This is a genomic window from Actinomadura sp. NPDC000929 (genome assembly GCF_040492065.1).
GTDB classification, from domain to species: Bacteria; Actinomycetota; Actinomycetes; order Streptosporangiales; family Streptosporangiaceae; genus Spirillospora; species Spirillospora verrucosospora.
Window position 1 is genome coordinate 1 of record NZ_JBEUPA010000037.1, and the last position, 55,427, is coordinate 55,427.

General features: G+C 71.9%; 56 protein-coding genes. 18 read left to right on the forward strand and 38 right to left on the reverse strand.

Going from position 1 to position 55,427, the window contains the following annotated elements:
- The 3 genes from shbA to groES all read right to left on the reverse strand — a co-directional run.
- On the reverse strand, positions 1-657 hold a 657-nt coding region (gene shbA / locus ABWI04_RS16060), incomplete at its 3' end, for an RNA polymerase sigma factor ShbA (protein WP_353832921.1).
- A gap of 286 nt (positions 658-943) precedes the next feature.
- Positions 944-2,572, reverse strand: a complete 1,629-nt coding sequence (gene groL, locus ABWI04_RS16065) for a chaperonin GroEL (RefSeq protein ID WP_345176518.1) — start codon at positions 2,570-2,572, stop codon at positions 944-946.
- 84 nt (positions 2,573-2,656) lie between these two features.
- Positions 2,657-2,965: a co-chaperone GroES gene (groES, locus tag ABWI04_RS16070; RefSeq protein ID WP_089324409.1), complete on the reverse strand. Its 309-nt coding sequence runs from the start codon at positions 2,963-2,965 to the stop codon at positions 2,657-2,659.
- Between the two features lie 280 nt (positions 2,966-3,245).
- Between groES and ABWI04_RS16075 the strand changes: the two genes are divergently transcribed.
- From ABWI04_RS16075 to ABWI04_RS16085, 3 genes are all read left to right on the forward strand, one after another.
- Complete coding sequence (locus ABWI04_RS16075) at positions 3,246-4,481, forward strand: DUF8688 domain-containing protein (RefSeq protein WP_353832906.1); 1,236 nt, start codon at positions 3,246-3,248, stop codon at positions 4,479-4,481.
- A gap of 663 nt (positions 4,482-5,144) precedes the next feature.
- The gene (locus ABWI04_RS16080) at positions 5,145-6,794 is read left to right on the forward strand and encodes a coiled-coil domain-containing protein (protein ID WP_353832907.1); all 1,650 of its coding nucleotides are present in this window, start codon (positions 5,145-5,147) and stop codon (positions 6,792-6,794) included.
- A gap of 186 nt (positions 6,795-6,980) precedes the next feature.
- Positions 6,981-7,919 carry an aminoglycoside phosphotransferase family protein gene (locus tag ABWI04_RS16085; protein WP_449716938.1) on the forward strand — a complete coding sequence of 313 codons (939 nt, stop codon included), beginning with the start codon at positions 6,981-6,983 and terminating at the stop codon, positions 7,917-7,919.
- 59 nt (positions 7,920-7,978) lie between these two features.
- On the opposite strand, the gene tsaD is transcribed toward ABWI04_RS16085, so the two are convergent.
- From tsaD to ABWI04_RS16125, 8 genes are all read right to left on the reverse strand, one after another.
- The gene (gene tsaD, locus ABWI04_RS16090; RefSeq protein WP_345176506.1) at positions 7,979-9,016 is read right to left on the reverse strand and encodes a tRNA (adenosine(37)-N6)-threonylcarbamoyltransferase complex transferase subunit TsaD; all 1,038 of its coding nucleotides are present in this window, start codon (positions 9,014-9,016) and stop codon (positions 7,979-7,981) included.
- A gap of 70 nt (positions 9,017-9,086) precedes the next feature.
- Positions 9,087-9,578, reverse strand: a complete 492-nt coding sequence (rimI, locus tag ABWI04_RS16095) for a ribosomal protein S18-alanine N-acetyltransferase (RefSeq protein ID WP_345176501.1) — start codon at positions 9,576-9,578, stop codon at positions 9,087-9,089.
- Complete coding sequence (gene tsaB / locus ABWI04_RS16100) at positions 9,575-10,255, reverse strand: tRNA (adenosine(37)-N6)-threonylcarbamoyltransferase complex dimerization subunit type 1 TsaB (RefSeq protein WP_345176498.1); 681 nt, start codon at positions 10,253-10,255, stop codon at positions 9,575-9,577. Before tsaB ends, rimI begins: the two co-directional genes overlap by 4 nt.
- A 98-nt stretch (positions 10,256-10,353) precedes the next feature.
- On the reverse strand, positions 10,354-11,376 hold the full coding sequence (locus ABWI04_RS16105) for a hypothetical protein (RefSeq protein ID WP_345176494.1): 1,023 nt from the start codon (positions 11,374-11,376) through the stop codon (positions 10,354-10,356).
- Positions 11,377-11,502: 126 nt separating this feature from the next.
- A complete protein-coding gene (gene tsaE, locus ABWI04_RS16110; protein WP_345176827.1) occupies positions 11,503-11,934 on the reverse strand; it encodes a tRNA (adenosine(37)-N6)-threonylcarbamoyltransferase complex ATPase subunit type 1 TsaE in 432 nt (143 codons plus the stop codon).
- 35 nt (positions 11,935-11,969) lie between these two features.
- Complete coding sequence (locus ABWI04_RS16115) at positions 11,970-13,049, reverse strand: alpha/beta fold hydrolase (protein WP_345176491.1); 1,080 nt, start codon at positions 13,047-13,049, stop codon at positions 11,970-11,972.
- Positions 13,050-13,060: 11 nt separating this feature from the next.
- Entirely contained in the window at positions 13,061-14,185 is a 1,125-nt protein-coding gene (alr, locus tag ABWI04_RS16120; RefSeq protein ID WP_345176487.1) for an alanine racemase, read from the reverse strand.
- Between the two features lie 162 nt (positions 14,186-14,347).
- Positions 14,348-15,829, reverse strand: coding sequence for an NAD(P)H-hydrate dehydratase (locus ABWI04_RS16125; RefSeq protein ID WP_345176484.1), 1,482 nt, complete (start codon positions 15,827-15,829; stop codon positions 14,348-14,350).
- 225 nt (positions 15,830-16,054) lie between these two features.
- On the opposite strand from ABWI04_RS16125, the gene ABWI04_RS16130 reads away from it, so the two are divergent.
- The 3 genes from ABWI04_RS16130 (at position 16,055) to ABWI04_RS16140 (ending at position 17,638) form a co-directional block, all read left to right on the forward strand.
- Positions 16,055-16,915, forward strand: coding sequence for a helix-turn-helix domain-containing protein (locus tag ABWI04_RS16130; protein ID WP_345176482.1), 861 nt, complete (start codon positions 16,055-16,057; stop codon positions 16,913-16,915).
- A gap of 39 nt (positions 16,916-16,954) precedes the next feature.
- Entirely contained in the window at positions 16,955-17,176 is a 222-nt protein-coding gene (locus ABWI04_RS16135) for a DUF397 domain-containing protein (protein WP_345176477.1), read from the forward strand.
- Positions 17,177-17,425: 249 nt separating this feature from the next.
- Complete coding sequence (locus ABWI04_RS16140; protein WP_345176475.1) at positions 17,426-17,638, forward strand: DUF397 domain-containing protein; 213 nt, start codon at positions 17,426-17,428, stop codon at positions 17,636-17,638.
- A 160-nt stretch (positions 17,639-17,798) separates the two neighbouring features.
- Here the strand turns inward: ABWI04_RS16140 and ABWI04_RS16145 are convergent, their stop codons facing one another.
- The 3 genes from ABWI04_RS16145 to glmS form a co-directional block, all read right to left on the reverse strand.
- Positions 17,799-18,770: an ABC transporter permease gene (locus tag ABWI04_RS16145; RefSeq protein ID WP_345176472.1), complete on the reverse strand. Its 972-nt coding sequence runs from the start codon at positions 18,768-18,770 to the stop codon at positions 17,799-17,801.
- Positions 18,771-18,775: 5 nt separating this feature from the next.
- Positions 18,776-19,717: an ABC transporter ATP-binding protein gene (locus ABWI04_RS16150; protein WP_345176469.1), complete on the reverse strand. Its 942-nt coding sequence runs from the start codon at positions 19,715-19,717 to the stop codon at positions 18,776-18,778.
- Between the two features lie 97 nt (positions 19,718-19,814).
- Complete coding sequence (gene glmS / locus ABWI04_RS16155) at positions 19,815-21,659, reverse strand: glutamine--fructose-6-phosphate transaminase (isomerizing) (protein WP_345176466.1); 1,845 nt, start codon at positions 21,657-21,659, stop codon at positions 19,815-19,817.
- A gap of 122 nt (positions 21,660-21,781) precedes the next feature.
- Here glmS and coaA point away from each other — a divergent pair, with 122 nt between their 5' ends.
- On the forward strand, positions 21,782-22,723 hold the full coding sequence (gene coaA, locus ABWI04_RS16160) for a type I pantothenate kinase (RefSeq protein WP_345176465.1): 942 nt from the start codon (positions 21,782-21,784) through the stop codon (positions 22,721-22,723).
- Positions 22,724-22,899: 176 nt separating this feature from the next.
- Here the strand turns inward: coaA and ABWI04_RS16165 are convergent, their stop codons facing one another.
- Entirely contained in the window at positions 22,900-24,270 is a 1,371-nt protein-coding gene (locus tag ABWI04_RS16165; protein WP_353832909.1) for an alkaline phosphatase PhoX, read from the reverse strand.
- A gap of 159 nt (positions 24,271-24,429) precedes the next feature.
- On the opposite strand from ABWI04_RS16165, the gene ABWI04_RS16170 reads away from it, so the two are divergent.
- The 4 genes from ABWI04_RS16170 (at position 24,430) to ABWI04_RS16185 (ending at position 30,715) form a co-directional block, all read left to right on the forward strand.
- Complete coding sequence (locus tag ABWI04_RS16170) at positions 24,430-26,646, forward strand: DUF4132 domain-containing protein (protein ID WP_353832910.1); 2,217 nt, start codon at positions 24,430-24,432, stop codon at positions 26,644-26,646.
- Positions 26,647-26,743: 97 nt separating this feature from the next.
- Complete coding sequence (locus tag ABWI04_RS16175; protein ID WP_353832911.1) at positions 26,744-28,912, forward strand: MMPL family transporter; 2,169 nt, start codon at positions 26,744-26,746, stop codon at positions 28,910-28,912.
- 5 nt (positions 28,913-28,917) lie between these two features.
- Positions 28,918-30,087: a sensor histidine kinase gene (locus tag ABWI04_RS16180; protein WP_353832912.1), complete on the forward strand. Its 1,170-nt coding sequence runs from the start codon at positions 28,918-28,920 to the stop codon at positions 30,085-30,087.
- A gap of 1 nt (position 30,088) precedes the next feature.
- Positions 30,089-30,715: a response regulator gene (locus tag ABWI04_RS16185; RefSeq protein WP_345176454.1), complete on the forward strand. Its 627-nt coding sequence runs from the start codon at positions 30,089-30,091 to the stop codon at positions 30,713-30,715.
- Positions 30,716-30,725: 10 nt separating this feature from the next.
- Here ABWI04_RS16185 and ABWI04_RS16190 read toward each other — a convergent pair whose 3' ends face one another.
- From ABWI04_RS16190 to ABWI04_RS16210, 5 genes are all read right to left on the reverse strand, one after another.
- Complete coding sequence (locus tag ABWI04_RS16190; protein ID WP_353832913.1) at positions 30,726-31,442, reverse strand: ABC transporter permease; 717 nt, start codon at positions 31,440-31,442, stop codon at positions 30,726-30,728.
- Positions 31,439-32,350 carry an ABC transporter ATP-binding protein gene (locus tag ABWI04_RS16195; RefSeq protein WP_353832914.1) on the reverse strand — a complete coding sequence of 304 codons (912 nt, stop codon included), beginning with the start codon at positions 32,348-32,350 and terminating at the stop codon, positions 31,439-31,441. Before ABWI04_RS16195 ends, ABWI04_RS16190 begins: the two co-directional genes overlap by 4 nt.
- A 108-nt stretch (positions 32,351-32,458) precedes the next feature.
- Positions 32,459-33,337, reverse strand: coding sequence for an ABC transporter permease (locus tag ABWI04_RS16200; RefSeq protein ID WP_353832915.1), 879 nt, complete (start codon positions 33,335-33,337; stop codon positions 32,459-32,461).
- Positions 33,334-34,308, reverse strand: a complete 975-nt coding sequence (locus tag ABWI04_RS16205) for an ABC transporter ATP-binding protein (RefSeq protein WP_353832916.1) — start codon at positions 34,306-34,308, stop codon at positions 33,334-33,336. Before ABWI04_RS16205 ends, ABWI04_RS16200 begins: the two co-directional genes overlap by 4 nt.
- A gap of 86 nt (positions 34,309-34,394) precedes the next feature.
- Positions 34,395-35,351, reverse strand: a complete 957-nt coding sequence (locus ABWI04_RS16210; RefSeq protein WP_353832917.1) for a DUF389 domain-containing protein — start codon at positions 35,349-35,351, stop codon at positions 34,395-34,397.
- 136 nt (positions 35,352-35,487) lie between these two features.
- Between ABWI04_RS16210 and ABWI04_RS16215 the strand changes: the two genes are divergently transcribed.
- Both ABWI04_RS16215 and ABWI04_RS16220 read left to right on the forward strand, forming a co-directional pair.
- Positions 35,488-36,180: an HNH endonuclease family protein gene (locus tag ABWI04_RS16215; protein WP_353832918.1), complete on the forward strand. Its 693-nt coding sequence runs from the start codon at positions 35,488-35,490 to the stop codon at positions 36,178-36,180.
- 162 nt (positions 36,181-36,342) lie between these two features.
- Positions 36,343-36,666, forward strand: a complete 324-nt coding sequence (locus ABWI04_RS16220) for a hypothetical protein (protein ID WP_345176437.1) — start codon at positions 36,343-36,345, stop codon at positions 36,664-36,666.
- Between the two features lie 38 nt (positions 36,667-36,704).
- Here the strand turns inward: ABWI04_RS16220 and glmM are convergent, their stop codons facing one another.
- The 3 genes from glmM to rplM form a co-directional block, all read right to left on the reverse strand.
- Positions 36,705-38,048, reverse strand: coding sequence for a phosphoglucosamine mutase (gene glmM, locus ABWI04_RS16225; RefSeq protein WP_345176435.1), 1,344 nt, complete (start codon positions 38,046-38,048; stop codon positions 36,705-36,707).
- 141 nt (positions 38,049-38,189) lie between these two features.
- Positions 38,190-38,699 carry a 30S ribosomal protein S9 gene (rpsI, locus tag ABWI04_RS16230; protein WP_345176434.1) on the reverse strand — a complete coding sequence of 170 codons (510 nt, stop codon included), beginning with the start codon at positions 38,697-38,699 and terminating at the stop codon, positions 38,190-38,192.
- 101 nt (positions 38,700-38,800) lie between these two features.
- Positions 38,801-39,253: a 50S ribosomal protein L13 gene (rplM, locus tag ABWI04_RS16235; RefSeq protein WP_345176432.1), complete on the reverse strand. Its 453-nt coding sequence runs from the start codon at positions 39,251-39,253 to the stop codon at positions 38,801-38,803.
- An 867-nt stretch (positions 39,254-40,120) separates the two neighbouring features.
- On the opposite strand from rplM, the gene ABWI04_RS16240 reads away from it, so the two are divergent.
- The 3 genes from ABWI04_RS16240 to ABWI04_RS16250 all read left to right on the forward strand — a co-directional run bounded on the left by ABWI04_RS16240 (position 40,121) and on the right by ABWI04_RS16250 (position 43,714).
- Positions 40,121-40,906: a CAP domain-containing protein gene (locus ABWI04_RS16240; protein WP_345176430.1), complete on the forward strand. Its 786-nt coding sequence runs from the start codon at positions 40,121-40,123 to the stop codon at positions 40,904-40,906.
- Positions 40,907-41,026: 120 nt separating this feature from the next.
- Positions 41,027-42,193, forward strand: coding sequence for a hypothetical protein (locus ABWI04_RS16245; protein WP_345176427.1), 1,167 nt, complete (start codon positions 41,027-41,029; stop codon positions 42,191-42,193).
- Between the two features lie 24 nt (positions 42,194-42,217).
- The gene (locus tag ABWI04_RS16250) at positions 42,218-43,714 is read left to right on the forward strand and encodes a hypothetical protein (RefSeq protein WP_353832919.1); all 1,497 of its coding nucleotides are present in this window, start codon (positions 42,218-42,220) and stop codon (positions 43,712-43,714) included.
- 30 nt (positions 43,715-43,744) lie between these two features.
- On the opposite strand, the gene truA is transcribed toward ABWI04_RS16250, so the two are convergent.
- From truA to infA, 8 genes are all read right to left on the reverse strand, one after another.
- Entirely contained in the window at positions 43,745-44,641 is an 897-nt protein-coding gene (truA, locus tag ABWI04_RS16255; protein WP_345176423.1) for a tRNA pseudouridine(38-40) synthase TruA, read from the reverse strand.
- 209 nt (positions 44,642-44,850) lie between these two features.
- Entirely contained in the window at positions 44,851-45,363 is a 513-nt protein-coding gene (rplQ, locus tag ABWI04_RS16260; protein WP_345176421.1) for a 50S ribosomal protein L17, read from the reverse strand.
- A gap of 95 nt (positions 45,364-45,458) precedes the next feature.
- Complete coding sequence (locus ABWI04_RS16265; protein ID WP_067454600.1) at positions 45,459-46,472, reverse strand: DNA-directed RNA polymerase subunit alpha; 1,014 nt, start codon at positions 46,470-46,472, stop codon at positions 45,459-45,461.
- A 104-nt stretch (positions 46,473-46,576) separates the two neighbouring features.
- On the reverse strand, positions 46,577-47,203 hold the full coding sequence (rpsD, locus tag ABWI04_RS16270) for a 30S ribosomal protein S4 (RefSeq protein ID WP_345176417.1): 627 nt from the start codon (positions 47,201-47,203) through the stop codon (positions 46,577-46,579).
- Positions 47,204-47,223: 20 nt separating this feature from the next.
- The gene (rpsK, locus tag ABWI04_RS16275; RefSeq protein ID WP_021596710.1) at positions 47,224-47,625 is read right to left on the reverse strand and encodes a 30S ribosomal protein S11; all 402 of its coding nucleotides are present in this window, start codon (positions 47,623-47,625) and stop codon (positions 47,224-47,226) included.
- Between the two features lie 48 nt (positions 47,626-47,673).
- On the reverse strand, positions 47,674-48,054 hold the full coding sequence (rpsM, locus tag ABWI04_RS16280) for a 30S ribosomal protein S13 (RefSeq protein WP_345176414.1): 381 nt from the start codon (positions 48,052-48,054) through the stop codon (positions 47,674-47,676).
- Between the two features lie 197 nt (positions 48,055-48,251).
- On the reverse strand, positions 48,252-48,365 hold the full coding sequence (rpmJ, locus tag ABWI04_RS16285) for a 50S ribosomal protein L36 (protein WP_021596712.1): 114 nt from the start codon (positions 48,363-48,365) through the stop codon (positions 48,252-48,254).
- A gap of 66 nt (positions 48,366-48,431) precedes the next feature.
- Complete coding sequence (infA, locus tag ABWI04_RS16290) at positions 48,432-48,653, reverse strand: translation initiation factor IF-1 (protein ID WP_034519601.1); 222 nt, start codon at positions 48,651-48,653, stop codon at positions 48,432-48,434.
- Positions 48,654-48,913: 260 nt separating this feature from the next.
- Here infA and ABWI04_RS16295 point away from each other — a divergent pair, with 260 nt between their 5' ends.
- Together ABWI04_RS16295 and ABWI04_RS16300 are read left to right on the forward strand one after the other, a co-directional pair.
- Positions 48,914-49,471, forward strand: a complete 558-nt coding sequence (locus ABWI04_RS16295) for a hypothetical protein (RefSeq protein WP_345176407.1) — start codon at positions 48,914-48,916, stop codon at positions 49,469-49,471.
- 171 nt (positions 49,472-49,642) lie between these two features.
- Positions 49,643-50,458, forward strand: a complete 816-nt coding sequence (locus ABWI04_RS16300; protein ID WP_345176404.1) for a phosphodiesterase — start codon at positions 49,643-49,645, stop codon at positions 50,456-50,458.
- 52 nt (positions 50,459-50,510) lie between these two features.
- Here ABWI04_RS16300 and ABWI04_RS16305 read toward each other — a convergent pair whose 3' ends face one another.
- From ABWI04_RS16305 to rpsE, 7 genes are all read right to left on the reverse strand, one after another.
- On the reverse strand, positions 50,511-50,957 hold the full coding sequence (locus ABWI04_RS16305) for a DUF1707 SHOCT-like domain-containing protein (RefSeq protein WP_345176400.1): 447 nt from the start codon (positions 50,955-50,957) through the stop codon (positions 50,511-50,513).
- A 27-nt stretch (positions 50,958-50,984) separates the two neighbouring features.
- Positions 50,985-51,812, reverse strand: a complete 828-nt coding sequence (gene map, locus ABWI04_RS16310; RefSeq protein ID WP_345176397.1) for a type I methionyl aminopeptidase — start codon at positions 51,810-51,812, stop codon at positions 50,985-50,987.
- A 129-nt stretch (positions 51,813-51,941) separates the two neighbouring features.
- Positions 51,942-52,592, reverse strand: coding sequence for an adenylate kinase (locus ABWI04_RS16315; protein WP_149258925.1), 651 nt, complete (start codon positions 52,590-52,592; stop codon positions 51,942-51,944).
- Positions 52,592-53,887: a preprotein translocase subunit SecY gene (gene secY, locus ABWI04_RS16320; RefSeq protein WP_345176825.1), complete on the reverse strand. Its 1,296-nt coding sequence runs from the start codon at positions 53,885-53,887 to the stop codon at positions 52,592-52,594. The genes ABWI04_RS16315 and secY overlap by 1 nt, the downstream gene beginning before the upstream one ends.
- A 227-nt stretch (positions 53,888-54,114) precedes the next feature.
- On the reverse strand, positions 54,115-54,600 hold the full coding sequence (gene rplO / locus ABWI04_RS16325) for a 50S ribosomal protein L15 (RefSeq protein WP_345176393.1): 486 nt from the start codon (positions 54,598-54,600) through the stop codon (positions 54,115-54,117).
- A gap of 1 nt (position 54,601) precedes the next feature.
- Positions 54,602-54,784 carry a 50S ribosomal protein L30 gene (rpmD, locus tag ABWI04_RS16330; protein ID WP_021596720.1) on the reverse strand — a complete coding sequence of 61 codons (183 nt, stop codon included), beginning with the start codon at positions 54,782-54,784 and terminating at the stop codon, positions 54,602-54,604.
- Complete coding sequence (rpsE, locus tag ABWI04_RS16335) at positions 54,781-55,401, reverse strand: 30S ribosomal protein S5 (protein WP_372505490.1); 621 nt, start codon at positions 55,399-55,401, stop codon at positions 54,781-54,783. Before rpsE ends, rpmD begins: the two co-directional genes overlap by 4 nt.
- Positions 55,402-55,427 lie beyond the last annotated feature (26 nt).

Below are 55,427 nucleotides of genomic sequence, written 5' to 3' on the forward strand. Positions count from 1 at the left end.
GGCCGCGCGGGCATGACCTCCCAGGTAATCGATCTTCCGCCGCGGGCCCGGCACCGTAGAGGTCATCGGGGCGACGAACCCGAAGAACCAGATGGTGCCCAGCACATTACCGGTCTCCTCCGCCGACAGGCCCGCGACGACCCGCAGCAGCACGAGCTCGCGCTGGTGCTCGGGCAACCGGGTGAGCAGGTCGCGGGCGCGCTGCGCCTCGATGTAGCGGACCACCGTCTCCTCGGGGCCCGGGCGGTCGTCCGGACCGTCCGGCAGGTCCTCGGTGGGGACGGCGGCGCGGACCGCGCTGCGCAGCGCGTCCGCGATCTTGTGCGCGGCGATGCCGAAGACGAAGGACGCGAACGGCCGGCCCATGTCCCGGTAGCGAGGCAGGGCCGACAGGACGGCGATGCAGACCTCCTGCGCCACGTCGTCGGCGATGTGGTACTGCCCGGAGACCCGGCCGAGCCGGGCCCGGCAGTACCGGACGATCATGGGCCGCACCTCGGCGATGAGGACCTCGATGGCGCCCGGGTCGCCCTGCACGGCGAGATGGGTCAGCTCCCTGAGGTCGCCGTCGCCCGCGTCGGCGGCGCGCAGCGCCCGCGCCGAACGGGGGGCGGGAGGGGCGGGCCCGTTCGAGGGGTCGGCAGCACGCGCGGCCATGGTTCCGGCGAAGCTTCCCTCGGTCACGTCAAGCATGATGCCCAGCACCCCCGGGCGTGTCTCCACTGTCGTCTACAACGGAATGGTCACAGTGCGGGAGCGAACCTGGAGTTATTACGCGTCGTGGTCATCGCGCTGCCGGGCGTGGCGGACTTCTGCGGGCGAAGACGCGCTTTCTCCGGCGGCGGGACGGCCACCCGGCCGGGACGCGGCGAGGCCCCCGCCCGGACGGACGGGGGCCTCGCCTACGCTCCCCGGACGGGACGAGCCCGCCGGTCGGCCGATCTCAGTGGCCGTGACCGTGGCCGTGGCCGTGGCCGCCGCCGGCGGCCTCGTCGGCCTCCTCCGGCTTGTCGACCACGAGCGCCTCGGTGGTGAGGAGCATGCCCGCGATGGAGGCGGCGTTGGTGACCGCCGAGCGGGTGACCTTCACCGGGTCGATGACGCCCTGGGCGATCAGGTCGCCGTACTCGCCGGTGGCGGCGTTGTAGCCGTGCCCGGCCTGCAGCGCCTCCACCTTGGAGACGACGACGTAGCCCTCCTGGCCGGCGTTCTCGGAGATCCAGCGCAGCGGCTCGGGCAGCGCGCGGCGGACCGCCTCGGCGCCGGTCGCCTCGTCGCCGGACAGGCCGAGGGCGCCGAAGCCCTCCTTGGCGACGTGCACCAGGGCGCTGCCGCCGCCGGAGACGATGCCCTCCTCGATCGCCGCGCGGGTCGCCGAGATGGCGTCCTCCAGGCGGTGCTTCTTCTCCTTCAGCTCCACCTCGGTGGCGGCGCCGACGCGCAGCACGCAGACGCCGCCGGCCAGCTTGGCCAGGCGCTCCTGCAGCTTCTCGCGGTCCCAGTCGGAGTCGCTGTTCTCGATCTCCACCTTGATCTGGTTGATCCGGGCGGTGACCTCGTCCGCCGAGCCCTCGCCGTCGACGATGGTGGTGGCGTCCTTGGTGACGGTGATCCGGCGGGCGCGGCCGAGGTCCTCCAGCCCGATCGAGTCGAGCTTGAGGCCGATCGCCTCGCTGACGACCTGGCCGCCGGTCAGGGTGGCCATGTCGCCGAGCATCGCCTTGCGGCGGTCGCCGAAGCCGGGCGCCTTGACCGCGACGGACAGGAAGGTGCCGCGGATCTTGTTGGCGACGAGCAGCGCCAGCGCCTCGCCCTCGACGTCCTCGGCCACCACGAGCAGCGGCTTCTTGGTCTGGGCGACCTTCTCGGCCAGCGGCAGGAACTCCTGCACGTTGGAGATCTTGCCGTCCACGATCAGCACGTAGGCGTCCTCCAGGACGGCCTCCATGCGCTCGTGGTCGGTGACCATGTGCGGCGACAGGTAGCCCTTGTCGAACTGGAGGCCCTCGGTGAACTCCAGTTCGAGGCCCATCGTGTGGGCCTCCTCGACGGTGATGACGCCGTCCTTGCCGACCTTCTCGAACGCCTCGGCGATCAGCTCGCCGATCTGCGGGTCCTGCGCGGAGATGGTCGCGACGTGCGCGATCTCGCCCTTCTCCTCGACCTCGCGGGCCGACTTCAGCAGCTGGTCGGAGACGTACTGGGCGGCCGCGTCGATGCCCCGCTTGAGGGCGAGCGGCGAGGCGCCGGCCGCCACGTTGCGGGTCCCCTCGCGGACCAGCGCCTGCGCGAGGACGGTCGCCGTGGTGGTGCCGTCGCCCGCGATGTCGTTGGTCTTGGTCGCCACTTCCTTGGCGAGCTGGGCCCCGAGGTTCTCGTAGGGGTCCTCCAGCTCCACCTCGCGGGCGATGGTGACGCCGTCGTTGGTGATCGTCGGCGCGCCGAACTTCTTGTCGATGACGACGTTGCGGCCGCGCGGGCCGATCGTCACCTTGACGGCGTCCGCGAGAGCGTTGACGCCGCGCTCAAGAGCCCGGCGAGCGTCCTCCTCGAACTCCAGGATCTTCGCCATGCGGATACTCCTCTTTCACGCGATCCGCCCCGGCGGGCGCCCGAAGGCGGCGCCGACCGGGGCGGGTGCATCACGTCTCGGTGATTACTTCTCGATGACCGCGAGCACGTCGCGGGCCGAGAGGACGAGGTATTCCTCGCCGTTGTACTTGACCTCGGTGCCGCCGTACTTGCTGTAGAGCACGACCTCGCCGACCTTGACGTCGACGGGGACGCGCTCGCCCTTGTCGTCGACGCGACCCGGGCCAACGGCAAGGACGGTGCCCTCCTGGGGCTTCTCCTTGGCGGTGTCCGGAATCACCAGGCCCGACGCGGTGGTGGTCTCGGCCTCAAGCGGCTGGACGACGATGCGGTCCTCAAGCGGCTTGAGAACAACCTTGGTGGCGGTCGTCACGATCTGACCTCCCCTTCGATTGGTCCTCGGCCGGCCACGGATGACCGACCAGCACATGTGACAGAAGAGGCGACCCTGGACCGGCCTGCCGTCGCGGGTGCCAGACCGACCTTCGTCGCTGTATTTGGCACTCTACCCTTGAGAGTGCCAGTCGTGAGACTATTCCGTGCCCGGTACCCCGTCAACACGGACACGGGCCCGCCCGGCGACCGTCTCCAGAGGTTCACCCGCGGCCGCCGTCCGGTCTCCGCCGTCCGGCTCGGCCGCTAACTTCCACCCTATGGACATCGCGTCGTTCCGGGCCCTGAGCACCCCCTCCGGCCAGGCGCTCCTGAGGGAGACGGCCGAGGCGGACGTGAGCGAGGACGGCCTGCTCGCCACGGCGTCCCGCCTGCGGGAGCGGCACGATCCCGCGCTCGTGGCCGCCGCGCTGACGCAGGTCCGGTTGCGCAAAAGGGCACGGGCCAAGTTCGGGGCGGACGCCGACCGCATGTACTTCACGCAGGCGGGGCTTGAGCAGTCGACGCGCGCGAGCGTGGCGGCCTACCGTGCCGGAAGGTTCGCGGACCGGCCGCCCGGCGCGCGCGTGCTGGAGCTCGGATGCGGGATAGGCGCCGACCTCATCGCCCGAGCGCGCGCGGGCCTGGCCGGGGACGGCGTGGAACTGGACCCGCTGACCGCCGAGGTGGCCCGCGCCAACCTGGCCGTCTTCGGGCTGGACGGTCTCGCCTCCGTCCGGGTCGGGGACGCCACCGAGGAGGATCCGTCCGGGTTCGACGCGGTCTTCGCCGATCCTGGGCGGCGCACGGCGCGGGGCCGTGTCTTCGATCCCCGTTCGTATGAGCCGCCGCTCGACGTCGTCCTGGCCATGGCCGGCCAGGTGCCCGCGGCCTGCGTGAAGGTCGCGCCCGGCATCCCGCATGAGGCCGTACCGGACGACGCAGAGGCCGAGTGGATCTCGGTAGGAGGCGAGGTCAAGGAAGCAGCCCTCTGGCTGGGCGGGCTGGCCGGGCCGGTGGGTCGGCGGGCCACTCTCCTCGCGTCCGACACCCATCTCTCGGGAACAGAGCCCCAGGTGTGGACCCTGACTCCCCAAGGTCTGGACGACCCGGACGTACGCGCGTGGGGCCGTTACCTGTACGAGCCTGATGGCGCCGTGATCCGGGCCCACTTGGTCGGCGAAGTCGCGGAACTGGTCGGGGGCGGCTTGGCGGACCCGCACATCGCGTACGTCACCTCCGACGAGCTGCGCCCGACGCCCTTCGCCTCCGCCTACGAGGTGGAGGACGTGATGGCGTTCTCCGTGAAGCGGCTGCGCGCCGAGCTGCGCCGCCGCGAGATCGGCGTGCTGACCGTCAAGAAGCGCGGTTCCGCCGTCGACGTCGACCGGCTCCGCCGCGACCTCGGCTTCGGCGGGCGCCGCGCGGGCCGCGGCGCCAAGGGGCTGACCCTCGTGGTGACGCGCGTGGGGCACGATCCCGTCGCCCTGCTGACGCACCCCGTCGCGGGGGCCTGACCGGCCGGTCGCCGGGGGCTGACCCGCCCGGGGCGGGCTCCGCCCGGCAACCCTGCCCAAAGATCTCCCACTGGGCGGCGCAGCACCAAGGGGGACCAGGCGACGCGCCATGGCGGTGCAAATCATCGATGCTTTCCGGCATTGCGCGCACCAGGGATTGCGGCCACCTGGCAAGGGCACGGCGCGGCGCGGGAATCGGCGCGCCGAGATCAACCGGCGCGAAAAACACCAAGGCAGGTTCACCGGCCGGGACGCCCGTCCCCCTAAAGCCCTCCCGAAAAGGCCCGGAACCCGCCCCTCGGCATCACTCCCGACGCCTGCGCGTCGGGCGGGCGTGGCCGTCCCCGGGGTTCGGGAACTGCCGATGTTGGACGAGATGTACGGACAGAACGGCACCCGGAACGCCGGACCCGTCCCGCGCCGCCCGCCACCGCCCACCCCACCTATCCCCCCAACACGGGCAATATGCCTGAAGCGGGAAAGTAACCATGCATTCGGCTATATCTCGCTATCCCGTCTAGTCGGATAACAGGCGCATTCCGCAGAACTCGCAATCTTCTCTGCTACCCGTTTTGGCCGCGCTCTACACGCACTACAGTGGCCACTCCAGAGATTCATTTGCCGTGCGTCATTTCGTCGCGCCGGCACACGAAGGAGCATCGGGTGGAAACGAATCACAACTTCCTGCAGACGGGGGGTCAACCGGTCTCGGATCGGATGCGGGAGTTGCTCGCCCGTGCGGCGCAGGACCACGTCTACGAACAGCGTTCACAGGGTCAGGTCCTCGACGAGATCCGCCAGCGCCTGGAAGGCATGGAGTGGCTTCTCCGCGAGGTCCGGGAGCGCGAGCTCAGCGGGCTGACCGGACAGATCGAGAGCGTCCGCGGGCAGGTCGACGACCTGTCCGGCAAGCCCCCTGAATGGGCCGAGGGCCTGGCCGAGCACATCGAGGCGTTCGGCGAGCGGGTCAAGCCCGTCGCCGAGCTGCCCGCGCTGTGGGCCGACGTCGGCGTGGTGGCCGAGAACGTCGACGAGGGCCTGACCCGCATCCAGGCCGTCCTCGACTCCGCGCAGCAGATCACCGACGCCACGCAGCAGGCGTCGCAGCGCATGGACGAGATGACCAAGCGGCTGGACAAGCTCCAGGGCAGCATGGAGGCCGCGTCCGTCCGCTTCAACCGGCTCGACAAGTCGCTCGCGGAGCTCGGCCACCGGTCCGAGCGGCTCGAACACTCCGTCAACGGGGTCACCTCACGGGTCGACCAGGCGCTCGGCGAGATGGCCGAGCGCATGGAGCAGGGTCTTGAAGCGGTCAACGGCCGGGTCGAGGGCGTCGGCGGCCGCCTCGACGGGCTCGACGGGCGGCTGGACGGCGTCGACGGGCGCCTCGAAGGGGTCTCGGGCAAGCTGGGCGGGCTGGACGGCCGGTTCGAGAGCGTCGACGGGCGGCTCGACGGGCTCGGCGAGCGGATCAACCGGCTGCCCGCCACGCTGGAGATCGCCGAGGTGCACCGGCTGCTGGCCGAGATCGCGCGGCGCCCGGCGGCCGAGTACGGCGACCGGTTCGACGCGCTGGAGAAGCACCTCGCCGAGGCCGTCGACCCGCTGATCGAGGAGCTGCGCGCCCGGCCCGACCGCGACGAGGTCAAGGCCACCATGTCGCAGATCGCCGAGACCGCCTACAGCGACGTCGCCAAGCGCATGGACGAGTTCTCCCGCAGGTTCGAGGACGTGCACGACGACGTCCGCAAGCGCATCGAGAACATCCACGAGGAGGTCGCCAAGCGGGTCGACAGCGCGCTGGAGGAGTTCACCACCCAGGTCGACATCGTCTCCCGCCGCGTCGAGTCCGTGCACGCCGACGTCGCCAAGCAGGTCGGGACCATGCAGGAGGACGTCGCGCGGCAGGTCAGCGGCGTCCACCACGACTTCGGCAAGCGGATCGGCGACATCCACCAGGACGTCACGCGCCAGGTCGGCAGCATCCACGACGACGTCGCCAAGCAGGTCGGGACCATGCAGGAGGACGTCGCGCGGCAGGTCGGCGGCGTCCAGGCCGAATTCGCGAGGCGGGTGGAGAGCATGCAGGACGAGGCCGCGCGGCGCGCCGACGCGGCGCAGGCGGATTTCGCCAAGCGCTTCTCCCATGTCGAGGACGAGGTCGGCCGGAAGGTGGACGGCGTCCACGACGATGTGTCCAAGCAGGTCAACGCGGTGCACGAGGACGTGCTGAAGCGGCTGTCCACCCTGGAGGAGACCATGCTCGCGCTCGCCGAGGCGCTGCTGCGTCCCCGCCGCGAGACCAAGGACTGACAAGCGTCCGGGTGGGGCCGGCGCGGGCCCCACCCGGCATCCTGATACCTCCCGGTATTCGCGGCATTCGTCCCGCGAACCGCCGGGACGACCGAAGATGCTTCGTTCATGTCACCCCGATGACGTGCGTTTTGTTACTTTCCGTCTTCGCAAAATCACTCCCAATACCCTTCGGAATCCGTTTTCATGGATCAGGTGACCCACCTACCGGCTCCCTGCCTGCCGACCGGCGTCCCGCCCGGGCACACCACCCTGCGATGGGTGGAGGAGTGCCTCGGCAAGGGCGCCGAGGTCCGCATGGTGCGGCCCCTCGCCGGCGGCTCCGCCCACGCCAACCACGCCCTCCTCGTCGAGAGCCGCTCCGGCGAGGCGCACCACCTCGTCCTGCGCCGCTGGACCTCCCGCGAGACGGCTCCCCGCCACTGCTACGGCGACGCCGAGTTCTCCCCCGAGCGCGAGATCGCGGCGCTCGCGCTGCTCGCCAGCGGGAAGATCGCCGCACCGTCCCTCGTGGCCGCCGACCCGTCGGGCGCCTACTGCGACGTCCCGGCCCTGCTCCTCACCCGGCTCCGGGGCCATCCGCCGCGCCCGTCCCACGACGACCTTCCCGAGTACCTGATCCAGCTCGCCGCCGCGCTGCTGTCGGTGCACGAGCTGAACGGCGCGTCCACGATGCCGCCCTACGTCCCGCACAACCGCCTCGACGTGCGGCTCCCGCCCAAGCACGCGCTCCGCCCCGACCTGTGGGAGCGCGCCTTCGAGGTCGCCGCCCGGCCCGCCCCGGAGGCGCCCGACCGGTTCATCCACCGCGACTACCACGCCGACAACACCCTGTGGTCGTACGGCAGGCTCACCGGCATCGTCGACTGGTCGGACGCCTCGTCCGGCCCCGTCTCGGTCGACCTCGCCTGCATGCGCCGCGGCCTGGCCCTGCGTTACGGCGCGTCCGTCGCCGACCGCTTCCTGTGCTCCTTCGACCAGGTCTCCGGCGGCCACGCGCACGACCCCTACTGGGACGTCCGCGGCCTCCTCGACCTGCTCCCCGAGGACGGCGTCCGCATGATCGACGAGCCGCAGGTCCCCCTCTACGAGGACTACCTCGACCGGCTCCTCGCCCAGTGCTGAGAGCTGTGCTGAGAAAGTCGTCCTGAGGCGCCGCCTCGCGGGGGCGGCGCCGCGGGCGTTCAGAGCAGGGTGACGGCCTCGATCGGGAGGCTGGAGTCGGCGGGCAGTTCCAGCTGCGACGGGCCGACGCCGGAGGCGACCAGCTCCGACCCCAGGGCGGCGACCATGGCGCCGTTGTCGGTGCACAGCTTCGGGCGCGGGACCCGCAGGTGCACCCCGGCGGCCGCGCAGCGCTCCGCGGCGAGGGCGCGCAGCCGCGAGTTGGCCGCGACGCCGCCGCCGATCAGCAGGTGGTCGACGCCGTTGTCCTTGCAGACCTTCAGCGCCTTCTGCGTCAGGACGTCGACGACGGCCTCCTGGAAGGACGCCGCGACGTCGGCGACCGGCACGGGCTCGCCCGCCCGCTCCTTCGCCTCGACCCAGCGCGCCACGGCCGTCTTCAGGCCGGAGAACGAGAAGTCGTAGGTGCCGTCGTTGTACTTGCCGCGCGGGAACGCGATCGCGGCCGGGTCGCCCTCGCGGGCCATGCGGTCGATGACGGGCCCGCCGGGGAACCCGAGGTCGAGGACCCGGGCGACCTTGTCGAACGCCTCGCCCGCCGCGTCGTCCACGGTGCTGCCGAGGGGCCGGACGTCGCTCGCCACGTCCGGGACCAGCAGCAGGGAGGAGTGGCCGCCCGAGACCAGCATCGCCACGCACGGCTTCGGCAGCGGGCCGTGTTCGAGCTGGTCGACGCACACGTGCGCGGCCAGGTGGTTGACGCCGTAGAGCGGCTTGCCGAGCGACAGCGCGTACGCCTTGGCGGCGGCGACGCCGACCATCAGCGCGCCCGGCAGCCCCGGGCCCGCGGTGACCGCGAACGCGTCCACGTCGGCGAACGCCACCCCGGCGTCCGCGAGGGCGCGCTCGACGGTCGGCCCCATCGCCTCCAGGTGCGCCCGCGACGCGACCTCCGGCACGACGCCGCCGAACCGGGCGTGCTGGTCCACGCTGGAGGCGATCGCGTCCGCCAGCAGCGTGTGCCCGCGCACGATCCCGACCCCGGTCTCGTCGCAGGAGGTCTCGATGCCGAGCACCAGTGGCTCGTCCCGAATCACGTGAGTCTCCCTGTCTCGCCGTTCGCCCTGTCTTCCCGCCCGCTTCCCGGGCGCCTTCCGCCGCCGCGGTTCATTCGGCCCTGGTGAAGCCCATGGGCGGCCGGTCGCGGAGCTTGCGGCACATGACGATCGCGTCCACGTCCGAGGGCTGGTAGTAGCGCTTGCGGATGCCGACCCGCTCGAAGCCGAACCGCTCGTACAGGCGGTGGGCGGCGTCGTTGTCGGCCCGGACCTCCAGGAACACCGACTCGCTGCCGCGCCGGACGGCCTCCTCCAGCAGGGCGGTGAGCAGCACCGCGCCGATGCCGCCCTTGCGGCGGTCCGCGCGGACCCCGATGGTCTGCACGTCGGCCTGCCCGCCCGCCGCGGCGAGGCCCGCATAGCCGACGATCTCGCCGTCGGGCGTCTCCGCGACGACGTAGTGCCGGGTACGGGGCTGGTCGGCGAGCTCGCCGGCGAGCATCTCCTCGCTCCAGGTGTCCTCCGGGAACAGCACGCGGTCCAGCCGGTGGACGGCCGGAAGGTCCGCCTCGGTCATGGTCCGCAGGACGACGTCGCTCACGCCGGCGTCACCTTCTTGCGGGGGCCCGGCTCCTTCGCGTCCGGCCGGCGCAGGTAGAGGGGCTCCGGCGGCAGCAGCTCGGGGCCCTTCAGGCCCGACAGCCGCGCGACGACGAGCTCGGCGAGGGCGCTCGCGGTGGGCAGCAGCGGCTCGTGCCCGGAGTCGCCGAGGACCTCCGGGTACAGCGCCGCGCCCTCGCCCACGACGGGCAGCCCCTCGGGCGCGCCCTCCAGGACGTCCGCCGCCGGGCCCACGGCGGGCTCGGTGGCACGGAACCGCGCCGACTCGTACCGCGCCCAGTAGACCTCCTTGCGGCGGGCGTCGGTCGCCACGGCGAACGGCCCGTCCCGCTTGGTGGCCCAGGCCATGATGTCGAGCGTGCAGACGCCGTGCACGGGGACGCTGAGCGCCTCGCCCATCGCGCGGGCGGTGACCAGCCCGACCCGCAGGCCCGTGTAGGGCCCCGGCCCGACGCCGACGGCGATCGCGCTGAGGTCGCCCGGCGCCGCGCCCGCCTCCGCCATCACCTCCGCGATGGACGGGGTGAGCAGCTCGGTGTGGCGCCGCCGGTCGACGGCCTCCGCGAGACCGCGCGGCACCGCGCCCTCGCCCGGGGTCCACTCGTACAGCGCCACGGTGATCGCGGCGGTCGCGGTATCGAAAGCCAAGACCAGCACGGGTTGTAAGCCTACCGGCCGCCGGCACGGGGTCGTCCGGCTCTTTCGCAGCCGGGTTCGGACGGATCGGCGCGGGTTCGAGCGGATCGCCCGCCGGCTCAGGCCCGGCTCAGCGCGGTGACGACGGCCTTGGTGACGTCGGTGGCGCCGCCGGTGGCGGCGTCCGACGACAGGGGGTCTCCCTTGTCCGAGCCCGAGTAGTGGACGGTGACCAGGACGTTGGCGACCCGGACGTTGCCGACGGCCTCGCCGGAGCCCTGGTTGTCGTCCACGCTGTAGACGATGTAGCCCTCGTCGCCGACGCCGGTGAGCCGGATCTTGTCGGTGAGCTTCTGCCCGGCCAGCAGCGCCTTGCCGGACTCGTCGGCGGTCCGCTCGGCCGCGAACGTCCTGCGGGCGGACTCCGTGGGCGACGCCGCGCCCCCCGCCGCGATCGCGCGCAGCTCGATGGTGAGCTGCCGCCTCCGCTCGCCCGCGTAGGCGCCCCAGACGCACTGGTTCTGCTGGTCGCCGCCCTGGTAGTTGTCGGCCTCGGTGCGCTCGGACTCGGGCGCCAGCCGCTTGATCAGGTCGTCGCCGACGATCGTGCAGGAGTCGGGGACGGCGGTGCGCTCGCCCTTGGCCGTCGGGGAGTTGTCGGTGGCGCCGCTGCCGACGACCTGGCCGGCGCTCTTGTCGCCGCTCGCGCCGACGCCCGCCAGGACGGCGAACGCCGCGAACCCGCACACGGCGACACCGGCGACGACGCCGCCGAGGACGACGGCCCAGCGCCGCCCGTTCCGGCGCTCGCGCGCCCGGTGGCTGCCGGTGCGGTATCCGCCGCTCCCGCCGCGACGGGTCCCGCCGCCCGCCCGGTATCCGCCGCTTTCGGTGCGGTATCCGCCGCTTTCGTTGCGGTATCCGCCGCCGTCCGTGCGGTAGCCGCCGCTACCCGTCTCGTACGGGCCGGTCTCCCGCTGGTACGGGCCGCTGCCCGGCCGTCCGGAGGAGTACCGCTCGTAGCGGTCGTCGCCCGTGCCGTCTCCACCGCCGTCCGGCCGGTAACCGCCGCCTGATCCCCGGCCACCGCCCGAAGCGCGGTAGCTGTCGCGGTAATTCCCGCTGCGATGGCTACCACTCACCGGCCCCACTCCCGTTCGGAATCGATATGTCGCGAAGGTGAGGTTCGTTCCGGCAAAGAGTACGACATCAAGCCGTAAAATGGACCAACCGGCCAGGCAAAAACCGTAGAAGTTGCCAGATCCAGATCATCCGGGGCCGAGTCGCAGGTCCGACCAGCGATCACCGACCCCGACGATCCTTACCTCGCGCCCCTCGCCGGGGCCTTCTCCGCGAGAAATGATCACTTCCAGCCGGTCGTCGGCGAGGCCCTCGGCGAGCCCTTCTCCCCATTCCACGATCGTCACCGAATCCTCGACCGACGCGTCGAGATCGAGATCGTCCAGTTCCGCGAAACCGCCCAGCCGGTAGGCGTCCACGTGCACCAGCGACGGGCCGCCCGCCAGCGACGGATGCACCCGCGCGATGACGAACGTGGGCGAGGTGATCGGGCCCCGCACCTTCAGCCCCTCGCCGATTCCCTGGGTGAGGGTCGTCTTGCCCGCGCCGAGGTGGCCCGTCATCACGAGCAGGTCGCCCGCCCGCAGCAGCCCGGCCAGGCGCAGCCCGAGCTCGCGCATGTCCTCGGCGGCGGGGACGGTGACGGTCACGGCTTTCACGCGGTGCGCTCCTCTTCCTCGTAGGCGGGACGGACCCGTTCGACCAGCCGGCGCAGCCCACCGGTCACCACGCCGGGGTACTCCAGCGGCAGCACGTGCCCGGCCTCCTCCACCTCTACCAGTTCCGCGTCCGGCAGCGCCTCGGCGATCCGGCGGGCGTGCTCCGCGGGGGTCAGCCGGTCGCGGCCGCCCGCCAGCACCAGTGTGGGCACGCCGCGGAGCACGTCCAGGCACCCGATCTTGTCGTGCGCCATCAGCGCCGGGTAGTACTCCGCGATCACGTCGATCGGCGTCTCCCTGATCATCTGCTCCAGGAAGCCCACCACCGACGGGCTGACGTACTTGTCGGCGAACGCCATCTTCCGCGTGACGACGAACGCCAGGTCGGCGCCGAGCCCGCGGGCCCTGTCGACGAGGTCGGCGCGGCGGCCGAGGCCGCGCAGCGTCCCGGGGGCGAGCGGCCGGACGGCCTTGGCGAGCACCAGCGGCAGGCCCAGCGTCATCTCCCCGAGGTCGCCGCAGGAGGTGTTCACCAGCGCCACGCCCACGACCCGCGACCCGAACAGCTCGGGGTGCCGGTCCGCCAGCGCCATGATCGACATACCGCCCATGGAGTGCCCCACGAGGACGATCGGACCGCCCGGCGGGACGGCCGCGTCCAGCACCGCGCGCAGGTCGTCGCCGGTCTGCTCGATCGTCGCGTCCCCGGGCCTGCCGCGTCCCGAACGGCCGTGGCTGCGCTGGTCCCAGAACACCAGCCGCAGCGAGCCCCGCAGATCGCGGCGCTGGTAGTGCCACGAGTCCTGGTTGAGGGTGTAGCCGTGGCTGAACACGACGGTGAGGTCGGCGTCGTCGGGGCCGTCCACCTCCACGTGCAGCGGGACGCCGTCGTCCGCCCGGACGGTCAGCTCCCGCCCGCGCAGCTCCCCGAAGGGCTCGGCCGCGTCGGGGTCGGGGCGCAGCCGCACCCGGCCGACGGCGAGGTGCCGCAGCCCGACCGCCGCCCCCACCCCCGCGGCGCCCACGCCCGCGACGACACCGGCGAGGCCGATCCTGCGCCTGTTCCTGCTGTCCATGACCGCGCCCCCTACAGCCCCCCACCCGGGTACGCCCTCGGCACCCGGGCTCCGATGCGGGTGACGATCTCATACGAGATCGTCCCCAGCGCCTCCGCCCACTCCTGCGCGGTCGGCTCGCCCCGGTCCCCCGGGCCGAACAGGACGATCTCGTCTCCCGCCGCGAGCGGGTCGTCGCCGAGGTCGACGACGAACTGGTCCATGCAGACCCGCCCGGCGATCGTCCTGCGGCGCCCGCCCGCGAGGACCTGCAGCACGTTGGACCCGTGCCGCGGGATCCCGTCCCCGTACCCCACGGGCACCACGGCCAGCGTGGTCTCCCGCTCGGTGTGGTAGGTGTGACCGTACGACACTCCGCTGCCCGCCGGAACCCGCTTGACCAGCGCCGCGTCCGCCACGAGCGTCATCGCGGGCCGCAGCCCGAACCCGCCGAGCGCCGGCACCGGCGTCAGCCCGTACGTCGCGATGCCGGGCCGGACGAGGTCGAAGCGCGCCTCCGGCAGCGTCAGCGCCGCCGCCGAGTTCGCGATGTGCCGCACCTCGAACCGCGCCCCCGCCTTCTCGGCGTGCGCGACCATCTCGGTGAACGCGCCGACCTGCGCCGCGATCGAGGGATGTCCGGGTTCGTCCGCGCAGGCGAAGTGCGACATGACCCCGGCCACCCGCACGTGCCCGGTGGCCTCGGCCTTGAGCGCCGCGTCGACCAGCGCCTCCCACCCGTCGCCCCGCGCGCCCCCGCGCGACATGCCCGTGTCGGCCTTGAGGTGGATCCGCGCCTCGCGCCCGGACAGCTCCGCCGCCCGGACGACCTCGTCCAGCAGCCAGACCGCCCCCACGGTCAGGTCCACGCCCCGCGCGACGGCCTCCTCGTAGGGCTCGCCGGGAACGCCCAGGCAGACCAGCGTGCGGGCGGTGACCCCCGCGTCCCGCAGGCGCAGCGCCTCCGCCAGCTTCGCGACGCCCAGCCAGGACGCGCCGCCGGCGAGCGCCGCGCGGGCGGCCTCCACCAGCCCGTGCCCGTACGCCTCGGCCTTCACCATGGCCATCACCTCGGCGCCCCCCGCGCGCTCGCGCAGCACCCCGATGTTGTGGCCGATGGCGCCGAGATCGACCCGTGCCTCCGCAGGAACCCTCATGGTCACCCAGTCTGCCGTCCCCACCCCCATGCCCGCGCCTCATCCCCCAGGTCACGGCCGGAACGGCCCCGCACGAGCCCGCCCCCGGCACCCCTTCTGCCCTGTATGACGCGAATGCCCGACTGTGGGTTCGACCCCCGCCCCGCGCGGGGCGGGGGATCGCTACCCCTGGGCGGAGACGACCCTGAAGGCGGCGGGGAGGGCGTCGACCACGTCCTGGGCGCTGATGGGGGCCTCGGCGCCGGGGGTGGGGGACGAGGCCAGGCGGGCGGCGAGGCCGTGGAGGTAGGCGCCGGCGGCGGCCGCGTCGAGGGCGGGCATGCCGCCGGCGAGCAGGGCGCCGATCAGGCCCGACAGGACGTCGCCCGTGCCGGCGGCGGCGAGGCGGGGGGTGCCCGTCGGGTTCACGCGGACGGGGCGGTCCTGCTCGGCGACCAGGGTCGTGGAGCCCTTGAGCAGGACGGTCGCGGAGAGCTCGGCGGCGGCGCGGCGGACGTGGTCGAGCCGGGCGGCCTCGATGTCCTCGCGGGCGGCGGCGATGAGGCGCGACAGCTCGCCCGCGTGCGGGGTGAGGACGGTCGGGGCGGCGCGGCGCAGCAGGTCGCGGCGGCGGGCCAGGACGGTGAGGCCGTCGGCGTCCACCAGCACGGGCAGGTCGGTGGTGAGGACGGCCTCCAGCAGCGACTCGGCGGCGTCGCCGGTGCCGAGGCCGGGGCCGGCGACCCAGGCCTGGACCCGTCCGATGCGCTCAAGGACGCCCGCGTCGTGGCGGCCCGGCTCGATGACCGTGGTGACCGCTTCGGGCCAGCGGCTCCGGACGAGCCCGACCGGGCGCTCCACCGAGGCGAAGCGGACCATTCCGGCGCCGCCGCGGACGGCGCCGCCCGTGCTGAGGACGGCCGCGCCGGTGAACTGGTCGCCGCCGGCGAGGATGCCGACGACGCCGCGGCGGTACTTGTCGGACTCGGGGCGCGGCTCGGGCGGGGCGACGTCGGCGGGGCGGGCCGCGACGACGTCGGGGTCCGGCAGGTCGGGGCCGAGCCCGATGTCGACCAGCTCGACCACGCCGCAGTGGGCCGCGCCCGGGTCGATGAGCAGGCCCGGCTTGTGCGTGCCGAAGGTGACGGTGACGTCGGCGTGGACGGCGGCGCCCTCGACGCGGCCGGTGCTCGCGTCCACGCCGCTCGGGACGTCGCAGGCGACGACGAGCCCGGCGGATTCGGAGGCGAGCGCGGCGTAGCGGGCGTGGGGCTCGCGGAGGCCGCCGGAGCCGCCGATGCCGGTCAGGCCGTCGATGATCAGGTCGGCGCCGGCGATCGCGGCCTCAGCGCCGGAGTCCAGCAGGCGGCCGCCCGCGGCGCGCAGGTCCGCCAGCCCGCCGGGGTGAACGCCGGACCCCGCCTGGACGGCCCAGACGCGGGCGCCGCGCCGGGCGAGGCGGGCCCCGGCGTACAGGGCGTCGCCGCCGTTGTCGCCGCCGCCGACCAGCAGGACGACGCGGGCCCCGTACACGGCGGGCAGGAGGCGCGCGCAGACCGAGGCCAGCCCGGCGGCGGCCCGCTGCATCAGGGCGCCGTCCGGGAGCCGGGCCATGAGGGCCTGCTCGGCCGCCCGGACCTTGCCGACCTCGTGCGCGTACCTCATCCGCGGCTCCCCAAGTCGATCACACACTTAGAGTGCCACGTGGGGACCGTCCGCAACCTCCGGCAAGGGTGATCACAACTTGCACCGCAAGTTTCGGTGTCATGTGCGTAAAAGAATCTTCAGCCGTAGAATCTTGCTCCACCGGTCCGATGTATTCGCGCCGCGACCCCCCGGTGCGGCAGAATGCGCCCAGATCAGTCCGCCGGGACTGGAGAGGCCCGAGCAATGAGCACTTCCCGAGGTCCCTCCGTCCGGCAGCGGCGGCTGGCCGCCGAGCTCCGGAGACTGCGCGAGCGCATGGGTCTGACCGGAGACGAGGTCGCCGAACGGCTCGCCTGGTCCACAGCCAAGGTCAGCCGGATCGAGAACGCGCGGACCGGCGCGAAGATCGGCGATGTGCGGCGGCTGCTCGATCTGTACGAGATCGACGGCCCGCGGCACGACGACCTGATCGCCCTGGCGCACGACGCCGCCCAGCGGGGCTGGTGGGAGGACTACCGCGACCTGCCGAGCCCGCTCGCCGACTTCATCGCGCTGGAGTCCGAGGCCACGGCGGCCAGGGAATGGGGCAGCACGGTCATTCCCGGGCTGCTGCAGTCGGAGAGCTACGCCCGAAATGTGATCGGCGGCTGGAGCGACCTGGCCACCCTGCCCCCGCAGGAACTCGAACGCCGGCTGGAGGTGCGAATGCGGCGGCGCGAACTGCTGGACGCGCCCACTCCGCTGGAACTGTCGGCGATTATCGACGAGGCGGTTCTGCGGCGCCGCATCGGCGATCACAAGGTCATGCGCGAGCAACTCGAACATCTGTACCAGATGACCGAGCGGCCGAACGTCAACGTGCAGATCTTGCCCTTGGACATAGCACACTCGGTGTTGGCTGAATCGTTTATCCTTCTAGAATTCTCTTCGGTGCACGACATCACCTTTCCTGATATCGTGCATACCGAATCACTGACGATCAGCCACTTCGGGGATGAAGCCGTCACCTATATGTACCGGCTCGCCTATTCGAGCCTGTCCCGGCAGGCGCTGGACGCCGCGGAATCGCGGCGGCGCATCGCCGAGGTCAAAGAGGCGTGGTGACGGTCCGCCGAGGGGCTCAATTTTTGTGAAAGGCACCGAGTGTCCCCTTTCGCCACTCCTGTACCACAATGGAGGAAAAGCGCCCACTGCGGGGCGAGCAACACCTGCGTCGAGATCGCCACATTGGCCGATTCTTCCCGTTTTATCGGGGCGCGAGACGCGAAGCACGGCACGCAGAGTCCGGTCCTGTCGTTCTCTCAGGCAGAATGGCGGGAATTTCTCAAACGAGCGAAGAAGGGTGATTTCGACCTGGGCTGCTGACCCGGCGCCGACGCGCCGTCCGGCCCCGTCCGCACAGGGCGGCGCGGGGCCACGACGCAGGGGCCGGGTCCACCGCTGACCCGGCTCGTCGCCCTCCCACCCGCAACTCTGGAACTACCTCGGCACGCCTGTCACACGGGTACCGCGCCACCCGGACGTGATCAGGCGTTTTTTGCGATCTTGTTACCGTGTGCTTGAGCACCGGCAGCGCGGCCGCGGGCAATGCAACTTTCAATGCAGGGAGCCGGAATGAGTTTCCAGGGGACACCGCCCGCCCGATGGAGAAAGAGCGCTCGATGCGGCGCCAGCAACGGCTGCGTCGAGGTCGCACGGCGTGGAGAGGACGCCATATCCGTACGCGACACCGAGGACGCCGCGACGATCCTGTCGTTCCGGCCCGACGAATGGCGCAGGTTCACGGAGGAGGCCAAAGGCGGCCGTTTCGACCACCCGCTGAAATAGTCACTGCAACTTGCATCGCCGGAGAGATTCCCAACCGGCCAGAGAATTGCGTCCAGCGGGAGCGGATACGCGCCGCCGCATGATAAGCCCCATGTTTTTCCGCCGCACCCCCGCTCCCGCTGATCGCATTTCCCGGAAGGTGATCGCATTGGGGTCCCGTTCACGCCACGCGAACGCCTCGGGGAACCCGGTGCAATGGCGTCCGCAGGCGGGAGGCCGTGATCATTACCGCGCCTCCCGCGAGGGCCAGGTCGAAGGCCAGCCCCCACGGCCACACCGCGGCCCCGTCCCGGCGGTGCGGCTCGTAGCCGCGGTCCGCCTCGCGGAGCCCGCGCACGCTGCGGCTGATCTGTCCGAGCGGGTCGGACGACGCCGAACGGGTGATCACCTGGTCGCCGACAATGATCCGGCGCTCGGGCAGGCGCGGCGCCGCGTCCGCGAGCGCGACGACCGGGTTCGGGGCCAGTAGCCACCAGATCCGCTCGGTGTGGTCCCGGTCGTACCCGCCGTAGGCGCCGTCGACGTGCTCGGACGTGAGCGGTACCGCCAGCGTGAACAGCAGCGGCGTCCCGACGAGCAGGCCGAACACCGTCAGGTACGACATCAGGATCGAGGTGACGCTGCGGGCCAGCACCGCCGACCAAGCCTGCGAGACCGCGCACACCACGCCGATCATCAGCGCCGTCACGAACAGGACGACGAGGGCCCGGCCCGCGCCGATGGCGCCCTCGGCGACCGGCAGCAGCAGGCTCGGCAGCGTCAGGAGCAGCGCGACCAGCCCGGTCCCCCAGGCGGCGGCGAGCTTGCCGAGCGCGATCTCGCCCGGCGTGAGCCGGGTGACCTGCAGCGTCGCCAGCGTCCCGCGCTCCCGGTCCCCGTTGACCGACTGCCCGCCGAGCGCCGGGGAGACGAGCAGCGTCAGCACCAGCACCCCGAGCAGGACCCCGCCGAACATGGGGACGCCGGGCTCGCCGTAGGAGGAGGCGTCGCCGTACTCCAGCGCCACCCGGAACAGCAGCCCGAGCCCGTTGACGACCAGGAACCAGACCGCGAGGAGGGTCTTCCAGCGTCCGGTCCGCAGCCGCGTCCTGATCTCCTGCCGCGCCACCAGGCCGACTCCGCGTGCGGTCACGGCGCTCACCTCCGGTCCTCGGTCATCGCGAGATAGGCGGATTCGAGCGCGCTGCCCGCGGGCGCGAGGCCGCTGACGGGCACGCCGGCGGCGACGAGCCTGGCCAGCAGCCCGGCCGCCTCGGCCTCGGTCAGCGGACCGACCTCGGCGCCTCCCGCCGCGTCGGCCGCCCGCGCCCACGGCAGCTCCGGCTCGCCGTCCAGCGCGGCCGCCAGCGGCTCGGGGTCGAGCGAGCGGATCCGCCACCGGACCCGGGCCGACGCGCCGGCGATCTCCGCCATCGCGTGGTCCCCGGCCGTCCGCCCGTGGTCGACCAGGACGACCCTGTCGGCGATCTCCTCCAGCTCGCTGAGGATGTGGCTCGACACGAGCACCGCGGTCCCCTCGGCCGCGAGGGAGCGCAGCAGGTCGCGCAGCTCGATGCGGGACCGCGGGTCGAGGCCGGACGCGGGCTCGTCCAGCAGCAGGACGCGCGGCCGGTGCACGAGGGCCCGCGCCATCCCGAGGCGCTGCTTCTGCCCGCGTGACAGGGCGTGGACGGGCTGTCCGAGACGGTCCTCCAAGTGGACGAGGGTGAGCAGCGCCCTGATCCGGCGCGGGCGCTCCTGCCTGGACAGCCCGTAGGCGTCGGCGAAGAACCCCAGGTACTCGTCCACCGTGAGCTGGTCGTACACGCCGAACGTGTCCGGCATCCAGCCGAGCGCTTCGCGGGCCCGCGCGGGATGGGCGAGCGCGTCGTGGCCCGCGATCCGCACCGTGCCCGCGTCGGGCGCGAGCAGGGTCGCCAGGATGAGCAGCAGCGTCGTCTTGCCCGCCCCGTTGGTCCCGACGAGCGCCGTGACCTGCCCGTACGGGACGGTGAGGTCGAGGCCGCGCAGCGCCTCCACCGCCCCGAAGCGCCGCACCACCCCGCGCGCCTCGATCGCGAGGCCGCCTTCTCCTGCCACCCGTCACCTCCGCCGCCGGGCCGGTCCCGATTCCGATGGGACGCGGCCCGGCGCCGGAGGGTTCAGTCGATTTCGGGTTGTCCGCCCGGACCGGCCGCTATTCGACGGTGACGGACTTGGCGAGGTTGCGGGGCTGGTCGACGTCGTGGCCCTTGGCGGTGGCCAGCTCGCACGCGAAGACCTGCAGCGGGACGGTCGTGACCAGCGGCTGCAGCAGCGTCGGGACGGCCGGGACGCTGATCAGGGTGTCCGCGTACGGCTCGACCGACGCGTCGCCCTCCTCGGCGATCACGATCGTCCGGGCGCCGCGGGCCCGGATCTCCTGGATGTTCGACACGATCTTGTCGTGCAGGACGTCCCGCGCCCGCGGCGGCACGACGACCACGACGGGCAGGTCCTTCTCGATCAGCGCGATCGGGCCGTGCTTCAGCTCCCCGGCGGCGAAGCCCTCGGCGTGCATGTACGCCAGTTCCTTGAGCTTGAGAGCGCCCTCCAGGGCGACCGGGAAGCCGACGTGGCGGCCGAGGAACAGCACGCACCGCTCGCCGGCCAGCGAGCGGGCCAGCTCCCGCACCGGCTCCATGGTCTCCAGGACCTTCTCCACCTTCTCCGGCATCCGTTCGAGGAGCTGGACCATGGCGAAGACCTCGTCGCCCCACTTGGTGCCGCGCACCTGCGCGATGTAGAGGGCGATGAGGTAGACGGCGACGAGCTGGGTGAGGAACGCCTTGGTGGACGCGACCGCGATCTCCGGCCCGGCGTGCGTGTAGAGGACGCCGTCGCACTCGCGGGGCAGCGTGGAGCCGTTGACGTTGCAGATGCCGAGCAGCTTGGCCTTCTGCTCGCGGGCGTGCCGGACGGCCATCAGCGCGTCCATCGTCTCGCCCGACTGGGAGATCGCGATGACCAGCGTCGTCGGGGACAGGATCGGGTCGCGGTAGCGGAACTCGCTGGCCAGCTCGACCTCGCAGGGCAGCCCCGCCCAGTGCTCGATCGCGTACTTGGCGATCAGCCCGGCGTGGTAGGACGTCCCGCACGCCACGATGATGATCTTGTCGACCTCGCGCAGCTCGCGGTCCGGGATGCGCATCTCGTCCAGGTGCAGGCGCCCGTCCGCGCCGATCCGGCCGAGCAGGGTGTCGGCGACGGCGCGCGGCTGCTCGGCGATCTCCTTGAGCATGAAGTAGTCGTAGCCGCCTTTTTCCGCGGCGGACACGTCCCAGTCGACGTGGTACTCCTTCACCTCGGCGGGGCGCCCGTCGAAGTCGGTGACCTTCACGCCCTCGGCGCGCAGCTCGACGATCTGGTCCTGGCCCAGCTCGATCGCGTCCCGGGTGTGCTCGATGAACGCGGCCACGTCGCTGGCGAGGAAGTTCTCCCCGTCCCCGACGCCGACGACGAGCGGGGAGTTGCGGCGCGCCCCGACGACCAGGCCCGGCGAGCCGGTGTGCGTCGCGACCAGCGTGAACGCGCCCTCCAGCCGGCCGCAGACGCGGCGCATGGCGTCGGCGAGGTCGCCGCCGCCCTTCAGCTCGTCCTCCAGCAGGTGGGCGACGGCCTCGGTGTCGGTGTCGGAGCCAAGCCCGTGCCCGGCCTCCTCCAGCTCCGCCCGCAGCTCCGCGAAGTTCTCGATGATGCCGTTGTGGATCACCGCGACGGAGCCGGTGCAGTCGACGTGCGGGTGGGCGTTGCGGTCGTTCGGCGGGCCGTGCGTCGCCCACCGGGTGTGCCCCATGCCGAGCGTCCCGGCGGGCGGGGGCTCCTCCTCCAGGGCGCCGCGCAGGTTCACCAGCTTGCCCGCGCGCTTGGCCGTCGCCAGCTTCCCGTCGGCCAGCACGGCCACTCCGGCCGAGTCGTAGCCGCGGTACTCCAGCCGCGCCAGCCCGTCGACGACCACGTCGAGGGCGGACCGGCCGCCCACGTAACCCACGATTCCGCACATGGCGGCAACTCTATTCGGTACGGCGCACCGGACCTACCTGCGAGGGCCGCCCTGGCATGACGCTAGCGTGGACGACCGGTGGAAACCCGGTGACCGGAACGCAGCCCGGTTACTGTTCAGCCATGACGAGCGGATGGGACAGCGTGCCGAGCCCCTACGTGGAACTCTCCCGTGAGGCCTGGCGCGGCCTGCGCGAGAACACCCCGCTCCCGCTCACGCCCGGTGAGCTGGACGCCCTGCGCGGCCTGCGCGACCCGATCGACATCACCGAGGTCGAGGAGGTCTACCTGCCGCTGTCCCGGCTGCTCAACCTGTTCTTCCTGTCGGACGGGCGGCTGCGCGACACCGTCAGCGGCTTCCTCGGCGGCGAGGTGCGGCCCACCCCGTTCATCCTCGGCGTGGCGGGCAGCGTCGCGGTCGGCAAGTCCACCACGTCCCGGCTGCTGCGCACGCTCCTCGCGCGCTGGCCGGAGCACCCGAGCGTGGAGCTGGTCACAACCGACAGCTTCCTGTACCCGAACGCCGTTCTGGCCGAGCGCGGGATCATGGACCGCAAGGGGTTCCCCGAGTCCTACGACCGCCGCGCCCTCGTCCGCTTCGTGTCGGCGATCAAGTCGGGCGCGGCGGAGGCGTCGATCCCGGTGTACTCGCACCTGGAGTACGACATCGTCCCGGGCGCGACGCAGACCGTCCGGCGCCCCGACATCCTGATCGTCGAGGGCCTCAACGTGCTGCAGGCGCCCCCGCCCGGCACCCTGGGCGTATCCGACTTCTTCGACTTCTCCATCTATGTGGATGCGCGGGTCGAGGACATCCGGCAGTGGTACATCGACCGGCTCTTCGCGCTGCGCCGCACCGCCTTCACCGACCCGCGCTCCTACTTCCACAAGTACGCCCGCGACCTGGACGAGGACGAGACCGCCGCGTTCGCCCAACGCGTCTGGCGCGACGTCAACGAGATCAACCTCGTCTCCAACATCCTCCCGACCCGCGCCCGCGCCACCCTCGTCCTCCACAAGGACAAACAGCATAGTGTTCAACGGATCCGACTCCGTCGGATCTGATTTCTCTCCTCCTTCGGGCCTGGCGGCCCTCCATCGTCGAGAAATCTGCGATCGCTGGCATCGCTCCGGCTCGCCTTGCGGCTCGCTGCGCGATCAGATTCTCGCTTCGCTCGAATCTGCCTTCGGACGCGATCGCGGCCCTTCGGGTTGTTGCGTGGTGGCGGTGGTGGCTGAGGTCAGCGGGTCCAGGGGCCTGTTATGGCGAACGTGGTGCCTGGGGTGTAGACGTTCACGTACATCGTGCGCTCGTCGGGGGAGAACGTGACTCCGGCGAACTCGCCCCACTCCGGCTCGGTCTCCGTGCCGATGTTCTGGCTGTTGCGGGCCATCGGGTAGACCGTGCGGCGACGGGAGACGCCGAAGACATGCTGGGCGCCGTTGCCGTCCTCGCACACCATCAGGCCGCCCTGCGGCGCCAGGCAGATGTTGTCGGGCGACTCTCCGGGCTTCTCGACGTCGGTGTCCGGGCCGAACACGATGACGAGGGTGAGCCGGCGGTGGCGCGGCTCGTAGGACCACACCTGCCCGAAGTGGTCGGCCTGGGAGCCGTCCTTCTTCTTCGCGAAGCTCGACACGAAGTAGACGCGGTCGCCGCCCCAGTAGCAGCCCTCCAGCTTCTGGGCGTGGGTGATGCCGCCGGACCCGAAGTCCTGGAACCGGATCGGCGTCTGCGCCGCGAGCGGGTCGGGCACCTTCTTCCACTCGACGTGGTCGAACACGGTGCCGGGCTCCTGCACGACCGACAGGTCCGGGACGCCCGGAACGCACAGCGCCTCCAGCCGTCCGCCGGCCCGCAGGCTGCCGAAGCCGCCGCGCGGCCGCTTCGGGTGGAACCGGTAGAACAGCCCGAACGGCTTGTCGAAGGCGTCCTCGGTCTCGTAGACGGTCCCGTCGCGCGGGTCGACGGCGATCGCCTCGTGCTGGAACCGCCCCATCGCGGTCAGCGGCTCGGGGTCGGTGCGGCCCTGGTCGTACGGGTCGACCTCGAAGATGAACCCGTGGTCCTTGGTGTAGTTCCCGGTGCCGGCCTTGTCCTCGGTCTCCTCGCAGGTCAGCCACGTGTGCCACGGGGTGGGACCGCCCGCGCAGTTGACGGCCGTCCCGGCGATGGCGACGCGCTCGGTGTGCACGCGCCCGGCGGCGTCGACCTCCAGCGCGGTGCAGCCGCCGAGGCCGCCCGGGTCGTAGGTGACGCCCTCGACCGCCGGCACCCGGTGCTCGGCGGTCGGCCGGTTCTCGTGGTTGCGGACGAGCCACGTGCGGCCCCGGCGGCCGGGGAAGGCCGCCATCCCGTCGCAGTGGCTCGGCACCGGGCCCTCCCCCGAGCGCAGCGGCTCGCCCTCGCGGGACAGGACGGTGTAGCGGAAGCCGCGCGGCAGGTCCAGCAGCCCCTTCGGGTCGGGCACGAGGGGCCCGTACCCGTCGTGGCCGCCGGTCGGGGCGGCGGACGCGCTTCCGGCGAACAGCTGCTCCACGGCTCCGGTGAAGGCGATCCCCGCCCCCACCGCACCCGTCCTTGCGAGGAGCTGGCGGCGCGAAACTGTCATGAGCACACTCCCTGATGGATCGTTACAAGATCCCCTCGCCCGTTGTAACACGCGTCACATCGATTGTGAACCGACCCGGCCCGGGACCCGGCCGAACCGGGCGTCGCGGGCGTGCGTCTGACGATCGATACTGTCCGTGCCTGCCGTGAAACTGGAGCGATGACCGACATTCCCGGCGTCGAGGACGCCCCCGAAAGCGCGCTGCCCCGCCTGCTCGTCGAACCGCCATGGAAGCGTCGCCGCCCCGCGAGTGCCGAACCGGTCGTTCTGAAGGGGTTGAAGCGGCCCAAGACGCCCACCGTGGAGTCCTGGCCGCCCGGGTTGCGGGACGAGTGGGCGAAGACCCCGCACATGTTCCCGAAGGCGTACGAGCCCTTCCCCGAGGAGCCCGACTGGAAGGCGCTGGCCGAGCGGTTCCGCAGTGGCGAGATGCTGGAGTCCCCGCGGGGCGGAGACCGGCGCCGCGGCTACTACTGGCTGGTGATGCAGGGTCCTGACGACCTCGCCGAAGAGCTTCTCGCCGACGAGCGCTACTACGACGACTGGAACAGCTACGTAGACGTGGTCCCGGTGAAGCACTTCACCGCGCGTCGCGGCCTCGCCGCCCACCGGCTGCTGCTCCACGCGGCGAAGTGTCACATCTCCTGCGCGGCGGCGCTCGTCCCGTTCCTGGACGACGCCACCGCGCAGATCATGATCGGCGCGCTCGGCCGGGTCGACGAGGCCGCGCGGCTCTGGTTCACCTGGCACGGCGCCGGGGCGGCCCCGTTCGTGATCCCCGAGGCGCTGCGCAAGCCCGGCCCCAAGCGCACGAAGGCCGAGCAGGGCCTCACGCTGATCGCCCGCGAGCACGGCAGCGGCTGCCTCGTGGACGCGGCGCGGGGGTACGGCGAAGAGGTGGTCGCGGCGATCGAGGCGCTGCGCACCGACCCGCTGGACCAGTATCCCGACGATCTCCCGGAATGGGACGAGGAGACGGTTCGCAAGCTGCCGCGGCTCCTGCTGCGCGGCCGCGACCGGGCGCTGCCGGTGGAGGCCGCCCGGCACTTCGTGACGATGCTGCTGATCTCCACGCAGGAGGACCCGTACCCGGGGTGCGAGCAGGTCGTCGAGCTGTGCGACCCGGAGTCCCTGGCCGAGTTCGCGCTGGCCCTCAGCGTCCACGACCGGGGCAGCGGGCTGTGGGCGTCGCAGGGCGTGCAGTACGCCCTGCGGCGCTTCGGCGACGCCGCCGCGGCCGCCCGGCTGACCGACCGGATGGTGCGCTGGGACAACTACTACACCTGGACGTTCAAGGGGTGGACGGCGCTCGACGTCCTCATGGCGATCGACATGCCCGCCGACGACAAGCTGCGCCATCTGGACCGCATCGTCCGGCGGGGCGCCGACGCCAAGCACCTGCGGCCCCGCGCGCAGGGCCGGCTGAACGCCGCCGCCCGGGAGCGGGGGCTGACCTCCGAGCAGCTGGCGGACCTGCTCGTCCCCGACCTCGGCCTGGACGCCGATGGCTCGATGACGCTCGACTACGGCACGCGCCGCTTCGTCGTCGGCTTCGACGAGCAGCTCAAGCCCTTCGTGGCCGACGAGGACGGCAAGCCCCGCAAGACGCTGCCGAAGCCGGGCGTCAGGGACGACGAGAAGCTCGCGCCGCTCGCCTACCAGCGGTTCGCCGACCTGAAGAAGGAGGCACGGGCGGTCGCCGCCGACCAGATCAAGCGGCTGGAGAAGGCGATGGTCGCCGGGCGCTCCTGGACGCCCGAGGAGTTCCGCTCGGTCTTCGCGGGGCACCCGCTGATGCGCCACATCGCGCGCCGCCTGGTGTGGTCGGCGGGCGGGGCCGCGTTCCGGGTCGCCGAGGACGGCACGCTCGCCGACGTCCACGACGACGAGTTCGTCCTCCCGCAGGACGCCCGCGTGACGCTCCCGCACCCGGTCCTTCTCGGGGCGGACACCGTGGCGGCCTGGGCGTCGGTCTTCGGGGACTACGAGATCCTCCAGCCGTTCCCGCAGCTCGGACGTCCCGTCTACGAGCTGGAGGACGGCGAGCGCGACGCCGCCCGGCTGGCCCGCTTCGAGGGGATCACCGCCCATTTCGGCAAGTTCATGGGCATGACGTCCCGCGGCTGGGAGCTGGGCGACAAGGAGACCGGCGGGTTCCGCCGCCAGGTCAACCTGATCACCCCGGACGAGCGGCACGTGATGGTCGCGTTCGAGCCCGGCATCCGCGTCCTGAGCCCGGAGGAGTTCGCGGAGCAGAGGATCGAGCGCGTCATGCTGATGACCGGCCGCTACTCCGGGAAGGCGCATCCGTTCGGCGCGCTCGACCCGGTCACCGCGTCCGAGATGCTCGCCGAGCTGACCCGCCTCACCGCCTGACCCGCGGACCGGCGCCTTCCGTCCACCGATCGGTGGACGGAAGGTTCCACCGGTCGAGGCTCATGCGCGCCGGGGCGCCGCGGCCAGCATTTCCGGTATGACGGATCTACTCGTACGCATGGCCCGGTGGAGCGCCGGGCACCCCTGGCGCGGCATGGCGGCCTGGCTGCTGTTCGTGGTTCTGTGCCTCGGCGTCGGCGTCGCGGCCGGCGGGCACGCGGCCACGACCGAGGACTTCCGGATCGGCGAGGCCGGCCGGGGAGAGACGATCGCCGCCGAGGGCGGGCTCCAGCAGCGGCCCGTCGAGCACGTGCTGGTCACCGGCGGGGGCGCGGCCGCCGACGCGGCGGCGCGGGACGCCGCCGCGCGGATGGGGCGGCTGCCCGAGGTCGCGTCGGTGTCCGCGCCCGTGAGGTCGAAGGACGGCTCGGCGGTCCGCGTCGACGTGACGTTGAAGGGCTCCGAACTCCAGGGCAAGGAGCACGTCGAGCCGCTGCGGGCCCAGACCGCCGCGGTCCGGGCCGCGCACCCGGACGTGAGGGTGGAGGAGACCGGCGGCCCGTCCATCAGCAAGGGCGTGGGCGAGCTGCGCGACGACGACCTCGCCCGCACGGAGATGATCGCGTTGCCGATCACCCTGCTCACGCTGCTGCTGGTGTTCGGCTCGTTCGCGGTGGCGGTCGTGCCGGTGGTGCTCGCGCTGACCTCGATCGCGGCGGCGATCGGCCTGTCGATGCTCGCCTCGCACGTCTTCCCGGACGCCGGGGTCGGCGCCAGCGTCATCCTGCTGATCGGCATGGCGGTCGGCGTCGACTACACCCTCTTCTACCTCAAGCGGGAGCGGGAGGAGCGGGCCCGCTCGGGCGGCCGGCTGGACGCGCGGGCCGCCGTGGAGACCGCCGCGGCGACGTCGGGCCGCTCGGTGGTGGTGTCCGGGCTGGCGGTCGCCGCGTCCAGCGCGACCCTCTACCTGGCCGACGACGTGATCTTCTCCTCGATCGCGACCGCGGCGATCGTCGTCACGCTGATCGCCGTGGTCAGCTCCCTGACCGTCCTGCCGGCGGTGCTCGCCAAGCTCGGCGGATGGGCGGAGCGGCGGGCCGTCCGGCGCGGCCGGACGCCGAAGCCGCCGCGGACGGGCGGCGGCCGGATCACCCGGGCGATGCTGCGTCCCACCGGAAGGCACCCGGCCGCGACGCTGGCCGTGGCGGTGACCGCGATGCTCGCGCTGACCGCGCCGCTGCTGAGCATCGACCTCACCGACATGGGCCGCGACAGCCACCCGCGCGAGATCCCGGCGATGCGGACCTACGACCGGCTGAACGCGGCGTTCCCGGAGCTCAAGGCCATGCACCAGATCGTCGTCAAGGCCGACGCCCGACGCGCGGACGAGGTGACCGCGTCCCTGCGCGCCCTGGCGGAACGGGCCGAGGGCGACCCCCTGCTCGCCGGGACGTCCGAGCTGCGCACCTCCCCGGACGGTCGGATCAGCCTGCTCGAACTCGCGGTGCCGCACCACGTGAGCACCGACGCCGCGCGGCGTTCCCTGGAGCGGGTCCGCGGCGAGTACGTCCCGGAGACCGTCGGGAAGCTCGGCGTCGAGACCGCCGTGACCGGAGACGTGGCCCGCTACGCCGACTACCCCGAGCACCAGGAGAGCAGGCTTCCGTTCGTCATCGGGGCGCTGCTGCTGGTGACGTTCGCGATGACCGTGTGGGCGTTCCGCTCGGTGGTCCTCGGGCTGATCGGGGTGCTGCTGAACCTGCTGTCGGCCGGTGCCTCGCTCGGCCTGCTCACCCTCGTCTTCCAGGGGACGTGGGCCGAGGGGCTGCTCGGCTTCACCTCCACCGGCTCGGTCGGCTCCCGCGTCCCGCTCTTCCTGCTGGTGATCCTGTTCGGGCTGTCGATGGACTACCAGGTGTTCGTGATCAGCCGGATCCGGGAGGCGGCGCTGCGCGGCGTCCCGACCCGGCAGGCGGTGCTGGACGGGGTCGGCGGCTCGGCGAGCGTGGTGACCAGCGCCGCGTTCGTCATGGTCACGGTGTTCGCCGGCTTCGCCACCGTCCACATCATGGAGCTGAAGCAGATGGGCTTCGCGCTGGCCGTGGCGGTGCTCCTGGACGCGGCCGTCATCCGGATCACGGTCCTGCCCGCCCTGATGCTGCTGCTCGGCGACCGGTGCTGGTGGCCCGGCCGGCGGCATCGTCCCGGCGCCGCCCGGACGGCGGACGGCGCGAGCGCGCCCCTGCCGCAGAACATAGGCTGACCGGCATGGTGCAGCCCGGTGAACGTCCCCAGGTGCGGGCGCTCCGCAGGTGGTACGCCGCCGCCTGGATCATGTTCGGACTGGTCCCGCCCGCCCTCGCGGTGGCCGACCAGCCGGACGACACCAGAGCCGCCACGCTGGCGCTGCTGACCGCGCTGGGGCTCTGCTACCCGATCACCGAGACGTTCCCCGGGAACCCGGCGGTCCGCCGGAACACCTTCCTGGCCGCGCTGATCGGGGGGATCGGCGCCGTCTCCTACCTGATGGGCGGCGCCGCGTCCCTGCTCATCACGTCCCTCCCGCACTTCTGGATCCTCGCGGGGACCCCGCGGCGCGCGGTGCTGCTCAGCGGCGCCGCCGCCGCGGCCGCGGTCGCCGGAGACGCCCTCCACAACGCCCCGGACGGGGAGCCGCTCACCGGCAACTCGATCGCCGCGCTCATCGGATACGCGGCGGGCGTCCTGTTCGGGCTGTGGATGCAGCGGGTGGTCGGGCAGCACGACGAGCGCGCCCGGCTCCTCGAAGCCGACCTGGCCGAGGCCGAGCGGCGGCTCGCCGAGGCGCAGCGCCGGCAGGGCGCCGCCGACGAGCGCGAACGCATCGCCCGCGAGATCCACGACACGCTCGCGCAGGGGTTCGCGTCCATCGTCGTCCTGGCGGAGGCGGCTCGCGACGGCCTGCGCTCCGACCCGGACCGCAGCGGCCGCCAGCTCGTCTCGATCGAGCAGACGGCGCGGGAGAACCTCGCCGAGGCGCGCGTCCTCGTCGGGGCGGCGTCGCAGGACAGCGTCGCCCCCGCCTCGGTCGCCCGGACCCTGCGCCGCACCCTCGACCGGTTCGCCGAGGACACCGGGCTCACCGTCCACGCCGAGCTGCCCGACGTCGAGTGCGACCAGACGACCCGGATCGCGCTGCTGCGCTGCACGCAGGAGTCGCTCGCCAACGTCCGCAAGCACGCCGCCGCGTCCACGGTCGGCGTCGTGCTCGAACGGCACCCGCACGGCGTCGAGCTGGAGATCACCGACGACGGGCGCGGGTTCGCGGTGGCCGGGTCGCGCGGCTTCGGCCTCGACGGCATGCGCCGCCGCCTCGCCGAACTCGGCGGCGAGCTCACCGTGACCAGCTCCCCCGGCGAGGGCACCCGGATCCTCGCCATGATCCCCGCGAGGGCGTGAGATGACCGCGAAACTCAGGATCATCGTGGTGGACGACCACACGGTCATGCGCGCGGGCGTCGTCGCACTGCTGGCCGCCGAGCCCGGCATCGAGATCGTCGGCGAGGCGGACGACGGCCGCGCGGCGATCGACCTGGCCGAGCGCCTGCGGCCCGACGTCGCGCTGCTCGACCTGCGGATGCCGGTGCTGGACGGCGTCGCGGCCACCGCCGAACTCGCCCGGCTCGGCACCCGCGTCCTCGTCCTCACCACCTACGACACCGACACCGAGATCGAGCGCGCGATCGAGGCCGGGGCCATCGGCTACCTGCTCAAGGACACCACCCGCGACCAGCTGGTCGGCGCCATCCGGGCGGCGGCGCGCGGGGAGACCGTCCTCGCGCCGCGCGTGGCCGAGAAGCTCGTCGCCCGGATGCGCCGCCCGGAGCCGGCCGCGCTGACCGCCCGGGAGATCGAGGTCCTCCGGGCGGTCGCCGACGGCCTGTCCAACGCCGAGATCGGGCGGCGGCTCGTCATCGCGGAGGCGACCGTCAAGACGCACCTGCTCCGCGTCTTCGCGAAGCTGGACGTCGGCGACCGCACGCACGCCGTCGTCGTCGCCATGGACCGCGGTCTGCTCTCCCGCTAGCCGCGCTCCCCTAGTCGGCGCTGGCGACGGGCAGGGAGCGGAGCCGGAAGGTGGCGAGGAACGCCGCGACGAGCGTGACCGCGACCAGCAGCCCGATCGCCACCGGAAGGTCCACGGTCGACCTCACCGGCGACGCGTCGGTGAGCGCGTCCGTCACCGACAGGCACCACTGCTGGATCGACGCCGACTTGGCGCCCGGCGCGAAGTTGCCGAGCAGCGACTCCCACACCAGCGCGTACAGCAGGCCGATCGTGACGGCGTTGCGACTGGCGACGGCCAGCGCGACGAACACCGCGCTGTAGACGACGCCGCCGATCAGCACGCCGATCGCGAACGCGGGCGTCAGCTGCGCGGTCGTCCCCGTGAGGATCAGCCCCGCCAGCGCCGTCGGCACCGCCGCGAACGCCGTCACCAGGACGATCGCCACGACAAGCTTCGTCAGCACGATCACCTCGCGCGGAACCGGCTTGGTCAGCACGTACATGATCTGGCCGTCGTCGATCTCCGGGCCGATCACCCCGGTCCCGGCGATCAGCGCGAGCAGCGGCAGCAGCGTCGCCAGGCCGAACTTCTGCAGGATGTTCGCCGAGACGTCCAGGTCGTCGTTGCCGGTCACCTTGAGCGCCGCCGCCAGCACCAGCAGGAGCAGCGGCAGCCCCAGCAGGAGCAGCGCGCGCTTGCGTCCGAGCATCGCCCGGAACGTGATCATCGCGATCGTGCCATTCATCGGGCCACCAGGTAGGAGAAGACGCTTTCGAGGGACTCGTCGGCCGGGGAGACCTCCCACAGGCGCACGCCGGCGTCCCGGGAGACCTGCGGCAGCAACCAGGTGAAGCGCTGGAAGTCGACCGCCTCGACCTGCAGGCCCTTGTCGGTGAGCTGGACGCTGCGGGCCGACCCGTCGGCGATGACGGCGGCGGCGAGCCGCCGGTCGTCGGACGAGCGGACCAGGAAGATGTGCGGCCGGTCGGTCATCAGCCGCCGGATCTTGCGGAAGTCGCCGGACGCCGCGTGCCGCCCCGCCACGATCACCTCGATGTGGCTGGCGAGCCGCTCCACCTCCTCCAGGATGTGCGAGGAGAACAGGATCGTGCGGCCCTCGGCGGCCATCCGCTGGATGAGGTCCATCAGCTGGAGCCGCTGCCGCGGGTCCATGCCGTTGAACGGCTCGTCCAGCAGCAGCACGGGCGGGTCGTGCACCAGCGCCGACGCCATCTTGATGCGCTGCTTCATGCCCTTGGAGTAGTTGCCGATGGGGCGCCCGGCCGCGTAGTCCATCTCCACCAGGCCGATGGCACGGCGGGCGGCCGCGCGCGGCTCGGGCAGCTTGTGCAGCTTGGCCATCGCGAGGATGAACTGCTCGCCGGTGAGGAAGTCGTAGGCGGACTCCCGCTCGGGCACGAGCCCGAGGCTGCGGTAGATGCCCGGGTTGCGCCAGATCGGCTTCCCGTCCAGCGTGACGGAGCCGGACGACGGCGCGAGGAACCCGCCCATCATGTGGATGAGCGTCGACTTGCCCGCCCCGTTCGGCCCGAGGAGCCCCGTGACGCCCGGCCCGACCTTCATCGTCACGCCGTTGACGGCGACGACGTTCCCGTACCACCGGGACACGTTCTCCAGAATGAGCTCACTCATGTCTTCCTCCATGTGGGGGGGCGACCCCCCACACCCCCCGGTTCGCTTCGCTCATCCGTACTCCCCGTGGGGGGGCGACCCCCCACACCCCCCGGTTCGCTTCGCTCATCAAGAGAGGCCCGCCTTCCGGAACCTGCGGTAGAGCACCGCGATCGAGCCGACGACGATCAGGACGCACACCGCGAGGGCGACCACCCCGCCGGCGACTCCGGACGGGACCCCGGCGGACGACGACTGGGCGCCCAGCAGCCGCACCTGGACGATGTCGACCAGGTTGAACGGCGTGAACAGCCCCGCCCAGCCCTGGAGCGTGAAGTTCGTCTGCGCCTCGGCGATTCCCTGGACGGCCCCGACGAACGCCGCGCTGATCATGTAGACGGCGATGACCGCCGCGACCCCGAAACCGCGCCGCGGGGTGAACGCCGCGACCACCATCCCGATGGCGGCCAGGACGAGCGCGAACAGCACGCAGCCGACGAGCGCGCCGAGGTACTTCAGCAGCTGCTCGCCGGAGTCCGGCATCTTGGAGATCAGGCCGCCCACGTACAGGACGGTGACCGGCACCGCCATCAGCGCGAACAGCGCGGTCGCCATCGCGGCGGCCTTCGCCAGCACGAAGTCGAGATGGCCGACGGGGCGCGAGAAGTACAGCGGGATGACGTGGAAGCGCACCTCCCGCGAGGCCAGCACCGGCGCCTGCGTGGCCAGGAAGATCGCCACGATGACCTGCATGATGTTGGCGTAGGAGGAGTAGCGGAACAGCGCGTCCTCCTGCTTGGTGAACGCGAACGCCGCGACCGACCCGGCGGCCGGCAGCAGCATGATCGCCCCCAGCAGGAACGGCATCACCTTCGCCCGCGCGGGACGGCCGAGGCCGTAGGCGGCGCGCAGGTTGTGCACGTACAGCGACCGCAGCACGTACGCGCGGCCGTTGCGGCGCCCCTGGTAGTGCCGGTAGCCGATGTCGTGGATCGTGCTGGTGCTCATCGCGGCGCTCCCTGCTGCACGTCTCCGGGCTGCGCGCCGCCGGGCTCGACCCCCGCGGCCGGGGCCTGCGGGGCGGGCGGCGTCTGGAAGACCTCTTCGATGTGGTGGCGGCGTTGCTCCATCCGGATCAGCCGGAGCCCGAGCTCGGCGACGCCGTCGCGGACCAGGTCGTAGGTCTGCTCGCCGGCGATGTCCACGACGAGGAACCGGCCCTCCGGACGGACGGCCACGCCCTGGTCGTAGAGGTGCTGCCCGAGCGTGTCGCGCCCCTCGTCCACCTCGACGGTGAGCACGCCGCTCTCGGCCGTGTACGCCTCGACGGCCTGGGAGCGCAGCAGCTTCCCGCCGTCGACGATGACGACGTGCTCGCAGACCCGCTCCAGCTCGCCCAGCAGGTGCGAGGTGACCAGGACGCTGATCCCGAACTCGGTGCCGATCCGGCGGATCAGGTCGAGCATCTCGTCGCGTCCGGCCGGGTCGAGGCCGTTGGTGGGCTCGTCCAGGAAGACGAGCTTCGGGTCGTGGACGAGGGCCTGCGCGAGTTTCACCCGCTGGCGCATCCCCGTCGAGTAGCCGCCGATGGGACGGTAGCGCTCCTCGTACAGGCCGACGTGCCGCAGCGTGTCGGCGGCGCGCTCGCGGGCCGCGGTCGGCGGCAGCCCGCACATCCGGGCCATGTGCACGACGAACTCGGTCGCGGACACGTCCGGCGGCAGGCAGTCGTATTCGGGCATGAACCCGACGCTCTCCCGGATCCGCAGGCCCTCGCGCGCGATGTCGAGGCCGAGCACGGTCGCGGTCCCGGAGGTGGGCGGCAGCAGCCCGAGGAGGATCTTGATGAGCGTCGACTTGCCGGCGCCGTTGGCGCCGACCAGGCCGACGACTCCGGGCTCGACGGCCACGGAGAGGTCGTCCAAGGCGGTCACCCGGGGGAACCTCATCGTCAGGCCCTGGGTGGCGATGATGGGCATACCGTCGAACCTAGCGGCTGGCCCCGCATGGCACGTCACCCTCAAGGGCGATCAGGGGCAGCCTTTGGTCCGATGCCGGAGGCGACCTAAGTCCCCCTCATCGCGTTCCTTCGGCCGCGGTGCCGCAGCACGACGGCCCACACGGCCCGCTGCAGGAGCAGGGTCAGCGTCCCCGCGATGATCATTCCGGCGACGTTCACGCCCAGCTGGAGCAGCGACCCGTTGATCTCGCTGCCGTGCTTGAGCGCCATCGCGACCGCGAGGTTGCCCGCCGCCGGCACGGTGGTGACCGAGATGAAGACCCCGACCAGCGCCGACGACTTGCCCGCGGTGAGCGACAGCACGCCCGCGGCGCCGGCGAGCAGCGCGACGATGAACGACCAGCGGTCCGGGCTGTAGATGAACGCGGTGAGCGGGCGTTCGTCCGGCAGGCGGTCCAGCTCGATCACCCCGGTCCACCGGGCGACCAGCGCGCACACGTAGGTGACGGCGATCGCCACGGCGAAGCCGATGACCAGCGCCCGGATCGCGTGCACGATGCGTCCGGGCTGGAGCCGGACGAGCCCGTAGCAGATCGCCGCGATGGCCGCGAACTCCGGTCCGAGGACCATGGCGCCGACCACCAGCACCGGCGAGTCGATCAGCGCCGCGATCGCGGCGAGCTGCGTGGCGAGCACGAGGAACGCCACGAACGACCAGGTCAGCGCGGTTCCCTCGCTGACCTGCCGGTCCAGCTCCTCCCAGACGACGGCGTCGTCGCCGTGCCCCGGAGCCAGGTCCTTGGCCACCTCGGCGCGGTCCGACAGCGTCAGGTCGACCTTGTCGAGGGCGATCGACCCGTCCCGGTCGACGTCGAGGGCGCGCAGCGCGTCCAGCACCTCGTTGGCCGACTCGCGGGCGATGTCGGCGGTGACGAGGTCGCCGCGCGGGGCCCGGGCGGCGCCCTCGATCACGACGACGTTGGTGGCGCCGGCGCAGCCCGCCAGCTCCTTGCAGACCGCTTCCGTGCGGTCGGCCGGAACGATCGCTCTCAGATGCAACACGGGCCAATCGTGCCGTAAGCGTCGCGGTGGTGGGTCACGAGCCCGGCCGGAGGAAGCCCAGGCCAGAATGTTTGATCGATTATTTGCCTTCAAGTTGGCAAAAACGCCCAGAAACTCCCCCCAGGACGGTGAAGTCATGAAACAGGCGCCGGTGCTGTTGAAGGCCGCGCGGACGGCCGCGGCGGGCCTCGCGCTCGCCGTCCCGCTGGCGACGGCGGGCTGCGAGGGCGATGTGGGCCTCTCGGAGTCGGGATCGCCCTCGTCCGGCTCGACCAAGCCCGCCTCCGGCGACGAGGCCAAGGCCCGCAAGAACCTGTCCGGGCTCCGGATCGCGTCCGAGGGTGATCGCGGCGGCTACCGGCGCGACCGGTTCGGCACACGCTGGAAGGACACCGACCACAACGGCTGCGACCAGCGCAACGACGTCCTCGCCCGCGACCTGACGAAGGTCGAGAAGAAGGGCCGCTGCATCGTGCTCGCCGGGAAGCTGGACGACCCCTACAGCGGCAAGCAGATCGCCTTCGAGAAGAAGGACGCCGCCGAGGTCCAGATCGACCACGTCTACCCGCTCGCCCTCGCCTGGCGGATGGGCGCGTCCCGCTGGAGCGAGGACAGGCGCGAGCAGTTCGCCAACGACCACGACAACCTGCTCGCCGTCTGGGGCGTGCCCAACCGGGACAAGAGCGACTCCGGCCCCGGCGAGTGGAAGCCCCAGAAGGGGTTCCAGTGCGTCTACGCGATCAAGTACGTCGCGGTCGCGAAGAAGTACTCCCTGCCGGTGACGCGCTCCGACCACGACGCGCTCCAGGACTTCCTCGCCCGCTGCTGACCGCCGCACCACCGACGGGCCACACCACCGACCGGCGCTGCCGTTGACCGGCAGTGCCATCGGACGGCGGTGCCGCCGAAGGGCGGTGGCACTGACCGGCGGTGCCCTGGGCCGGTAGTGCCGTCGGACGGCGGTGCTGCCGGTGGGCCGTAGGCTCGTGCCATGAGCGAAGCGCGCGGCGAGGACGCCGAGAAGGACGTGGAGAGCGCCGGGCAGGAGCGGCCGCGGGTGCGGACGGAGCGGGGCGTGGGGGCGCGGGCGACCGGTGCGGAGGTGACCGGCGCGTCCGCGACCGGCCTCACGCTGCGGGCCGGGAACGGGCTCGGCTCCCTGGCGCTCGGGGCCATGGCCCTCGGCGCCGTCGCGGTCGGCGCGGTCGCGATCGGCAGGCTCGTCGTGAAGCGGGCGGTCGTCGACCACCTCCAGGCCGGGACCGTCGAGATCAGGCACCTGAAGGTCGGCCGGCTGGAGATCGACGAGCGTTAGCCGGGCGGGCCCGTGCCCGTCCGGCCGTGCGCGTCCGGCTAGCCGAGGGTCGCGCGGACCACGCCGGCGAGGTGCTCGGCCACCGACTGGGCCTGCGTCTCGGAGGCCGCCTCCACCATCACGCGCACCATCGGCTCGGTGCCGCTCGGGCGGATCAGGACGCGGCCGGTGTCGCCGAGGTCGGCCTCGGCGGCGGAGACGGCGACGGCCAGCTCGGGAGAGGTCTTGGCACGGTCCTTGTCGACGTCCTTGACGTTGATGAGGACCTGCGGCAGCCGCGTCATCACCTTGGCCAGCTCGTCGAGCGGGCGACCGCGGCGCACCATCGCGGCGAGCAGGTGCAGGCCGGTGAGGACGCCGTCCCCGGTCGTCGCGTGGTCCAGCATGATGACGTGGCCGGACTGCTCGCCGCCGAAGCCGAAGCCGCCCTCCTTCATCGCCTCCAGGACGTACCGGTCGCCGACCGCCGTCTCCACGACGGTGATGCCCGCCTCGCGCATGGCCAGCTTGAAGCCGAGGTTCGACATCACGGTCGCGACCACCGTGTCGGCGGCGAGGGCTCCGGCCTCCCGCAGGTCCAGGGCCAGGATCGCCATGATCTGGTCGCCGTCGACGACCTCGCCGCCCGCGGTCACCGCCAGGCACCGGTCGGCGTCGCCGTCGTTGGCGATGCCGGCGTCCGCGCCGTGCTCGCGGACGGCGCGCTGCAGCGCCTCCAGGTGCGTGGAGCCGCAGCCGGAGTTGATGTTCAGCCCGTCGGGGGCCGTGCCGATCGTGATGACCTCGGCCCCCGCGCGGCGCAGCGCCTCCGGGGCGACGTCGCTGGACGCGCCGTTGGCGCAGTCGATCACGACGCGCAGGCCGTCCAGCGACACCGGGACCGTGGTCAGCAGGTGCGCGACGTACTGCTCGACCGCGCCGTGCGCCTCCCGGACGCGGCCGACGCCCGCTCCGGTCGGCGGCTTCCACGCCTCGCCGAGCCGCGCCTCGACGCGGTCCTCCAGCTCGTCGGGGAGCTTGTAGCCGCTGCGGTCGAAGAACTTGATCCCGTTGTCGGGGGCCGGGTTGTGCGAGGCCGACAGCATCACGCCGAGGTCGGCGTCCAGGGCGTGGGTCAGGTGCGCCACCGCGGGCGTCGGCAGGACGCCGAGGCGCAGCACGTCCACCCCGGCGCTCGCGAGGCCCGCCACGACGGCGGCCTCCAGGAACTCGCCCGAGGCGCGGGGGTCGCGGCCGACCACCGCGACCGGGCGGTGCCCCTTGAACGCGCCCTGCTCCCCCAGCACCCGCGCCGCCGCGACGGACAGGTCCATGGCGAGCGGGGCGGTCAGGTCTCGGTTGGCGAGTCCGCGCACGCCGTCGGTCCCGAACAGACGAGCCACAGTTCAACTCCCGATCAGAGAGAAGGTTCCGGAAAACAGGGAGAGGACACCCGGAAAAGCGGACGAGCCGCCGCACCCGGGTGCGCCGGCCGTACGGCCGGCTGCGGAGAAGCCACGGGGTGCGACGGCTCGTGCCGTCGATCAACGCTTGCTGTACTGCGGAGCCTTGCGGGCCTTCTTGAGTCCGGCCTTCTTGCGCTCGGGCACCCGCGCGTCGCGGGTGAGGAAGCCGGCCTTCTTCAGCGCCGGGCGGTGCTCGATGTTCGCGAACTGCAGCGCGCGGGAGATGCCGAGGCGCAGCGCGCCGGCCTGGCCGGTGGTGCCGCCGCCGTTCACGCGCGCGAGCACGTCGAACTGGCCCTCCAGGCCCAGCAGCACGAACGGCTCGTTCACGATCTGCTGGTGCACCTTGTTCGGGAAGTACTGGTCCAGGGTGCGGCCGTTGATCTTCCACTGGCCGCTGCCGGGGACGATGCGGACCCGCGCGATGGCCTGCTTGCGGCGGCCGGTGCCGGCCGCGGGGCCGGTGGCGACCGGCTGGCCGAGGTAGCTCTCGCCGGCGGCCTCGGGGGTCTCGGTGCTGTACTCGGAGGGCGCTTCCTCGTACGAGTCGATCTCGGCGGCCTGCTCGGCGCCGGTGGTGTCGTCCACGGTTCTCCTTGGGGTGTTCTAGCCAGGGCGGCTGGCCCGTCAGGCGGGTGCCCCGGCGGCCTCTGCTTCCGGGTCGCGCACGATCGGCTCGTGCGCGGGCGTCACTTCTTGATCTGGCTGACCTGGGTGATCTCGAACGGGACCGGCTTCTGCGCCTGGTGCGGGTGGTCCGGCCCGGCGTAGACCTTCACCTTGCCGAACATCTTCCGGCCGAGGGAGTTCTTGGGCAGCATGCCCTTGATCGCCTTCTCGACGGCCCGCTCGGGGTGCTTGGCCAGCAGGTCGCCGTAGCTCACCGAGCGCAGACCGCCCGGGTAGCCGGAGTGCCGGTAGGCGCGCTTCTGCTCCAGCTTGTTGCCCGACAGCGCCACCTTGTCGGCGTTCACGATGACGACGAAGTCACCGGTGTCGAGGTGCGGGGCGTAGATCGGCTTGTGCTTACCCCGGAGCAGCTGTGCGACCTGACTGGCGAGACGGCCCAGCACGACATCGGTCGCGTCGATGACGTACCACTGACGCTGGACGTCAGCGGGCTTAGGGGTGTACGTGCGCACGGTCGTAAGCCTTCGTTTCTCGTCGACTCTCAGCGGTTTCGATCCTCCACCCGTCCTCGCGGACGGGTGCCTCCTGGCAGCGGAATCCTGCTCGCGCCGATCAGAGGATCATCCGACCCGGCGCTCCGGGATGCCGGGGCCCGCACGCGGCCACGGGGGCACATGATGGGGACACACCGACAGGTCGTCGCGTCGCTTCTCACCCGCCGTAGGCAGGCGTCAACACGCACAACAAACACGCAGGATACTCGTCCGCAAGTGACTGATGCAAACCGCTTGTCAGGGGCAGCGCACGGCGCGAAGCCACCAGCCCCCCTGAACCGGGGTAATACGCCCAGGCAAGCACTGAGCGGCTCCGGAACCCGCCGCACTCGTCAAGTGAGGGATGCGCCTCTCTTGCGGGTTGCCGAAGAAGCAGATCTCGGGGCGCGCAGCAACGTCCGGACGTCGGGCAGCAATCCGAGCATAACTCTATGTAGCAACATGTGCTTTATTAGGAGATATCAGTAACGGAGGGTCCATATCGGGATAGGGTGCCGGGCGACCGGTCCACGCCGGCTCACGCCGGCCCGCACCCGGGAGCCCCCGCTGACCACTCCCCGCAGACCAGCCGATCCCGCCGGAGGTCGCCGGCCCGGCCACGCCGGGCGCCCCGGCCCCTCCGGGCGCGACGCCTCCGCGCCGCGCGACGTTCCCCCGCGGCCCGGTGTCCCTCCCTACCGCGACGAACTCGTCGCGAGCGGCCCGCGACGCGCCCGCCGGGAGCCCCCGCCCGCCGACCGGTCGCCTAGCGACGGCGACGCGTTCTGGAACGGCCGCCCGCCGCGCGGGAAGCGCCCCAAGAAGAAGGGCGCGAAGGGGATCGTCGTGGCCGCCACCGCGTCCGCCCTCGCCATCGGCACCGGCGTCGTGATCGACCGGCTCGTCCTGCCCCAGTTCCGGTCGGAGCGGACGTCCGCCTCCGGATCGCGGCACAGCCCGACCGTGGAGGTCCCGGCCGGTCCGCAGAGCGACCCGCTCGCCGCGACCGGCAAGGGCTCTGGAACCGGGACGGGTTCCGGCTCCGGGACGGGGACGGGCGGCGGCCGGACCGGCGCCTCGCCCGCGCCGACCGCCGAGGAGCAGACGCCGCCGCTGAAGGTGATCCACCCGCCGAAGAGCGCGTCCGCCAAGCCCTCGAAGTCCAAGAAGTCCCCCGGGTCGGACGCTCCGTCGGCGCCGGGCGCGAGCAGGACTCCGGGAGGCGGTACCGGCGGCTCCGGCTCCGGCGGCTCGTCCGGCCCCGAGGCGAGCGTGGTGTCCCTCACCAACGCCGAACGCGCCAAGCACGGCTGCCCCGCGCTGCGCACCGACGCGCGGCTCGTCACCGCGGCCCGCAAGCACTCGGCGGACATGGCGGCCAACGACTACTTCGACCACACGTCCCGCAACGGCGACAGCCCGTGGAAGCGGATGGAGGACGCCGGATACAGCAGCCCCGGGGCGGAGAACATCGCCAAGGGCTACCCGACCGCGTCGGCCGTCGTGAAGGGCTGGATGGACAGCCCCGGCCACCGGGCCAACATCCTGAACTGCGGGCTGCGCGCCATCGGCGTCGGGATGGCCTCGGGGTCCGGCGGGCGGCTGTGGACGCAGGACTTCGGCTGGAAGTGACCGCCCCCGCCCGGCGGGGACGCGACCTTCGGCAAATCACCGGCGTCCGGTTCGCCCCCATGTCATGGTGGGTGTCGCGAAGGTCCAGAGCCCTGAACGAGGAACGGTAAGGTCCAACCCATGGGTTATCCGGGCGATCAAGGCAAACCCGGCGACTGGCCTCCCCGGCAGTCGCCGCACGCGCCGTACGGACCCGGAGCCGAAGCGCCGCCGTACGGCCACGACAACGACGAATCCCCTTTCGCCCCGCGCGACGAGGGCCCCGGCGCGCCGCCGGCGTTCGGCGGGGGCGGCTTCGGCGACGACACGTTCGGCCAGGAGAAGTTCGGCAATGACGCGTTCGGCGGTCCCTCCTACGGTGGCGGCGCGCCCGGTGGTGCGCCCGGCGGCGAGGCGCCCGGCGAGCGGACCGCGGCGTGGTCCGACCAGCCGCCCGCGTGGGGCGACGAGTCCGCCGCCGGCGGCGGCTTCGGCGAGAACGGCCCCGGCGAGGGCGGCTTCGGCTCCTACGAGGGCATGCCGCCCGGACCGTCCGGCGCGCCCGAGCGCCCCGAGCGCCGCCGCAACCTGCCGCTGATCATCGGCGGCGCCGCGGTCGCCGGGATCCTCCTCATCGGCGGCGGCGTCGGGCTGTCGTCGATGCTCAAGGGCGACTCCAAGCCGAAGCCGAAGCCGACGCAGGCCGCGTCCCAGCAGCCGCAGGCCACGCCGACCCCCACGCAGCCCGTCCTGACCCCGGTGAAGCTGCAGAGCCGCACCACCGACCCCGTGCCGCTGACCCTCAAGGAGATCTTCGGCAAGGCGACGTTCAAGGCGGGCAGCCACAAGTACGTGCGGACGGCCGCCGCCGGGAAGAAGACCTGCGCCGGCGCCGTCGGCGGCACGACCCTGGCCGCGGCGCTCAAGAAGGGGCGCTGCACCCAGGTGCTCCGGGCCACCTACGCGCTCAGCAACGGCTCCCTCGTCGGCACGGTCGGCGTGTTCAACCTCCAGACCGAGGCCGCCGCCAAGAAGGCCGTCAAGGCCGCCGCCGCCAAGGACGCGTTCCTGGTGTCGCTGCCCGGCACGGGCGTCAGCAAGAACATCGGCAAGGGCGAGGCGCTCGGCACCTCGCAGGCGCGCGGCCACTACGTCATCATGACCTGGGTGCAGCGGCCGGACGGCAAGAAGATCTCCAGCAAGTACCATGCCGCGGTCCAGGTCTTCGGCACCCAGCTGGTGAAGGGCAGCAACCTGGCAATGGCGCTGCACTACCGGGAGACCGAAGGCAAGCCCCTCCAGAAGTGACCCCCATGACTACCCTCACTGCTTATGTCTGGACCTAGAGACGCACGGGAGCCCGGCGAGCAGGCCGGCGAGGCCCCTCCCCTCAAGCTCCCCGCCTTCGGGCTGGAGGCCCCCTGGTGGGCCGCGGAGTCCGCGGACGCGGCCCCGTCGGCCGAGCAGGCCGCCGCGCCGGAGATGCTGTCGGCGCCCGTCGTCGAGGACGCCCTCACCGAGGAGGTCCAGGACGAGGCCGGCGCCTCCGCCTCCGAGACGCCCCGCCTCTCCGAGGTCCCCGCCGCTCCCCACGTCGCCTCGGCGCCGCCCGGGACGCTCGTCGCCGGGAGGGGCGTCCCGCGCGTCGACTCCCGCGGCGCCGTCCCCGCCGATCCGATCGTCAAGCCCCCGATCTCCCCCGACGAGACCGACCCCGAAGGCTTTCCGCCCATCCCGCCCGTCGAGGGCGGGTTCCGGGACGCGACGCCGCGAGGCGGGGCCGCGGGGGCCGTCACACCAGAGACCGAGGCCACCGTGGACCACCCCGCCGTGACCGACACCGCGACGGACATCCCCGCGTCGCTTTCGGCGTTCGAGAAGGCCAAGGAGGCGGAGGACGCCGCCTCGCTCGCGCCCGTGCTCGTCCCGGACGCCATCCTCCCGCCCGGCGTCGTCCCGCCCACCGGAAGCGGCCCGTTCCCGCACACCGATCCGGCCGCGGTGGGCCCGGCCGGCGCCGACCAGGGGGGCACGCCGCTCTTCCACGCCGAGGGCGCCGCCCCCGCCGACGCCCCGCCGCCCGGACGCCCCCCGCAGGGCATGCCCGTCACCGGCCGGGGTGGCGCCAAGGGACGCTCGGTGCTGATCGGCGGCGTCGCCGCGGTCATCCTCGCCGCGGTCGGGGCCCTGTTCCTCATCGGCGGCACGGGCTCGGACGGCGACCGCGGCAAGAAGGGCGAGACCCCCGAGGCCCCCGCGGCGGCCCAGACCACGCCCGCGGTCACACCGTCCGCCACGGCCGCCGCCCCCGTGGACATCAACAACGAGAAGACCGACACCGCCGACCTGACGTTCCGCGACGTCTTCCCGACCGAGACCATCCGGTTCGGCGACCGGACGTACCTGCGGGACCGCTGGTCGCTCAACCGGGACGTCACCTACGCGGCCCGCGGCTCCATGCTCGCGGCCCTCCGCAAGGACCAGTGCCGCAAGATCGTCCGCGCCACCTACATCGACCCGCAGACCAAGCTCGCCGTCACCTCCGGCATCGCGGTGATGCCGACGAAGGCGGCCGCGATCGCCGTGAGCAAGGCGGGCGACCCCGCCCGCTACGAGTGGTTCCGCGGCATGGCGGGCAAGCGGTCCCCCGACATCGACCAGGCCGGCGGGTACGCGGCCGCGACCGTGCGCGGCCGGTACGTCGCCTACGCCTACGTCCAGTGGGCGAACGGGAAGAAGGCCAAGCCCGGCGACCCGACGATCAAGAAGGCGGCGCAGCTGTTCCTCGACTACGACCTGCGCCCGATCGTGGCGCGGTCCCGCGGCTGAGCCCGTAGGCCCGGCCCCGGGACCGCGGGGTCAGCAGCCCTGCCGGTGCACGGCGCCGCCGGGCGGCGCCGGCTGGTCGGCGGACGCCGCGGCGGCCGTGGCGTTCAGCGTCCGGACGCGGCGGGTCTCCTGGGCCCGCCTGGCCAGGCTCTCGTCCTCGGGGTAGCGGATCTCCTCCAGCGACAGGCCGTGCGCGGGCGCCACGTTCACGCCCGAGTCGCGGACGCGCGCCGCGAGCACCTGCGCGGGCCACTCGACCTCGCGCCGCCCGTCCCCCACCATCAGCAGCGCGCCGACCAGCGCGCGGACCATCGAGTGGCAGAACGCGTCGGCCTCCACGGTGGCGAGCGCGAGATGCGGGTCGCGGTCGTCGCGCGCCCACTCGTAGCGCAGCAGCTCCCGGATCGTCGTCGCGCCCTCCCGCCTGCGGCAGTACGCGGCGAAGTCGTTCTCGCCGACCAGCCTGCGGGCGGCCTCGTTCATCCGGCCGAGGTTCAGGGGACGGGGATGCCACAGCACGTCGTGGCGGCGCAGCGGCTCCACCCCGAACGGGTTGTCGCACACCCGGTACACGTAGCGCCGCGACAGCGCGGAGAACCGCGCGTCGAACCCCTCCGGGGCGATCGACACGCGCCACACCCGCACGTCCGGGGGCAGCAGCCCGGCGAGGCGGCGCGGCATCGTCCCGTTGATCGCCGAGTAGGCGGCGACGGGGACGACGAGGTGGGCGACCTGGCCTCGGGCGTGGACCCCGGCGTCGGTGCGGCCGGCGACGGTGAGCATGGGGGGCGGGTCCAGCCGCAGCATCCGGGCCAGCGCGTCCTCGATGACGCCCTGGACGGTCCGCTGGTTCGGCTGCCTCGCCCAGCCCGCGAAGTCCGACCCGTCGTAGGAGATGTCGAGCCGGAGTCGTACCAGTGCGGTCATGTCAGCCGAGTCGTCCTTCTGCAACGTCCGTCCATCCCTCCGGGCACCCCGCGTTCGTCGGGCACTCCCCTGACACGCTCCCCGGTGAACCGTCGCCCTCCTGCCATGACCATGCGATCAAGTCTGGCAAAGTTCGGGCCCGCCGTCCCGATGGAAACGGCGGGCCCTCACGAACTTCGAGCAAACGCTCGCCCAGTTCAAGCGGCGGATTACTCCTTCTCGCCCTCGTCCTTGGCTTCCGCGTCGCCGGCGGCCTCGTCCTTGGCGTCCACGGCGGCCGTGTCGTCGGCCTCCGTCTTGGCCTCGGGCTCCTCCGCCTTCGGCGCCGGGGCGGCCGGAGCGGCCGTGCCGCCGGACGCCGCCAGCTGCTCCTGCACCAGCTCGATCACGGCCATCGGGGCGTTGTCGCCCTTGCGCGGCCCGATCTTGGTGATGCGGGTGTAGCCGCCGGGACGGTTCTCGAAGCGCGGCGCGATCTCGGTGAAGAGCTCGTGCAGGACGCCCTTGTCGCGGATCGTCTTGGCGACCAGGCGACGGTTGTGCAGGTCGCCCTTCTTCGCCTTGGTGATCAGCTTCTCCGCCAGCGGACGCACCCGCCGGGCCTTGGCCTCGGTGGTGGTGATGCGGCCGTGCTCGAACAGCGACGTGGCCAGGTTGGCCAGGATCAGGCGCTGGTGCGCCGCGCTGCCGCCGAGGCGGGCGCCCTTGGTGGGCTGGGGCATGTCGTTTCCTTCCTGCACCGGCCGTGTCAGGTACCGGTGTCAGCTGGTTCCGGCCGGCCGGGGACCGCGGGCCCCCGGCCGCCGGACTCGGGTTCCTAGTACTGCTCGGTCTCGGCGTAGCCCTGGTCGTCGTCGCCGTAGTTGTCGGCCGCCGCGCTCGGGTCGAACCCGGGCGGGGAGTCCTTCAGCGACAGGCCCATGTCGTTGAGCTTCTGCTTGACCTCTTCGATCGACTTGGCGCCGAAGTTGCGGATGTCGAGCAGGTCCTGCTCGCTGCGGGCGACGAGCTCGCCCACGGAGTGGATGCCCTCGCGCTTCAGGCAGTTGTAGGAGCGGACCGTGAGGTTCAGCTCCTCGATCGGCAGGGCCAGGTCCGCGGCGAGCGCGGCGTCCGTCGGGGACGGGCCCATGTCGATGCCCTCGGCCTCGACGTTGAGCTCCCGGGCCAGCCCGAACAGCTCGACGAGGGTCTTGCCGGCGGAGGCGACCGCGTCGCGCGGCAGCATCGCCTGCTTGGTCTCCACGTCCAGGATGAGGCGGTCGAAGTCGGTGCGCTGCTCGACTCGGGTGGCCTCGACCTTGTAGGTGACCTTGAGCACGGGCGAGTAGATGGAGTCGATCGGGATCCGGCCGATCTCCTGGCCCGGCTGCTTGTTCTGCGCGGCCGAGACGTAGCCGCGGCCGCGCTCGACCGTCAGCTCCATCTCCAGCTTGGCCTTGTTGTTCAGCGTGGCGATGTGCAGGTCCGGGTTGTGGACCTCCACGCCCGCCGGCGGCGCGATGTCGGCCGCGGTCACCTCGCCCGGGCCCTGCTTGCGCAGGTACATGACGACGGGCTCGTCGTGCTCGGAGGAGACGACGAGCTCCTTGAGGTTCAGGATGATGTCGGTGACGTCCTCCTTCACCCCGGGCACGGTCGAGAACTCGTGCAGGACGCCCTCGATCCGGATGCTGGTGACGGCCGCACCGGGAATGGAGGAGAGCAGCGTGCGGCGCAGCGAGTTGCCGATCGTGTAGCCGAAGCCCGGCTCCAGCGGCTCGATGGTGAACCGCGACCGGTACTCGTCGACCTGCTCTTCGGTGAGAGTGGGACGCTGAGCGATGAGCATGGTGGTGCCTTCTTTCCGCGGTGCCCGCTATTTGACTACCGCGTTCTGGATTCTTCCCCGATCCGCCGGGGCCCCAACGGGGGACCCCGGCGGGCGTTGAGCCCTTACTTGGAGTAGAGCTCGACGATCAGCTGCTCCTGGACGGGAGCGTCGATCTGCTGCCGGACGGGCAGCGAGTGCACGAGGATCCGCATCTTCTCGCCGTCGACCCCGAGCCACGCCGGAACCGGACGCTCGCCGACCTCGGCCTTGGCGACCTGGAACGGCGTCATCTCCAGCGACTTGGGCTTGACGTCGACGATGTCGGCCTCGCCGACCAGGGCCGACGGGATGTTGACCTTCTTGCCGTTGACCCGGATGTGGCCGTGCCGGATGAGCTGGCGGGCCATGTCGCGGGACTTGGCGAAGCCGGCCCGGTAGACGACGTTGTCGAGCCGGCGCTCCAGCAGCATGAGCAGGTTGTCACCCGTCTTGCCCTGCTGGCGGGTCGCCTCGACGTAGTAGTTGTGGAACTGCCGCTCCAGCACGCCGTAGATGCGCCGCGCCTTCTGCTTCTCGCGAAGCTGCAGCAGGTACTCGGTCTCCTTGGGCCGACCGCGACCGTGCTCACCCGGCGGGTAGGGACGGATCTCGATCGGGCACTTCGGGCCCTCGCACTTGCTGCCCTTGAGGAACAGCTTCATCTTCTCGCGGCGGCAGAGCTTGCAGTCCGCACCGGTGTAACGAGCCATTGTTCTAGATCTCCCCTGCCTCAGACCCGGCGACGCTTCGGCGGGCGGCAGCCGTTGTGCGGAACGGGCGTGACGTCCTGGATCGAGCCCACCTCGAGGCCGGTGGCCTGCAGCGACCGGATGGCGGTCTCGCGGCCCGAGCCCGGGCCCTTCACGAAGACGTCGACCTTGCGCATGCCGTGCTCCATCGCGCGCCGGGCGGCGGCCTCGGCGGCCTGCTGCGCGGCGAACGGGGTGGACTTGCGCGAGCCCTTGAACCCGACGTGGCCCGAGGAGGCCCAGGAGATCACGTTGCCGTTGGGGTCGGTGATCGAAACGATCGTGTTGTTGAACGTGCTCTTGATGTGGGCGTGCCCGTGAGCGACGTTCTTCTTTTCCTTGCGGCGCACCTTCTTGGCGCCGACACGGCTCTTAGGAGGCATGTGCTCTCTCTACTCTTGAGGTCATCGATCCGGAGGACCGACTCCGGACTACTTCTTGCCGGCCTTCTTCTTGCCGGCCACGGTCTTCTTCTTGCCCTTGCGGGTGCGGGCGTTGGTCTGCGTGCGCTGACCGTGCACCGGAAGCCCGCGGCGGTGCCGGATGCCCTGGTAGCACCCGATCTCGATCTTGCGGCGGATGTCCGCCTGGACCTCGCGGCGAAGATCACCCTCGATCTTGTAGTTCGCCTCGATCCAGTCACGGAGCTTGACCAGCTCGTCGTCGCCGAGCTGGTGCACGCGCAGGTCGCCGCTGATGCTGGTGCCCGCAAGGGTCTCCAGCGCCCGCGTCCGGCCGATGCCGAAGATGTAGGTGAGAGCGACCTCGAGGCGCTTGTCGCGCGGGAGGTCGACGCCGAGGAGGCGTGCCATGTGGGCAGTTCCCTTCATTCGTCCGGAGGTATGGACGCACCGCCTCCGCATACACCCTGCCCGGGTGGCGGCCCCGGCCTCCGGAGTTCCGGGGGTGCCCCTCCACACGACACTGCCGTACGGCCGGAGCCCGGAGTTCCCGGACCCGGCGCGTACGGCCGTGTGAAGGCTGCGGTGCGCTTGCTGGGTTGTGAGCGTCAGCCCTGACGCTGCTTGTGGCGCGGGTCGGAGCAGATGACCATGACCCGGCCGTGCCGGCGGATGACGCGGCACTTGTTGCAGATCTTTTTGACGCTCGGCTTGACCTTCACTGGGTCTCCTAGAGATAAGGGTCACCCCCGCGCCGCCACGCACGGGGAAGGCAACCCCAGTGGGATTTACTTGTAGCGGTAGACGATCCGACCGCGCGTGAGGTCGTAGGGGCTCAGCTCCACAACGACGCGGTCGTCCGGCAGGATCCGGATGTAGTGCATCCGCATCTTGCCGCTGATGTGGGCGAGCACCTTGTGCCCGTTGTCGAGCTCCACCTTGAACATGGCGTTCGGCAGCGACTCGATGACGGTGCCCTCGATCTCGATGGCCCCTTCTTTCTTGGGCATGTCCTCCGCGCTTCGCTGATCGGCTCATTGGACGCGGTCCGGCTCTCCAGGGGAGAATCAGCCGCGACCCGCACCGCGGCGCGGATGCGCCAGGAAGGGGAATCGAGCGGCCGTCGACGGACCGACAAGGGAGTCTACGTCAACCGGCCGTCCAATGCGAAATCGACGCATGATACGTGTCCGGAGACTGCTCCCGAGTCAAGCATACCTCGCCTGCGCGTTGTACCTTTCCAGGAGAGCGACGTTCGAGGAGGGTCAGCATGCCGAGCTATGACTTCGCGCTGATCCTCAGCCGTCCCCTCTACGAGGACGAGCTCGACCCGCTGTTCGACCGCACCCACGGCGCCGTCACCGTGTCGATCGTCAGCGAGCCGCAGCACGCCGACCGGCGCGGAAACGCCTCGTGCACCTGGCCCGGCGCCACCCTCGCCGCGGCGATCATGGAGGTGGTCGGGCACGTCGAGGAGAGCGCGCCCGGCCTGCACGTCCTGCAGGTGGAGGCCGACCCGCTGCTGACCATCCGCGACATCGCCGAGCGGGTGGGCCGGTCCCTCGACTCGGTCCGGCACGCGATCACCGGGGCGCGCGGCGCCACCGGCTTCCCGTCCTCGGAGATGTCCACCGCCGGTCACCGGCTGTGGCGGTGGTCCAAGGTCGCCGCCTGGTACGGGCTCGACGATCCCCAGCTCATCGAGGCCAAGCCGACCGTCCAGGCCATCAACGGCTGGCTCGCGCTGCGCGACGTCGTCCCCGACGTCGCCCCTGCTCCAGAGGACGTCACCTCGGCCCTGTCCCTCGTCATCCCCCACGTCGCCTGAGCGCGCGTCGCCCGGGCGAGGCGGAGGACGCCGCCCCGGCGACCGCCCTCCCGGCGGGGGCCGAGTCGACAGTCCCGGCGCGCGGACGCGAAGATCGTCCCGGCGCCCGCGCCCGGGGCTGCCCGGAACGCGGGGTTCCGTGATGTGCTGGGGGCGACGGGGAGGGGATCGATGGCGATCATCGCGCAGCTGAGCGACATCCATCTGGCGGCCGGACGCAACGGCGGGATGGACGACGACTCGGGGCCGGTCCGCGCGCTGCGGGCCGCCGTGTCGAGTCTGCTGTCGCTGCCCGCGCGGCCCGACGCCGTCGTGCTCACCGGGGACCTCGCCGACCGCGGCCTGCCCTCCGAGTACGCCCGGCTGCACGCGCTGCTGTCGCCGCTGCCGATGGCCGTCTACCCGATGTGCGGCAACCACGACGACCGCGACGAGATGCGCCGGACGTTCGCCGACCATCCGGCGGTCGCGGCGACGGGGACCGGGCCCGGGGCGCCCGTCCAGTACGCCGTCGACGTGGCCGGCGTGCGTCTGGTCTGCTGCGACACGACCGTCGACGGCCACCCCCACGGGCACATGAGCGAGGAGAGGCTCGCCTGGCTGGAGGAGACGCTGAGCGCCGCGCCCGGCGTCCCGACCGTCATCGCGACCCACCACCCGCCGTACCCGATCGGGATGCGGTTCATCGACGACCTGCGGTTCGTCGACCCCGCCGGGTTCGCGGCCGTGATCTCCCGGCACCCGCAGGTCGTCCGGGTGATCTCCGGGCACGCGCACCGGGCGACGGTCGGATCGCTGGCGGGACGGGTCTGCACCACCTGCCCGAGCACCTACCGGCAGCTGTTCCTCGACCTCACCCAGCGGGGCCGCGCCGCCGTCACCGGGGAGCCCGCCGGGTTCGCCCTGCACCTCGTCGGCGAGGACGGCACCGCCACCACCCACTTCGCCCCGACCGGGAACTACCGGCCCCTGATGGACGTGGAGTGACCCCGCCGGGCGGCACCGGGCGCGCCGGCCCGGCCCCTGCCGGACGGGCGCGTCAGCGGTCGCCCTGGCGCCCGCCGAAGACCGTGCGCATCAGCAGGACGGCGCCCCACGGGGCCGCCACCCAGATCCACCACGGGTAGACCGCGCCCGACGTCACCAGGATGATCAGCCACACCGTCAGGTTGATCGCGCTGACCGTCGCCCAGGCGCCCCACATCGCCGCCATCCGCTGCGGTCCGAGGTCGCCCGACGGCCGCCGCGCCGGCGACGCGGTGCCCTTGCTCTGCGTCGCGGGGACCGGGAGCTGGTACAGGTCCTCCTCGGGCAGGTCGGACGTGACCTCCTGGAGCTGCCCGAGCGTCTTGGCGCCGTAGACCGCGTCCAGCCGCTCCTGCAGCTCGTCCATCGTGATCCGGCCCTCCGCGCAGTGCTCGCGCAGACTCGCGGCCACCCGGTCGCGGTCGGCGTCCGACGCCCGGATCTCAGGGTTCGGCGCCATCGCTCCTCCGCTCCTCAGGACCTGCCTTCACTCTCCATTCTGCGGCGCGGATCCGAGCTTCGCGAACCGGTCCCGGCCTTCGTCGAGCGCCGTCAGGACGCGGGGGCCGTCCGCCGTGACCGCGAACGTGTGCTCGAAGTGCGCCGAGGAGCGCCCGTCGGTCGTCACGACCGTCCAGCCGTCGTCGAGCTCGACGGTCTCCTTCGTGCCGAGGTTCACCATCGGCTCCACCGCGAAGCACATGCCCGGCTCCAGGACGGGCCCGTGCCCGGGCGCGCCGTGGTTGGGGATCAGCGGGTCCATGTGCATCTCGGTCCCGATGCCGTGCCCGCCGTAGCCCTCGACGATGCCGTAGCGCCCCTGAGAGCGGATGTGGGACTCGATCGCATGGGAGATGTCCGTGAGGCGGGCGCCGGCGCGCCCGGCCGCGAGGCCGCGCCACAGGGACTCCTCCGCGACCTCCAGCAGCCGCCGCTCCTCGTCGGTGATCTCCCCCACCGGGACCGTGATCGCCGCGTCGCCGTGCCAGCCCTCCACGATCGCGCCGCAGTCGATGGACAGCACGTCGCCCTCGCGCAGGATCTTGTCCGCCCGCGGGATGCCGTGCACGATCTCCTCGTTGACCGACGCGCAGATCGTCCCCGTGAAGCCGTGGTAGCCCTTGAACGACGGGACGCCGCCGTTGTCGCGGATGTGCTCCTCGGCGAGCGCGTCCAGGTCCAGCGTGCTCAGGCCGGGCTCGGCGGCCGCGCGCAGCAGCTCCAGCGTCCGGCCGACGAGCAGACCCGCCGCGCGCATCAGCTCGACCTGCTCCGCGGTCTTCATCTGGATCATGAGCCTGCGCCGTTTGAACATCTCTCCCCTTGCACCGGTCCTCGCGCCGAAACGGCCGCGCGGACGCGGGATCACCCGCGTCCGCGCCCACGACCCCCTCGGGGGGCCGTCACTTCTCCAGTGAACCCGTCGACCTCTCCAGCGGGCCCGTCACTTCTCCAACGGGCGCAGCGCGGTGAGGGCGCGCTTGGTGACCTCTTCGACCGGTCCGGTGGCGTCGATGCCGACGAGGATGTTCTCGTCGGCGTAGAACTGCACCAGCGGCGCCGTGTCGTGCCGGTACACCTCCAGGCGGTGCATGACGACCTCTTCCTTGTCGTCGTCCCGCTGGAACAGGTGACCGCCGCAGTCGTCGCAGATGTCGTCCTGCTTGTCGTCGAAGTCGACGTGCCAGATCCGGCCGCACTTGTCGCAGGTGCGCCGGCCCGACAGCCGCCGGACGACCTCGTCCTCGTCGACGACGAGCTCCAGCACGATGTCGAGGCGGGTGTCCCACTCGGCGAGGATCTTCTTCAGCGTCTCGGCCTGCGGGACGTTGCGCGGGAACCCGTCCAGCAGGAAGCCGTCGCGGGCGTCGTCCTCGCCGAGCCGGTCGCGGACCATCGCGATCGTGACCTCGTCGGGGACGAGGTCGCCGCGGTCCATGTACTGCTTGGCCTGCCGGCCGAGCGGCGTCCCGCCGCTGACGTTCGCGCGGAAGATGTCACCTGTCGAGATCTTCGGGACCGACAGATGAGATGCGATGAACTGGGCCTGCGTCCCCTTGCCCGCACCCGGGGGGCCCACCAGGACGATACGCACTACCGGAGGAAGCCCTCGTAGTTGCGCTGCTGGAGCTGACTCTCGATCTGCTTCACGGTATCCAGTCCGACGCCGACGACGATGAGGATGCTCGTGCCGCCGAACGGGAAGTCCGAGCTCGCCTTCATGAGTGCGAAGGCGACCATCGGGATGAGGGACACGAGCCCCAGGTAGAGCGCACCGGGTGTGGTGATCCGGGTCAGCACGAAGTCGAGGTACTCGGCAGTCGGCCGACCAGGACGGATACCTGGGATGAATCCACCATACTTCTTCATGTTGTCGGCGACTTCAGTGGGGTTGAAGGTGATCGCCACATAGAAGTACGTGAAGAAGATGATGAAGACGAAGAAGATCCCCATGTGCCAGGCGTTGTCCTGCTGGAGATAGGGCTGGACCTTTTGCAGCCACTTGGTGTTGGGCCACAACTGGGTGGCCAGTACCGGCAGGTAGAGCAGCGAGGACGCGAAGATGATCGGGATGATGCCGGCCTGGTTGACCTTCAGCGGGATGTAGGTCGACGTGCCGCCGTACATGCGGCGTCCCACCATCCGCTTGGCGTACTGGACCGGGATGCGCCGCTGGGCCTGCTCGACGAACACGACCCCGGCCATGATCGCCAGACCCACCAGGATCACGACCGCGAAGACGAAGCCGTTCTTGGTCTTGTAGATGCTCCAGAACTGGGCGGGGAAGACCGCCACCACCTGGGTGAAGATCAGGATCGACATGCCGTTGCCGACGCCGCGGTCGGTGACCAGCTCGCCCAGCCACATGATGACGGTCGTGCCCGCCACCATGATGATCACCATCGTGATGATCGGGAAGATGCCCTTGTCGTACAAGATGTCGCCGCTGCCGGAGATGCCCTGGAACAACTGACCGGTGCTCGCCATCGCGACGATGCCGGTCGCCTGCAGGATCGCCAGCCCGACCGTCAGGTACCGCGTGTACTGGGTGATCTTCGTCGTGCCTGCCTGGCCCTCCTTCTTCAGGGCCTCCAGCCGCGGGATCACCACCGTCAGCAGCTGCAGGATGATGCTGGCCGTGATGTACGGCATGATGCCGAGCGCGAAGACCGACAGCTTCAGCAGCGCGCCGCCGCTGAACAGGTCGACCAGGCCGTAGAGCTGGCTGCTGCCCTTGGCCGCGTCCGCGGTCTCCTTCAGCACCTTCACGTTCACGTTGGGCGTCGGCAGGATCGAACCGATCCTGAACACCACGATCATGAACAACGTGAAAAGGATTTTCTTACGCAGGTCAGGCGTACGGAAAGCCCGAGCGAACGCGGTCAGCACCATTCCTCCTGCGCGACTGGCGGGTTCATGGCCGCCGAGGGGGCGGTTTCAGGTCCATGAGTTCGGGCGGAGAATACCCGGTGTGACGGCAGAGTGCGCAATCTCACGCGGAGTACCTTCGCTCGTGTGACTCTAACAGCAGATGACACCGGGGCCGCCCCGCCGGACCCGGCGCCCTCACGGCCCCGGGCCTCATGCGGGCGCGGCCCCGGCATCAGGTGTCCTTCTTACAGCTCGTCGGCGGATCCGCCGGCGGCCGCGATCTTCTCCTTGGCGGCGCCGGAGAAGGCGTGCGCCTTCACCCGGACCGCGACGGAGATGTCGCCCGTGCCGAGGATCTTGACCGGACGGCCGCGGCGCACCGCGCCCTTCGCCGCCAGGTCCTCCGCCGTGACCTCGCCGCCCTCGGGGTAGAGCGCGGCGAGCTTGTCCAGGTTCACGACCTGGAACTCGACCCGGTTCGGGTTCTTGAAGCCCTTGAGCTTCGGAACCCGGCGGATCAGGGGCATCTGGCCGCCCTCGAAACCGACGGGGACGGTGCTGCGGGCCTTGGTGCCCTTGGTGCCGCGACCGGCGGTCTTGCCCTTGGACGCCTCGCCACGGCCCTTGCGGGTCTTGGCCTTGTTGGCGCCGGGGGCCGGACGCAGGTCGTGCACCTTCAGCGGGGCGCCCTCGGTCTCCGCAGCGGAGTCCTTACCGAGATCAGCCGCCATGTCAGTCGACCTCCTCGACGGTGACCAGGTGCGCCACCGTCCGGATCATGCCGAGCACCTCGGGGCGGTCCTCGCGGACCACGCTCTGCCCGATCTTCTTCAGGCCCAGGGTGCGCAGCGTGTCACGCTGGTTCTGCTTCTCGCTGATCACGGACTTGGTCTGCGTGATCTTCAGGTTGCTCACGACGACGCGACCTCCGCCCTCGGCTCGCTGCCCGCGGCACGCGCGCGCAGCATGGCCGCCGGGGCGACGTCCTCGATCGGCAGGCCGCGCTTGGCCGCGATCTCCTCGGGACGCTTCAGCGACTTCAGACCCGCGATCGTGGCGTGCACGATGTTGATCGCGTTGTCGCTGCCCAGCGACTTGCTCAGCACGTCGTGGATGCCGGCGCACTCCAGGACCGCGCGCACCGGGCCGCCGGCGATGACGCCGGTACCGGGGCTGGCCGGACGGAGCAGGACCTCGCCCGCCGCGTCGCGCGCCTGCACCAGGTGCGGGATGGTGCCCTGGATCCGCGGCACCTTGAAGAAGTGCTTCTTGGCCTCCTCGACGCCCTTGGCGATCGCCGCGGGCACCTCCTTGGCCTTGCCGTAGCCGACGCCGACGGTGCCGTTGCCGTCACCGACGATCACCAGAGCGGTGAAGCTGAAGCGACGCCCGCCCTTGACGACCTTGGCGACACGGTTGATCGCCACGACCTTCTCGATGTACGACTGGCCCTTGTCGGCGCCACCGCGGCGGTCGTCGCGGCGGTCGCGACGGTCGCCACCCTGACCGCCACCACGCCTCTGCGCTGCCATCAGTGGTTCCTCTCGTTCACCTTGTA

Coding starts and splice junctions, on each gene's coding strand:
- groL (WP_345176518.1), bottom strand. CDS start 2,572: ATGGCGAAGATCCTGGAGTTCGAGGAGGACGCTCGCCGGGCTCTTGAG.
- ABWI04_RS16170 (WP_353832910.1), top strand. CDS start 24,430: ATGACCGACATTCCCGGCGTCGAGGACGCCCCCGAAAGCGCGCTGCCC.
- infA (WP_034519601.1), bottom strand. CDS start 48,653: ATGCCCAAGAAAGAAGGGGCCATCGAGATCGAGGGCACCGTCATCGAG.
- ABWI04_RS16265 (WP_067454600.1), bottom strand. CDS start 46,472: ATGCTCATCGCTCAGCGTCCCACTCTCACCGAAGAGCAGGTCGACGAG.
- rpsK (WP_021596710.1), bottom strand. CDS start 47,625: ATGCCTCCTAAGAGCCGTGTCGGCGCCAAGAAGGTGCGCCGCAAGGAA.
- ABWI04_RS16295 (WP_345176407.1), top strand. CDS start 48,914: ATGCCGAGCTATGACTTCGCGCTGATCCTCAGCCGTCCCCTCTACGAG.
- ABWI04_RS16130 (WP_345176482.1), top strand. CDS start 16,055: ATGAGCACTTCCCGAGGTCCCTCCGTCCGGCAGCGGCGGCTGGCCGCC.
- ABWI04_RS16165 (WP_353832909.1), bottom strand. CDS start 24,270: ATGACAGTTTCGCGCCGCCAGCTCCTCGCAAGGACGGGTGCGGTGGGG.
- ABWI04_RS16220 (WP_345176437.1), top strand. CDS start 36,343: ATGAGCGAAGCGCGCGGCGAGGACGCCGAGAAGGACGTGGAGAGCGCC.
- ABWI04_RS16115 (WP_345176491.1), bottom strand. CDS start 13,049: ATGGACAGCAGGAACAGGCGCAGGATCGGCCTCGCCGGTGTCGTCGCG.
- ABWI04_RS16205 (WP_353832916.1), bottom strand. CDS start 34,308: ATGCCCATCATCGCCACCCAGGGCCTGACGATGAGGTTCCCCCGGGTG.
- rpsE (WP_372505490.1), bottom strand. CDS start 55,401: ATGGCAGCGCAGAGGCGTGGTGGCGGTCAGGGTGGCGACCGTCGCGAC.
- ABWI04_RS16245 (WP_345176427.1), top strand. CDS start 41,027: ATGGGTTATCCGGGCGATCAAGGCAAACCCGGCGACTGGCCTCCCCGG.
- ABWI04_RS16085 (WP_449716938.1), top strand. CDS start 6,981: ATGGATCAGGTGACCCACCTACCGGCTCCCTGCCTGCCGACCGGCGTC.
- ABWI04_RS16215 (WP_353832918.1), top strand. CDS start 35,488: ATGAAACAGGCGCCGGTGCTGTTGAAGGCCGCGCGGACGGCCGCGGCG.
- ABWI04_RS16190 (WP_353832913.1), bottom strand. CDS start 31,442: ATGAATGGCACGATCGCGATGATCACGTTCCGGGCGATGCTCGGACGC.
- ABWI04_RS16180 (WP_353832912.1), top strand. CDS start 28,918: ATGGTGCAGCCCGGTGAACGTCCCCAGGTGCGGGCGCTCCGCAGGTGG.
- ABWI04_RS16175 (WP_353832911.1), top strand. CDS start 26,744: ATGACGGATCTACTCGTACGCATGGCCCGGTGGAGCGCCGGGCACCCC.
- ABWI04_RS16185 (WP_345176454.1), top strand. CDS start 30,089: ATGACCGCGAAACTCAGGATCATCGTGGTGGACGACCACACGGTCATG.
- ABWI04_RS16250 (WP_353832919.1), top strand. CDS start 42,218: ATGTCTGGACCTAGAGACGCACGGGAGCCCGGCGAGCAGGCCGGCGAG.
- ABWI04_RS16195 (WP_353832914.1), bottom strand. CDS start 32,350: ATGAGTGAGCTCATTCTGGAGAACGTGTCCCGGTGGTACGGGAACGTC.
- tsaE (WP_345176827.1), bottom strand. CDS start 11,934: ATGCGCGAGCTCGGGCTGCGCCTGGCCGGGCTGCTGCGGGCGGGCGAC.
- rplO (WP_345176393.1), bottom strand. CDS start 54,600: ATGGCGGCTGATCTCGGTAAGGACTCCGCTGCGGAGACCGAGGGCGCC.
- coaA (WP_345176465.1), top strand. CDS start 21,782: ATGACGAGCGGATGGGACAGCGTGCCGAGCCCCTACGTGGAACTCTCC.
- rpsD (WP_345176417.1), bottom strand. CDS start 47,203: ATGGCTCGTTACACCGGTGCGGACTGCAAGCTCTGCCGCCGCGAGAAG.
- ABWI04_RS16300 (WP_345176404.1), top strand. CDS start 49,643: ATGGCGATCATCGCGCAGCTGAGCGACATCCATCTGGCGGCCGGACGC.
- map (WP_345176397.1), bottom strand. CDS start 51,812: ATGTTCAAACGGCGCAGGCTCATGATCCAGATGAAGACCGCGGAGCAG.
- alr (WP_345176487.1), bottom strand. CDS start 14,185: ATGAGGGTTCCTGCGGAGGCACGGGTCGATCTCGGCGCCATCGGCCAC.
- glmS (WP_345176466.1), bottom strand. CDS start 21,659: ATGTGCGGAATCGTGGGTTACGTGGGCGGCCGGTCCGCCCTCGACGTG.
- ABWI04_RS16125 (WP_345176484.1), bottom strand. CDS start 15,829: ATGAGGTACGCGCACGAGGTCGGCAAGGTCCGGGCGGCCGAGCAGGCC.
- ABWI04_RS16075 (WP_353832906.1), top strand. CDS start 3,246: ATGGACATCGCGTCGTTCCGGGCCCTGAGCACCCCCTCCGGCCAGGCG.
- rplQ (WP_345176421.1), bottom strand. CDS start 45,363: ATGCCCCAGCCCACCAAGGGCGCCCGCCTCGGCGGCAGCGCGGCGCAC.
- rpsM (WP_345176414.1), bottom strand. CDS start 48,054: ATGGCACGCCTCCTCGGCGTCGACCTCCCGCGCGACAAGCGCCTCGAG.
- ABWI04_RS16200 (WP_353832915.1), bottom strand. CDS start 33,337: ATGAGCACCAGCACGATCCACGACATCGGCTACCGGCACTACCAGGGG.
- ABWI04_RS16305 (WP_345176400.1), bottom strand. CDS start 50,957: ATGGCGCCGAACCCTGAGATCCGGGCGTCGGACGCCGACCGCGACCGG.
- truA (WP_345176423.1), bottom strand. CDS start 44,641: ATGACCGCACTGGTACGACTCCGGCTCGACATCTCCTACGACGGGTCG.
- ABWI04_RS16140 (WP_345176475.1), top strand. CDS start 17,426: ATGAGTTTCCAGGGGACACCGCCCGCCCGATGGAGAAAGAGCGCTCGA.